Origin of the sequence: Spiroplasma sp. SV19, assembly GCF_030060925.1 — a bacterium.
Lineage (GTDB): Bacteria > Bacillota_I > Bacilli_A > Mycoplasmatales > Mycoplasmataceae > Spiroplasma.
In genome coordinates this window covers 1,384,113-1,441,783 of sequence record NZ_CP045455.1, presented here as the reverse complement: position 1 = coordinate 1,441,783, position 57,671 = coordinate 1,384,113, and the positions used below count along the sequence as shown (strand labels likewise).

63 protein-coding genes and 1 pseudogene (2 of these 64 cut by a window edge) are annotated in these 57,671 nt (G+C 24.7%); 12 read left to right on the top strand and 52 right to left on the bottom strand.

Annotated elements, in window-relative coordinates; all coding sequences use genetic code 4:
* Both tsaB and tsaE read right to left on the bottom strand, forming a co-directional pair.
* On the bottom strand, positions 1 to 359 hold the 5' portion of the coding sequence (gene tsaB / locus E7Y35_RS07020) for a tRNA (adenosine(37)-N6)-threonylcarbamoyltransferase complex dimerization subunit type 1 TsaB (RefSeq protein WP_283272276.1). It extends 214 nt beyond the left edge of the window; only the first 359 of its 573 coding nucleotides appear in the window; it begins with the start codon at positions 357 to 359; its stop codon lies off the left edge, out of view.
* Position 360: 1 nt separating this feature from the next.
* Positions 361 to 822, bottom strand: coding sequence for a tRNA (adenosine(37)-N6)-threonylcarbamoyltransferase complex ATPase subunit type 1 TsaE (tsaE, locus tag E7Y35_RS07015; protein WP_283272275.1), 462 nt, complete (start codon positions 820 to 822; stop codon positions 361 to 363).
* A 113-nt stretch (positions 823 to 935) separates the two neighbouring features.
* Here tsaE and E7Y35_RS07010 point away from each other — a divergent pair, with 113 nt between their 5' ends.
* Positions 936 to 1,922: an NAD(P)/FAD-dependent oxidoreductase gene (locus tag E7Y35_RS07010; RefSeq protein WP_283272274.1), complete on the top strand. Its 987-nt coding sequence runs from the start codon at positions 936 to 938 to the stop codon at positions 1,920 to 1,922.
* Between the two features lie 71 nt (positions 1,923 to 1,993).
* Here E7Y35_RS07010 and E7Y35_RS07005 read toward each other — a convergent pair whose 3' ends face one another.
* The 14 genes from E7Y35_RS07005 to E7Y35_RS06940 all read right to left on the bottom strand — a co-directional run bounded on the left by E7Y35_RS07005 (position 1,994) and on the right by E7Y35_RS06940 (position 16,038).
* Positions 1,994 to 3,859: a polysaccharide biosynthesis protein gene (locus tag E7Y35_RS07005; protein WP_283272273.1), complete on the bottom strand. Its 1,866-nt coding sequence runs from the start codon at positions 3,857 to 3,859 to the stop codon at positions 1,994 to 1,996.
* Between the two features lie 33 nt (positions 3,860 to 3,892).
* Complete coding sequence (locus tag E7Y35_RS07000; RefSeq protein WP_283272272.1) at positions 3,893 to 4,831, bottom strand: RluA family pseudouridine synthase; 939 nt, start codon at positions 4,829 to 4,831, stop codon at positions 3,893 to 3,895.
* 78 nt (positions 4,832 to 4,909) lie between these two features.
* Positions 4,910 to 6,118 carry a hypothetical protein gene (locus tag E7Y35_RS06995; RefSeq protein ID WP_283272271.1) on the bottom strand — a complete coding sequence of 403 codons (1,209 nt, stop codon included), beginning with the start codon at positions 6,116 to 6,118 and terminating at the stop codon, positions 4,910 to 4,912.
* A 141-nt stretch (positions 6,119 to 6,259) separates the two neighbouring features.
* Positions 6,260 to 6,667 carry a hypothetical protein gene (locus E7Y35_RS06990; RefSeq protein ID WP_283272270.1) on the bottom strand — a complete coding sequence of 136 codons (408 nt, stop codon included), beginning with the start codon at positions 6,665 to 6,667 and terminating at the stop codon, positions 6,260 to 6,262.
* A gap of 228 nt (positions 6,668 to 6,895) precedes the next feature.
* Positions 6,896 to 9,043: a hypothetical protein gene (locus E7Y35_RS06985; protein ID WP_283272269.1), complete on the bottom strand. Its 2,148-nt coding sequence runs from the start codon at positions 9,041 to 9,043 to the stop codon at positions 6,896 to 6,898.
* 1 nt (position 9,044) lies between these two features.
* Positions 9,045 to 11,468 (bottom strand): hypothetical protein, encoded by a 2,424-nt coding sequence (locus tag E7Y35_RS06980; protein WP_283272268.1) that lies wholly within the window; start codon positions 11,466 to 11,468, stop codon positions 9,045 to 9,047.
* Positions 11,449 to 11,847, bottom strand: a complete 399-nt coding sequence (locus E7Y35_RS06975; protein WP_283272267.1) for a hypothetical protein — start codon at positions 11,845 to 11,847, stop codon at positions 11,449 to 11,451. The genes E7Y35_RS06980 and E7Y35_RS06975 overlap by 20 nt, the downstream gene beginning before the upstream one ends.
* A 21-nt stretch (positions 11,848 to 11,868) precedes the next feature.
* Positions 11,869 to 12,945: a lipoprotein gene (locus E7Y35_RS06970; protein ID WP_283272266.1), complete on the bottom strand. Its 1,077-nt coding sequence runs from the start codon at positions 12,943 to 12,945 to the stop codon at positions 11,869 to 11,871.
* 405 nt (positions 12,946 to 13,350) lie between these two features.
* On the bottom strand, positions 13,351 to 13,638 hold the full coding sequence (locus E7Y35_RS06965) for a hypothetical protein (protein WP_283272265.1): 288 nt from the start codon (positions 13,636 to 13,638) through the stop codon (positions 13,351 to 13,353).
* Between the two features lie 39 nt (positions 13,639 to 13,677).
* Positions 13,678 to 14,262 carry a hypothetical protein gene (locus E7Y35_RS06960; protein WP_283272264.1) on the bottom strand — a complete coding sequence of 195 codons (585 nt, stop codon included), beginning with the start codon at positions 14,260 to 14,262 and terminating at the stop codon, positions 13,678 to 13,680.
* Positions 14,263 to 14,389: 127 nt separating this feature from the next.
* Positions 14,390 to 14,644, bottom strand: coding sequence for an abortive infection family protein (locus E7Y35_RS06955; protein WP_283272263.1), 255 nt, complete (start codon positions 14,642 to 14,644; stop codon positions 14,390 to 14,392).
* A gap of 164 nt (positions 14,645 to 14,808) precedes the next feature.
* Positions 14,809 to 15,045, bottom strand: a complete 237-nt coding sequence (locus E7Y35_RS06950; protein ID WP_283272262.1) for a DUF4357 domain-containing protein — start codon at positions 15,043 to 15,045, stop codon at positions 14,809 to 14,811.
* Between the two features lie 273 nt (positions 15,046 to 15,318).
* Complete coding sequence (locus tag E7Y35_RS06945; RefSeq protein WP_283272261.1) at positions 15,319 to 15,723, bottom strand: GIY-YIG nuclease family protein; 405 nt, start codon at positions 15,721 to 15,723, stop codon at positions 15,319 to 15,321.
* A gap of 78 nt (positions 15,724 to 15,801) precedes the next feature.
* Positions 15,802 to 16,038, bottom strand: coding sequence for a hypothetical protein (locus E7Y35_RS06940; RefSeq protein WP_283272260.1), 237 nt, complete (start codon positions 16,036 to 16,038; stop codon positions 15,802 to 15,804).
* A 228-nt stretch (positions 16,039 to 16,266) separates the two neighbouring features.
* Here E7Y35_RS06940 and E7Y35_RS06935 point away from each other — a divergent pair, with 228 nt between their 5' ends.
* The 3 genes from E7Y35_RS06935 to E7Y35_RS06925 all read left to right on the top strand — a co-directional run bounded on the left by E7Y35_RS06935 (position 16,267) and on the right by E7Y35_RS06925 (position 18,276).
* Positions 16,267 to 16,971, top strand: a complete 705-nt coding sequence (locus E7Y35_RS06935; RefSeq protein WP_283272259.1) for an ABC transporter ATP-binding protein — start codon at positions 16,267 to 16,269, stop codon at positions 16,969 to 16,971.
* Positions 16,971 to 17,906, top strand: coding sequence for an ABC transporter permease (locus E7Y35_RS06930; protein ID WP_283272258.1), 936 nt, complete (start codon positions 16,971 to 16,973; stop codon positions 17,904 to 17,906). The genes E7Y35_RS06935 and E7Y35_RS06930 overlap by 1 nt, the downstream gene beginning before the upstream one ends.
* Positions 17,907 to 18,129: 223 nt before the next feature.
* On the top strand, positions 18,130 to 18,276 hold the full coding sequence (locus E7Y35_RS06925) for a hypothetical protein (protein WP_283272256.1): 147 nt from the start codon (positions 18,130 to 18,132) through the stop codon (positions 18,274 to 18,276).
* Positions 18,277 to 18,663: 387 nt separating this feature from the next.
* Here the strand turns inward: E7Y35_RS06925 and E7Y35_RS06920 are convergent, their stop codons facing one another.
* A complete protein-coding gene (locus E7Y35_RS06920) occupies positions 18,664 to 19,038 on the bottom strand; it encodes a Pycsar system effector family protein (protein ID WP_283272255.1) in 375 nt (124 codons plus the stop codon).
* Positions 19,028 to 19,630 (bottom strand): hypothetical protein, encoded by a 603-nt coding sequence (locus E7Y35_RS06915; protein WP_283272254.1) that lies wholly within the window; start codon positions 19,628 to 19,630, stop codon positions 19,028 to 19,030. Before E7Y35_RS06915 ends, E7Y35_RS06920 begins: the two co-directional genes overlap by 11 nt.
* Before the next feature lie 847 nt (positions 19,631 to 20,477).
* Between E7Y35_RS06915 and E7Y35_RS06910 the strand changes: the two genes are divergently transcribed.
* The 3 genes from E7Y35_RS06910 (at position 20,478) to E7Y35_RS06900 (ending at position 21,774) form a co-directional block, all read left to right on the top strand.
* The gene (locus E7Y35_RS06910; RefSeq protein WP_283272253.1) at positions 20,478 to 20,666 is read left to right on the top strand and encodes a hypothetical protein; all 189 of its coding nucleotides are present in this window, start codon (positions 20,478 to 20,480) and stop codon (positions 20,664 to 20,666) included.
* An 82-nt stretch (positions 20,667 to 20,748) separates the two neighbouring features.
* Entirely contained in the window at positions 20,749 to 21,570 is an 822-nt protein-coding gene (locus tag E7Y35_RS06905; RefSeq protein ID WP_283272252.1) for a hypothetical protein, read from the top strand.
* A gap of 36 nt (positions 21,571 to 21,606) precedes the next feature.
* Complete coding sequence (locus E7Y35_RS06900; RefSeq protein ID WP_283272251.1) at positions 21,607 to 21,774, top strand: helix-turn-helix domain-containing protein; 168 nt, start codon at positions 21,607 to 21,609, stop codon at positions 21,772 to 21,774.
* A gap of 362 nt (positions 21,775 to 22,136) precedes the next feature.
* On the opposite strand, the gene E7Y35_RS06895 is transcribed toward E7Y35_RS06900, so the two are convergent.
* The 6 genes and pseudogenes from E7Y35_RS06895 to E7Y35_RS06870 all read right to left on the bottom strand — a co-directional run bounded on the left by E7Y35_RS06895 (position 22,137) and on the right by E7Y35_RS06870 (position 27,779).
* Positions 22,137 to 23,093 carry an AAA family ATPase gene (locus E7Y35_RS06895; RefSeq protein WP_283272250.1) on the bottom strand — a complete coding sequence of 319 codons (957 nt, stop codon included), beginning with the start codon at positions 23,091 to 23,093 and terminating at the stop codon, positions 22,137 to 22,139.
* 92 nt (positions 23,094 to 23,185) lie between these two features.
* Complete coding sequence (locus E7Y35_RS06890) at positions 23,186 to 23,722, bottom strand: AAA family ATPase (RefSeq protein WP_283272249.1); 537 nt, start codon at positions 23,720 to 23,722, stop codon at positions 23,186 to 23,188.
* A 615-nt stretch (positions 23,723 to 24,337) separates the two neighbouring features.
* Positions 24,338 to 24,865 (bottom strand): AlwI family type II restriction endonuclease, encoded by a 528-nt coding sequence (locus tag E7Y35_RS06885; protein ID WP_283272248.1) that lies wholly within the window; start codon positions 24,863 to 24,865, stop codon positions 24,338 to 24,340.
* A 53-nt stretch (positions 24,866 to 24,918) separates the two neighbouring features.
* Positions 24,919 to 25,845, bottom strand: a complete 927-nt coding sequence (locus tag E7Y35_RS06880; RefSeq protein ID WP_283272247.1) for an AlwI family type II restriction endonuclease — start codon at positions 25,843 to 25,845, stop codon at positions 24,919 to 24,921.
* Between the two features lie 22 nt (positions 25,846 to 25,867).
* Positions 25,868 to 26,720, bottom strand: a pseudogene (locus tag E7Y35_RS07095) (Dam family site-specific DNA-(adenine-N6)-methyltransferase).
* Positions 26,721 to 26,756: 36 nt separating this feature from the next.
* Positions 26,757 to 27,779 carry a DNA adenine methylase gene (locus E7Y35_RS06870; RefSeq protein ID WP_283272245.1) on the bottom strand — a complete coding sequence of 341 codons (1,023 nt, stop codon included), beginning with the start codon at positions 27,777 to 27,779 and terminating at the stop codon, positions 26,757 to 26,759.
* A gap of 867 nt (positions 27,780 to 28,646) precedes the next feature.
* On the opposite strand from E7Y35_RS06870, the gene E7Y35_RS06865 reads away from it, so the two are divergent.
* The 3 genes from E7Y35_RS06865 (at position 28,647) to E7Y35_RS06855 (ending at position 29,632) form a co-directional block, all read left to right on the top strand.
* Complete coding sequence (locus E7Y35_RS06865; RefSeq protein WP_283272244.1) at positions 28,647 to 28,796, top strand: helix-turn-helix domain-containing protein; 150 nt, start codon at positions 28,647 to 28,649, stop codon at positions 28,794 to 28,796.
* A 345-nt stretch (positions 28,797 to 29,141) separates the two neighbouring features.
* Positions 29,142 to 29,333 carry a hypothetical protein gene (locus tag E7Y35_RS06860; RefSeq protein WP_283272243.1) on the top strand — a complete coding sequence of 64 codons (192 nt, stop codon included), beginning with the start codon at positions 29,142 to 29,144 and terminating at the stop codon, positions 29,331 to 29,333.
* Positions 29,312 to 29,632, top strand: a complete 321-nt coding sequence (locus E7Y35_RS06855; protein ID WP_283272242.1) for an IS30 family transposase — start codon at positions 29,312 to 29,314, stop codon at positions 29,630 to 29,632. Before E7Y35_RS06860 ends, E7Y35_RS06855 begins: the two co-directional genes overlap by 22 nt.
* Here E7Y35_RS06855 and E7Y35_RS06850 read toward each other — a convergent pair.
* The gene (locus E7Y35_RS06850; protein WP_283272241.1) at positions 29,629 to 29,928 is read right to left on the bottom strand and encodes a transposase; all 300 of its coding nucleotides are present in this window, start codon (positions 29,926 to 29,928) and stop codon (positions 29,629 to 29,631) included. The genes E7Y35_RS06855 and E7Y35_RS06850 overlap by 4 nt on opposite strands.
* Positions 29,929 to 30,498: 570 nt before the next feature.
* On the opposite strand from E7Y35_RS06850, the gene E7Y35_RS06845 reads away from it, so the two are divergent.
* On the top strand, positions 30,499 to 31,269 hold the full coding sequence (locus E7Y35_RS06845) for a hypothetical protein (protein WP_283272240.1): 771 nt from the start codon (positions 30,499 to 30,501) through the stop codon (positions 31,267 to 31,269).
* 32 nt (positions 31,270 to 31,301) lie between these two features.
* Here E7Y35_RS06845 and E7Y35_RS06840 read toward each other — a convergent pair whose 3' ends face one another.
* The 15 genes from E7Y35_RS06840 to E7Y35_RS07155 form a co-directional block, all read right to left on the bottom strand.
* Complete coding sequence (locus E7Y35_RS06840) at positions 31,302 to 32,693, bottom strand: phosphatase PAP2 family protein (protein ID WP_283272239.1); 1,392 nt, start codon at positions 32,691 to 32,693, stop codon at positions 31,302 to 31,304.
* 156 nt (positions 32,694 to 32,849) lie between these two features.
* Entirely contained in the window at positions 32,850 to 34,145 is a 1,296-nt protein-coding gene (locus E7Y35_RS06835; protein ID WP_283272238.1) for a cryptochrome/photolyase family protein, read from the bottom strand.
* Between the two features lie 332 nt (positions 34,146 to 34,477).
* Entirely contained in the window at positions 34,478 to 34,813 is a 336-nt protein-coding gene (locus E7Y35_RS06830; RefSeq protein WP_283272237.1) for a hypothetical protein, read from the bottom strand.
* A gap of 139 nt (positions 34,814 to 34,952) precedes the next feature.
* Complete coding sequence (locus tag E7Y35_RS06825) at positions 34,953 to 35,237, bottom strand: HNH endonuclease (RefSeq protein WP_283272236.1); 285 nt, start codon at positions 35,235 to 35,237, stop codon at positions 34,953 to 34,955.
* A gap of 190 nt (positions 35,238 to 35,427) precedes the next feature.
* Positions 35,428 to 36,402, bottom strand: coding sequence for an MFS transporter (locus tag E7Y35_RS06820; RefSeq protein ID WP_283272235.1), 975 nt, complete (start codon positions 36,400 to 36,402; stop codon positions 35,428 to 35,430).
* 19 nt (positions 36,403 to 36,421) lie between these two features.
* On the bottom strand, positions 36,422 to 36,787 hold the full coding sequence (locus E7Y35_RS06815) for an MFS transporter (RefSeq protein ID WP_283272234.1): 366 nt from the start codon (positions 36,785 to 36,787) through the stop codon (positions 36,422 to 36,424).
* Positions 36,788 to 37,114: 327 nt separating this feature from the next.
* Positions 37,115 to 37,405: an HNH endonuclease gene (locus tag E7Y35_RS06810; RefSeq protein ID WP_283272233.1), complete on the bottom strand. Its 291-nt coding sequence runs from the start codon at positions 37,403 to 37,405 to the stop codon at positions 37,115 to 37,117.
* 215 nt (positions 37,406 to 37,620) lie between these two features.
* Positions 37,621 to 38,082, bottom strand: a complete 462-nt coding sequence (locus E7Y35_RS06805) for a hypothetical protein (protein ID WP_283272232.1) — start codon at positions 38,080 to 38,082, stop codon at positions 37,621 to 37,623.
* A gap of 34 nt (positions 38,083 to 38,116) precedes the next feature.
* A complete protein-coding gene (locus E7Y35_RS06800; RefSeq protein ID WP_283272231.1) occupies positions 38,117 to 38,551 on the bottom strand; it encodes a hypothetical protein in 435 nt (144 codons plus the stop codon).
* On the bottom strand, positions 38,478 to 39,737 hold the full coding sequence (locus tag E7Y35_RS06795) for a hypothetical protein (protein WP_283272230.1): 1,260 nt from the start codon (positions 39,735 to 39,737) through the stop codon (positions 38,478 to 38,480). The genes E7Y35_RS06800 and E7Y35_RS06795 overlap by 74 nt, the downstream gene beginning before the upstream one ends.
* 695 nt (positions 39,738 to 40,432) lie before the next feature.
* Positions 40,433 to 40,891, bottom strand: coding sequence for a hypothetical protein (locus tag E7Y35_RS06790; RefSeq protein ID WP_283272229.1), 459 nt, complete (start codon positions 40,889 to 40,891; stop codon positions 40,433 to 40,435).
* Positions 40,892 to 40,903: 12 nt separating this feature from the next.
* Positions 40,904 to 41,077: a hypothetical protein gene (locus E7Y35_RS07165; protein WP_502957527.1), complete on the bottom strand. Its 174-nt coding sequence runs from the start codon at positions 41,075 to 41,077 to the stop codon at positions 40,904 to 40,906.
* A 47-nt stretch (positions 41,078 to 41,124) separates the two neighbouring features.
* Positions 41,125 to 41,502: a restriction endonuclease subunit S domain-containing protein gene (locus E7Y35_RS06785; RefSeq protein ID WP_283272228.1), complete on the bottom strand. Its 378-nt coding sequence runs from the start codon at positions 41,500 to 41,502 to the stop codon at positions 41,125 to 41,127.
* A 24-nt stretch (positions 41,503 to 41,526) separates the two neighbouring features.
* On the bottom strand, positions 41,527 to 41,718 hold the full coding sequence (locus tag E7Y35_RS07160) for a tyrosine-type recombinase/integrase (RefSeq protein ID WP_502957526.1): 192 nt from the start codon (positions 41,716 to 41,718) through the stop codon (positions 41,527 to 41,529).
* Positions 41,719 to 41,972: 254 nt separating this feature from the next.
* Positions 41,973 to 42,251: a site-specific integrase gene (locus tag E7Y35_RS07155; protein WP_502957506.1), complete on the bottom strand. Its 279-nt coding sequence runs from the start codon at positions 42,249 to 42,251 to the stop codon at positions 41,973 to 41,975.
* Positions 42,252 to 42,300: 49 nt separating this feature from the next.
* Between E7Y35_RS07155 and E7Y35_RS06780 the strand changes: the two genes are divergently transcribed.
* Positions 42,301 to 42,813: a restriction endonuclease subunit S gene (locus E7Y35_RS06780; RefSeq protein WP_283272227.1), complete on the top strand. Its 513-nt coding sequence runs from the start codon at positions 42,301 to 42,303 to the stop codon at positions 42,811 to 42,813.
* 966 nt (positions 42,814 to 43,779) lie between these two features.
* Here the strand turns inward: E7Y35_RS06780 and E7Y35_RS06775 are convergent.
* From E7Y35_RS06775 to E7Y35_RS06720, 12 genes are all read right to left on the bottom strand, one after another.
* Positions 43,780 to 45,306, bottom strand: a complete 1,527-nt coding sequence (locus tag E7Y35_RS06775; RefSeq protein WP_283272226.1) for a type I restriction-modification system subunit M — start codon at positions 45,304 to 45,306, stop codon at positions 43,780 to 43,782.
* A 12-nt stretch (positions 45,307 to 45,318) separates the two neighbouring features.
* On the bottom strand, positions 45,319 to 48,387 hold the full coding sequence (locus E7Y35_RS06770; RefSeq protein WP_283272225.1) for a type I restriction endonuclease subunit R: 3,069 nt from the start codon (positions 48,385 to 48,387) through the stop codon (positions 45,319 to 45,321).
* A gap of 648 nt (positions 48,388 to 49,035) precedes the next feature.
* Positions 49,036 to 49,656, bottom strand: coding sequence for a hypothetical protein (locus E7Y35_RS06765; RefSeq protein ID WP_283272224.1), 621 nt, complete (start codon positions 49,654 to 49,656; stop codon positions 49,036 to 49,038).
* Positions 49,657 to 49,673: 17 nt separating this feature from the next.
* Entirely contained in the window at positions 49,674 to 50,543 is an 870-nt protein-coding gene (locus tag E7Y35_RS06760) for a hypothetical protein (protein WP_283272223.1), read from the bottom strand.
* Positions 50,544 to 50,592: 49 nt separating this feature from the next.
* Positions 50,593 to 51,141: a hypothetical protein gene (locus E7Y35_RS06755; protein WP_283272222.1), complete on the bottom strand. Its 549-nt coding sequence runs from the start codon at positions 51,139 to 51,141 to the stop codon at positions 50,593 to 50,595.
* Between the two features lie 288 nt (positions 51,142 to 51,429).
* Positions 51,430 to 51,633 (bottom strand): hypothetical protein, encoded by a 204-nt coding sequence (locus E7Y35_RS06750; protein WP_283272221.1) that lies wholly within the window; start codon positions 51,631 to 51,633, stop codon positions 51,430 to 51,432.
* A 149-nt stretch (positions 51,634 to 51,782) separates the two neighbouring features.
* Positions 51,783 to 52,142 carry a hypothetical protein gene (locus tag E7Y35_RS06745; RefSeq protein WP_283272220.1) on the bottom strand — a complete coding sequence of 120 codons (360 nt, stop codon included), beginning with the start codon at positions 52,140 to 52,142 and terminating at the stop codon, positions 51,783 to 51,785.
* A gap of 3 nt (positions 52,143 to 52,145) precedes the next feature.
* On the bottom strand, positions 52,146 to 52,565 hold the full coding sequence (locus tag E7Y35_RS06740; protein WP_283272219.1) for a hypothetical protein: 420 nt from the start codon (positions 52,563 to 52,565) through the stop codon (positions 52,146 to 52,148).
* A gap of 250 nt (positions 52,566 to 52,815) precedes the next feature.
* Positions 52,816 to 53,286, bottom strand: coding sequence for a DUF262 domain-containing protein (locus E7Y35_RS06735; RefSeq protein ID WP_283272218.1), 471 nt, complete (start codon positions 53,284 to 53,286; stop codon positions 52,816 to 52,818).
* 166 nt (positions 53,287 to 53,452) lie between these two features.
* On the bottom strand, positions 53,453 to 55,021 hold the full coding sequence (locus E7Y35_RS06730; RefSeq protein ID WP_283272217.1) for a PTS transporter subunit EIIC: 1,569 nt from the start codon (positions 55,019 to 55,021) through the stop codon (positions 53,453 to 53,455).
* A 29-nt stretch (positions 55,022 to 55,050) separates the two neighbouring features.
* Positions 55,051 to 55,602, bottom strand: coding sequence for a hypothetical protein (locus E7Y35_RS06725; protein WP_283272216.1), 552 nt, complete (start codon positions 55,600 to 55,602; stop codon positions 55,051 to 55,053).
* Between the two features lie 198 nt (positions 55,603 to 55,800).
* A protein-coding gene (locus E7Y35_RS06720; protein WP_283272215.1) for a hypothetical protein crosses the window boundary here: on the bottom strand, positions 55,801 to 57,671 show its 3' portion. 283 nt of this gene lie beyond the right edge of the window; only the last 1,871 of its 2,154 coding nucleotides appear in the window; the start codon falls outside the window, past its right edge; it ends in the stop codon at positions 55,801 to 55,803.

The window sequence follows — 57,671 nt, the reverse complement described above, 5'->3', positions numbered from 1 at the left end:
GCAAAGTAACGTTGTCCTCCGCGCGCATCTAATATTGAAACAACATTATCTAATCCCGCTTGATATAATAAGGTATTAATAATTGATACTTGTACAGTCGGGTTTATTATTTTAATTGTCTTCACAATTGTCATTGGAACACGAATCCCCGTATAACTCCCTGGTCCTGCTGTTAAATAAAAATGGTTAACATCTTTTAACTTAAAATGATATTTTGCTAATAATTCGTTAATAACTGGTAAAGTTTCTTCAGTATGACGACGAGCATTATTTTGATGAACATGGCCAAGAATTTTGTTATCTTGTTCGAGAATTAAGGTTAAAAAGGTAGTACTCGTATCAATAAATAAGTTTAACATTTTATCCCTCTTTTCCTAAAGCATCCTGTAATGCCATATTATTTGTTTTAATCGTAAAAATCCGTTCTTGATTGCTTTCAATACTAATCGTAATTTTAATTATTTCATACTGATCTGTTAAATACTTACTAATTAAACTTGGCCATTCAATAATATTAATGCTATTTGGGAAATAATCAAAATACATTGCTCAGTCTTCTGTGTGTGCTAGTTCTAACAATCGATAACAATCCATATGATTAACAAGAATGTTGTTGGGTGTTGTATATTGATTCATAATAATAAAACTTGGTGAAGTAACTGGTTCTCTTACTCCTAACGCTGCTAGCAAGTACTTTGTAAAAGTTGTTTTTCCCGCTGCTAAATCCCCTTCTAATAATAGACATCCATTCGGTTGTAAAAACGGTGCTATTTTAATCGCTAATTGTTTTGTTGCCTGTTCATCTTTTACCACTATTTTCATAATATCCCACTTTCTATAAATAATTATATCTAGGAATTAATTATTGTGCCATACTTTCCCAAAAATATGTAATAATTAAAATACAGAAAAAAGAGAAAGGTTGTTATAAACTAATGAAAGATATTTTAATTATTGGCGCTGGTCCAGTTGGGTTATATGCTTGGAGTTGTACGGGAATGTTAGGGCTAACTGGTTATATCATTGAAGGAAATGATAGTCCGGGAGGTCAACCCTGAGAGTTATATCCGGAAAAACAATTATATGATATGCCTGGTTTTGCTGAAATTAAGACAAGAACTTTTATTGAAAACCTGATAACTCAAGCTGAAAGAAATAGTAAGCAAATAACTTATTTTGGTAAAACAAACATTTTGACAGTTGCTGAAACCAATGATGGCTTTACCGTTACTTTAACAAATAACGAAGTTATTACCGTTAAAACAATCCTAATCACTAGTGGTAATGGTGTTTTTACCCCAATCCGGTTAGAACACCTTGACGCTAGCCAAGAATATGCCAACTTATGATATGCTGTTAAAGATTTAACTACTTTAACTAATAAAAAAGTTGTGGTGCTCGGAGGCGGAGATAGTGCTGTTGACTGAGCAAATCATTTAGTGGAAGATAACATTACTAATAATGTTACAATTATTCATCGGCGCGAATTATACCGGGCTAAAGAAAGTAGCGTGCAAAAACTGCAGCAAAATAAAATTACCGAACTAAAACCGTATCATATCAAAGATGTTCAAGTTCACCAACACCAAATTACATCATTAACTCTTGAACATGAAAGTAATAAAACAACATTAACCTTAGCCGCTGATTATTTTATTGTTCAGTATGGAGCCAAAGTAGCTCCAACAATGTTAGACCAATTTTCAGTAGCTACAACCCCAATGCGAAAAATTATTATTCAGCCAAGTGGTCAAACTAGTCATGCTCATATTTTTGCAGCAGGAAATTGTGCTTATTATGACGGAAAATACTATAATATGGTAACAGGCTTTGGTGAAGCAATTAATGCTTTATTTAACATTACTAAAATCATTCATGGGAATAAATATCATCCTGGTTATTTAAGTGATATTAAGAAATAACAATTAGACTTTATTTGCAAAAAGAAAAAAATGTATATAAAATATACATTTTTTTAGTTTGATTAAAGGATTTATGATCCTTTTAATTTATAAATTTCTTTTGGTGGTTCATCCTCACTTATTTTCTTCGTATTTTGGTGTAAAGCTTCTTCGCGTTCTCATAACTTCTGATAAGGCATTTCTGGTTCAGTTAGGGTAATAAAATCATCCTCATATTTTTTCTGACGAATTTTACGCATTTTATCCTGACGTTTTGTTCAAATCTTATGAATAATTGGTAAGCGTAAGAAAATGCCTCGTACTGAGCCTGGTGCTCATAAGATGGAATTACCAATAATGACAAATAACGAAGCAAAGATTAACCCGAAGAACATATTTAACAGTTTTTGTCAGCCCCAAATTGGTTGTAAATTGTCATTATAAATTCCCATTGGATTATATGCTTTTGTTAAAAATAAGTAGTTAACTAAAATAGCAATGACAATTGGAACTAATAAAATCATTCAATTTCGAAAAACCCCTTTAAAATTACTATTGTATGTTAAAAATAATCAATTATAAAATCATAAGTATAAAAAGCGTAAAAAGCTAATAAAGCATGTGATAATTAAAATCCCATATAAGGCTGCAGAAAGATCATTAACCAAAAAACGAAAAATTAACGCGGTAAAAAAACAAAGGACAATATTAATAACTCCAATGACAAAGGTTGGAATCGCTGTTTGTTTATAATTTGCTTTGGCATATACTAACACATTTGCTGGTTCAGCTAAGACAATAAAAACAGAACTTAATGCCACTAATAATGAAAAGGTTGGTTGATAAAAAATGTTTTTAAAAATAGCAATTTCTTGTGGTGTTCAAGTATTAAAGGCTGTGGCACTATTAATTTGATCAAGAATTTGAGGCGCATATAATGTTGTCACAAAGTATGGTGATAAAATAAACTGGTTAACAAACAAAAAACCACCAATCATAAAGGCATACGTTTCAAACTTAATATAACTATTTCAATCAATCCGACCGTTTTTTGCCGTTCAGGCGGCAAAAAACTCACGAAAGGAATTAATTAAAATCATCATAATACTACGAACCCCAACGGTAATTGTCATATATAATGATAAAGTTGAAGAAACTCGTAACCCTAATAATAATGCGGTAATAATAACATCACCGTTAATTAATAATGTTTCACCAATATTTTTTAAAACAACAATATTACTTGATTTTACTAATTGCATATTATCTTTTTGCCGAACAATCCGGATTCATGGATAGTGGAATTTAACAAAAACGTAAATCAAACTTCCTTTCATAATGGAATAACCTAAAAAAATTAGGAAGACAAAAATCGGATCCACTGTACGAGAAATCAAGTAAAAAATAACTGAATAGGAAATTAAATCACAAATCATCAAAATTAAACGACGCATATGGTTGTTCTGATCAGCTTGCATTAAGTTTTCATAACAAGCAGTTCAAAATAACGCGATTAAGTTTTTAGACCCAATAATTACAATAATTAAGACCATTTTTCATAACGGATAACTAATTGTTTGATTATTTCATGAAATATTAAAATTATTTTCAAATAAGAAAATATAAGTACTATACCCAATCGCAATCGCTGCTAATAAAATTGCTCCAACAATCCCCGAAATCTTATACTGATGTTTTGCTGTATTAACCATTTCATTTGCTTTAATTCAATCTTTTTGTAATAGTGGTTTCATTAAAAAAATGACGGTAATGGCTCCTAATCCACCTTCAACAGTTCCTAAGAAGGAAACAATTGCGATACTATTCTTAACAAACCCGTTTAACTGGGAACCATAACTACGAATTAATAAGTACATTAAAATAAATTGAAAAGCAGTTCCAATTAAAGAAGTAAAAGCTCCAATTAAAATACTAATAATTCCTCTTCTTGTTGACAATTACTTCACCTCTCTTCACTCTTACTCATAGTATTATTCTATAATATTTTCAGGTATTTTAATAACCTTTTCATTTAAATATTCTAACGGTGCTGGTAGCTGATGAAAGGTTAAGGTTGTGGCATATAAAGCAATTAAATATGCTTTGGTGACTCTTGTTGCCCCATATTTAACATCATTAATAATTGGATGTTTTAAATAACTTAATGAGGCTCGAATTTGATGCTTGCGCCCGGTTCCTAATGTTATTTCTAATCAAGTTGTATTGTTTGTTCTTTTTACCACTTTAAAATAAGTAATTACCTGTTTGCTATTAGGTTGTGCTGTTAACTTAAAAATCATCTTTTGCTGTGACTCATCTTTTCATAAATAACCTTTTATAGTAAACTCATCTTCACTAATAATTCCTTCACATTGAGCTACATATTTTTTTTCAATTGAACTTTTCTGGTTAATTTTTGTTAATAATAAATCTAAACTAATTTTATTTTTAGCATATAAGACTAATCCTCGTGTTAACTTATCTAACCGGTGAACATGGGAAATAACAAATGATTGTTCAGTTGCAGGTTGATATGCTCCTTTTTGAATTAAATAATTTTGCACCATCCCATCTAATGAAGTATGAAACGTGGAATGCATTTCAACCCCGTGTGGTTTATCAACAACTAAAATGTTTTGATCTTCATATACAACTGTTAACTCGTCTTGTTCAGTATTATTTGTTGTTATTTGCTGCTTTCGTTCGGTAACTACTAAGTTTTTATCAAAAATTAAAATTTGATCACCTAACTGTAACTTATAATTTCGTTCCTTGATAACTTTATTATTAACTTTAATCTTTTTATTTCGAAATAACTTATAAAGAACTGATAATGATGTTGTTTGAAACATTTTTTTCATAAAATTAAAAATTGTTTGATTAACATCATTGTCCTTAACCGTTAATGTAATAATTGTTTTTTGTTCCATACTTTCACCCAATATTGTTTTTCTAACAATATTATATAATGAAAGTTTTATTTCTCTGACAAAAAAACATCCTAATTGTTATTTAGAATGTTTATCTCCTTGTTGTTTTTTTGCTTCAACTTTTAAAACATTAGTTTTAATTTCGTCAATTTCAGCAATGTCAGTAATTTCATTAAATAAATGATATAACATATAATTTTTTTCTTTTTCTTTGTTCGCAAAATGTTGTTCAAAGAAAGCCGCTGTTTCATCAATGATTGTCATTAATTGATAAGCTTTTTTAGTATCAATACTATTAGTTGATAATGGTCCTTTGACTAAAGTTGGTAATTGTGTAACAAAAGTATAGTCTTCCAACGCTTTTTCTCTTTCAGTATAATAAAAGATTCGAAAGGCACTCACTTTGGCTCCAATTGTTTTAATTGCATTCCGAACCGCAGTCACTTTTGTTGATAACATGTTTTTAATAAAGACCGCAATAATAACAGTAATTGTCCCAATTGGAATAATAATTGATAAGATTAGATCTAAATCAACCCCAAATTTTGTGGAAAAAATTGCTTTAATTAAAGTATAACCATTTTGAATTAATAACACTGTTACAAAGAATGAAAAATTTGTTGCTTTTCATCATTTGTGGGGAACTAAAACTTCGGTTTTTCGGTTTAAAACATATCAGAAGAAATATGATACTAAAACCAATAAAACACCATATGCTAAACTAATTAAGGTTGTTAAGAAGTTAAAGAAACTAAAAATAATTGTTAAATTTGTTAAAAAACTTAAGTACATACGCGGGTTAAAAATAACATAATCATTAGGAAAATTTGTTGATAACCCATAACGTCATTCAAAACTACGACGTTGAGCTAATTTAATAATAATCACAATATAATAACATAACGCAATCAAGGCAATCATTGCTGTAATGAATAAATATGAATATGCCATATTAATATTCGTTGCCCGTTGATTTCATGCCACACTTCAATCCGTTACACTATTATTTGTCCCAAAAAAATTAAATGATAATAATGAAAAGTCAATCAATGGATATGTAATACTCATTAAATTCTTATAAATTTCTTGGACTTGTTCTGGTGTTTTTTGCCCTGCGGCAATTTGTGCTAAAAGTTGTGAAACATTATTTTCACTATTAATTCGTTCACGTTCATTAATAAATAAAACTAAAAATGTAATAATAATCGCAGTAAAAATAATTCAAAAAATCATTGAAACTAAATACTGCCCACCAACTAAACCAGTTGGCTTTTTACTTTTTGTCATCAACATCACCCTATTTTCTATTTATTTTAAAAATAAAATTATAATTACTATAAATTTGTGTTTGATATTATATTGATATGAAAATATTGATTTTTTTATACTAAATTAATTATACCAAAATAAGTGGATAAATACAAATAATTATTTCATCCTATCCCCTCCCCTCTTTTTTTCAATTAATTTAAAATTTTTAGCCAATGGAAAATAAGTATAATACTTATTTTTTAATTGATCAATTAAATCCCCAACATATGTAATAATAAAGTCACATTGAAAATAGTAAACACCATAGACCACATACGGATCTGCTTCATACCTGCTTACATAAAATGGTTCTGGTAATCATTTAGTATCAATAAATTGTTTAAGTTGAAAATCAAATATTTTAGTTTCTTGATTATTAGTAAATATTATCTCTAAAGATTTCTCATTATCTAGATAATATGAATATAAGTCATTAAAAGAGCTACTATATTCCGGGCGAAATTTATTAAATTCTCCTATTAATCAAGACCCATGTGTAATAGCTATTAAATCTTTTCCCCCCATTTGGCTTCTTTTACTATATCAAGTTTTTCTTCTGTTGTATATCTTTGTTTCAAAATAAAATATCCTGCTACTTTCATTATAATTTTACCTTACAAATTAGTTGTAAAGTTAATTATTCGTCCAGTTTTAGGATATATTTATTAATTGTGACTTATTAAATATTACTCTTGTTATATATCTTAAAAGAAAAATATAGTTTTTATCACTATATTTTTCTACCAATATTTATTAAATTCAATTTTCAAAACGATAAATTTTATCAATAACAGTATTAATATCATTATCATAGAAAATGAATGGGACAATTTGCCCTGATTGGGCAGTGTAATTATATAAATACATTGTTTTTTCTAAAGTATTAACATTCGAACTAAGTTTAGCATTTGTTTTAACAGCTTTTAACGCTAAATCTTGCGATGGAAAATATATAAATTTACCTGGGTTATTTACATCATCAATTCGATAAACACTATATCTACCATCACTAATTGTTAAATCTCATGAACGTTTAATATTAGAATTTCAAATATTAATTTCATTTTTATGAATAAACTTAGAAGTTAATTGAATTTTATTTGTTAATTGTGCAATAGCATCTTGGGCACTACTTGTTGCTAATTCTTGGTTACCAAAAACATCATAGGCAATATATTGCTTACGTAAAGTTTTGTTATCATTAATCAGCTCTTTTTCTTTTGCTTCTTGTAAAGTTTGTGCTAGCATTCTCCCATCACGATCAGATACATCTTGTTCTGGACCATATGAGTACATTATTTTAGTTTGAAAATTACCTTCTAAATATAAGAATTGATCTAATTGCTCTTTTGTTGCTAAGAAATCTGGTCTTAATTCATAAAATGTTTTGCCCTCATATTGAACTGGTTTTGCTAGTAATTTTTCTTTAATTGGAACTCAATTTAAGTAACTTTCAATTAATGATTGGCTATAACCTTTATTATAGTTTACATCATAGGCTTTATCTTTATAAATAAATCCTTTTGTCCCTTGACCATCAAAGGTAGTATTTTTAATATAATTCCCTTTTTTAATATCATCGTAAGTTACTTGGCGATTATTATCTGGTCCAAAATTAGTTAAAACACTATTATAGTATTGATCATATCATTCCGAAAAGAATTTAGTTTTTTCCTCTGTTGTTATGTTTGCAGAAGAAAATACTCCTTTTTTCTCAGCTGTTACATCAATAAATTGGTCATCATGTTTATTTTCATTACTATATAACTTAATTTTTCCAACTGATTGATCAACAAAATTATAAGAATCTAAGTCCGGTGCTTTTGTTTTACCACCGGCATAACTTCATTTAGGAACTAAGTTAATTCTAATCTTAACCTCTTGGCCATCTTGAATTCCATCAAAATCATGTGTTTTATAAAATCGGCCAATAGATCAACTTCCTTCTGAACCTGTGTTTCAAGATACATTCTTAAATTTATTAATAAAATCAGCACCACTTTTTACATTTATATTTCTTAATTCAATAGTAATAGATTTACCATTGTCATAATCTGTTCCATTTAAGAATTTTCCATTTTTATCATAATATTGTACCGTAACTCGATTAGAACCAGTTCCAGCAATTGATAATTTATATTTCGTTTCTGTTGTAGTTACTGAATCATAGTAATCACCGTTAAAGTCTTTTTTAAGATCTTTTTTTAGTAAATCATAGATTAGTTTACTATCTCCTTTTTCAATAATTGGTTTTACTAGTGGTTTATTTGTTAATGATTGATTAATATTGGCATAATATCCTTCATCCATTAATGACACTAAAGCATTAATGTCTTTGTCATTGAAAGCATTATAATATTGATTTTTAAACATGTAGTATATTGATTTATTAATTTTCATGTTATATTTTTCATTGATTTTGGCTTCTTCTGGTGAATCAAATCAATAGAATCCGTCATAACTATATTGAGGTTTTACTAATCCCGCATTAGTATAAGTATCTAAAGCTGTTTGACGAGTATAAGCAATATTTCCAAAAGCATCACGATATAATTGTTTAAAGTTATCTAAATTAGCATCATAAATTTTTGTGTCATCTAATGTCATATGTTCATAATTTTTAATTATTTTGTTTGGATTAGATGATGTAATTAAAGAAGTTACTTTATTGTTTTGCAATAAATATTCATTTAAAGCTTCATCCGAATAAAATGTTTTACCATCATATTCACTATAACTAACTTGTCCATTAAAAATGCGATTAGTTAGAATGTCATCCACTAAAACTTGTTCATTAATTTTTCTTTCATTAGTAGCTTCCACCGTTGAATAATAAGTTACTGATGCAACTGATGGTGAAACTGATATGATTGATGAAGCTATTAACATTAATTTTAACATTTTAATTCACAACCTTTCCTTTAACTTCACTTGCTTTCACAGGTTCTAAGTTTGCATTTACTCATGCGACAAAATCATTTTCAGAGAAGAATTCATGTTTACCAAACCCGAAAGTATTTGATGTTGCATCAAAGTTTAACACTTGATAATTAATATGATTCATTAAATAATTTCATGCTTGTTCATATGACATAAAATATTTTAAGTCGCCATAATAATTCATTTCATAAACATCAAAGTTAATTCCCATATGCTCTGATAAACTATCATATGATGAAGAAATGATTAAATCACTATTTATAATTTGTTTTTGATCAATAACTTCATTCTTATTAATAAAATCAATTATTTCTTCTTTTGTTTCAGTAATAATTTCTTTTCCGGTTCTTGTTTTATAACTATATGAAACATCAAAGTTTGATTTTGCTACATTTTCTGCTAAACTAGTTAATGCTTCTTGTCTTGTTTCAAAATAATTACCGAATCCATCTAAAAAGAATTCTTTCTTATTAGGTTCATAATATAAACCAAACATTTGGTCAACAAATTTATTTTTTTCTTCACTTAATTTCGAATCATAATCAGTTTGATTAATACAATTTTGATCGTCTGTTGTTGTTCCACAAATATTAGCTTCACTAATTTCTGATGGTAAAATATATGGAATATCTTTTGCCATAATATTTATTAGTAATTTTTTATTTGGAACATATCTTTCCGGATGTAAATATATTTGTTCAATTAAATCTTCTTTAGCATTTTCTTTTGATAAATAATAATGATCATTAAATTCATATAATTTTTTATCTTTAACACTGCCATCACTTGGTAACATATAGTTCAGTGGTGATTCTGTTAACTTAGTTACAACTGAGTTTGGTTGTGCTGAAGTTAATTCAATATTTAAAATTGGAATTTTAAAAGTTGGCACAACATAGTACAATGAATTATTTTGATCAATTTTAAATTCCATTGTTTTTAATGAAATAAAACTTAATGTTTTTGATAATTCTCATACTCCCGTAATAATATTTGCAATTGGAATAACACCAGCATATGAACTAGGTGCTTTAAAAGTATCCGGTTTAATATGCAGCTTATCTAAAACAACATCCATATTACTATTCACTGAATCTTTTAATTCACCATTCAATTTTTTACGACCTTCTTGAATTGCTTTATCACTACTATTATTTGAACCATACAAATCCTTAAATCCCCCAGCAATAGATGCTCCTGCGCCAATAACATTCATAATGTTATCAACTGCTGATTGAATATTTTCAACGATGTTTAGAATTGCTCGACGTTCATTGTTTTCTTCATAAAATGCTGCTTGATTTAAAAACATGTTATAAACATCATCAAATGATATTTCATTGTTAAGTAACACATTAGCTCCTTTGTTATCATCTTGGTTAGTATAATCTAATAATACTGACATAGTTTCTTTGTTATTATTTAATACTTCCACAATCATTTCTTTGAAGCTTTTTTCTAATATTGTTGCTGTATTTTCTACTGATGAAGCATATACTTTAACAAAAGTTAATATTCGTTTCATGGCTACTAATAGTTTATGAAAATCATTGAAACTTGGAACGGAGATATCATTTAGTCCCGTTGTTGAATCAGCAAGAATTTGGTTAGGAATCTTTAAAGTTTTAACAAGTTCCTTAAAATTATCATTTGTATTTTTAGACAATATATTATTATTACTTAAAAAATCTAAAAATATTTTAAAATCTTTTTGTTCTCATCCATATTGCTTATTTTGTTTTTCATACAGATATGAACTCAGTTGAGAAAATGGCTGCATTGCTGCGCCAATAAAGAATAATGATGGTGTAAATGAACTAACTTCATTAAACTTTGGAACACTTGGCAATTGCTGCGCTGTTTCAACATATTTAGGTCCGATAAAAAATCCATCATTTGAATCACCTTTATCATGTGAAATTCAATATGAACTTTTATCAGGGTCGACTACTTCTTTGACATATTTATCAACAGTATATTGATCAATATTATTCATTACTGTCTTAAAATCTGAAAAGTTATAATCTGAAAAATATTGGCCTTGATATTCAAACCCATTTTTCACACTACTTCTTAATCAATTTTTAATTTCTTGTTCTGTCTCACAAATAGCACCTTGAATATAACAAGTAGTTTTACTATTTGCATTGTCTTCTAATTTTTTCTTAATTGAATTTTCATATAACTCTCTTGCTTCATATTCGTTATAACGAATGTCACCTTCAATGTTATATATTTTTTGGTAATTTTGAAAAGTACTTAGTGCTTCATCTTTATTCAGATATGCACTACCGTCATTACCTTTATAAACTGTTATTGGTTTTTCATATGATGCTGTTAAAACATCACGTGAAAGTTCTCCACTACTATTTAATAGTATATTCACCTGGATTTCTAATAGTTTTTACCGTACTAATTGAAAACTTATCTTTCAAATGACTATTTAATGATTCACGATTTTGGAACACTTCACCATCAAATAAATAATTATTTGTATTATACCCTAATGATCTCGTATCAGCATTATTCATTGCATACCCAATTGCATTTGATCTTGAACTAAAGATTTTGTCATCAAATTTATAATATACTTGTTGTTCGGTTTTATTACTTGCTAATATACACCCTGTCGTAATTCCAGTTGCTCCCAATAAGACAACTGTTGATATTAAACTAATAAATCTTTTAGATTTTCAAATTGGTTTTTGGCCAATGTTAAAAATCTTATCAACTACTTCACGAGCAGACAAAGTTTTTTTCTTCATACATACATTCCTCTGTTTCTATTAAACATAGGAAATTTTTAAAGCTAATTGTTCATTAATAGTTACATCAGAGACAACATCACCTTTTTTTAAATTTATTTGGGCATTTACAACTAGCATATCCTTGCTGTAATAGTTTGATTTTGAACCATAGACATATTCCAACTTTTTATCTGCTTTTATCTCAGATGTTAAAACCGCTCTGACCAAAGAAATATCAATATCTATATCATCTAATATTGAAGGCATAGATTTTACTAAAGATTCTACATTTCCATCTTTCATAACACTGTTATGAATCCCTTTTAACAATAAATTTTTTTTCATATTAAAAATACTTTCATCATTATGAATCTGTTTTACTAAATCTTCTTCCGGAAAATCTACTTTATTTAGTTTTGCATACGAAATATACGATTCCATCATTAAAAATTTTCTATAATCACCATCATAAGCAACTATTGAACGACTATTATTTAACATTTCAGATAAATAATTTAATCTTGCTTTATCATCACTAATAAATGATTTTTCTTCAAATGACATTTGATTTTGATTATCTACTCCTTCAATTATAAACTGCCCAAATGATGAACCATCATAAAGTGCTAACATATCTGACGTTGGGTCTCATATGGGGTTACTTGCCTGTAAATCAGATGCTGGGATATCTTGTAATTGTTCCAAGTTATATCCCACATCATAATTAAAAGTGACTTTTGTTTGTTCCTGAATACTTGATCTTATGTCATTAAAACTCTTAATAGTAACTACTGCTGAAAGCGAAAAGTATGGATATATTTTTAAAAGATTTGGAATATCTTTTATCAACTGTTTTGTTACCAGGTCAGTAACCAATTTATTAAATAATGTTCATCGATTATTAACAATACTATTAGTAAAATATTCAAGATTTTTTTTTGATTCACCATAGTCAATAATTCAGTCATCGTCAAAATTAATTGGTTTTTGTAGTGATTTTTTGATTTTATCATGAATAGTTTCGGTATGGTTAGCTGATGGTGTACAACTCACTACTGTTGTTACACTAGAAGTTGTTAAAACAGCTAAACCCAAAATTGATAATAATTTTTTCATTAATAATATTTCCTTTCTATATTTTGTTATTATTAGCTTTAATATTTCCGTGTTTATACGTAATATATATTGATACATGTTTAATATTTTGATATTTGATACTTTAATATAATGTATTTATTAAATTAATTCGTCCCATATTATAAATAATTTAAATTCTAATACATAATTAAATCCCGACATCATATGTCAATAAAATATTAACATATTATTTTATAAAATAAAAATATAATATTAAAGATTGAATAAATTATGTGGTTGTTTATGGGATATAAATTTGATGTTTTTCCTGTATTAATTATATATCACCAATAAAAAAATTAATATTTCCAAAATTAAATATTCCATCTTCTATTGAACGATAGTTTTTACTTGTAAATATCTCATATATATTCTCCTTATAATTTATTTCATTCATTTTATTTCATAATTATCTTTTCAAAATTGGATCGCTTCTTTCAAAACTTCCACTTTAATTTGATAATATCCTTTGCCAGAAACTGTTCTTTTATATTCTAACAATGCTGGTGGTTTATATACTAATTTTTTATCCCCTCAATTAGATCATTGTAATAAATCGTTGCGATATGCAAACCAACTTTTATTCACTTTATCATATTCGACCTTATTAAGAAATTCAATCATTCTTGCATATCAATTATGTCTGGTATGTACTTTATTTATTGTTGGCATAATTAATCCAATTCTTCATCTCAATTATATATCATTATATTATGTACTATCCTTTCTTTCTCCTGTTTCATATGCTGTTTCAGAATTAAACCCATTTTGACCTGTTGCTTTAAACATTTCAATATAGTGCTGTTCTAATTCAATTAGACACTCTTCTAATTCTTTTTGATAATCTTTATCTGTATTTCTATAAAGATTTTTAGGAAATTTTATTAAGATTGAAATTTGTAGTTTATCAATAATGCCATATTTTTGTTCAAAAATATACTTTTTAAGCCTAGGGGGAACTGAATTGGCAAGATCTTGCTTAAATTTTCTACCATTTAATTGATGAATAACTTTTCATAATGATTTATAATGTTCTTTTATCCGATCATAAAATGAATCTTTAGTCTGGCCAACGTAAACTCTAAATGGATTTAGAGTAAAAATTGCATAAATCTCAAAACATTGAAATAGCTTATCATCCATTTTTTTAAATTCATCAAATTGTTTTAATGTCCATGTTCTATTAAATTTGATATATTTAATTATGTCTAATTTTTGTTTGCCTAATGAATCATATAATTTATCTGCTTTTTTCCTGCCATAAAACTTATTTAAAAAGATTAATAATTTTTGCAAAACAAAAAAAATTTAATCTTTATATCCATATTTCTCCTTTTTCAAAATTAATATATATGTTGCTACCTAGGCATATTATAACAAAAAATATGGCTTGCACCATATTCTGACATTATTTTTCAATATTTTATTGAATTACAATTTGTTTTTTAATAAAATCAATTGCCCAAATTAAATATTCTAAACTCTCATAAATTATTTTACTTTCAAAATTAGAAAGTACTTCATTATTTGCATGAGCAACGGTTTTTTGATTTCTAACATCTTGTATTTCATCTATAATTTTCCCTAAATTTGAAAGAATTTTATTTTCTTCTTGTAAACGCGATAATGTATTATTAACAGCACTTTCTATTTTTTTCTTGACTAAATAAAAATTCATTTTGTTTTTCTCCTCTTTTTTTATTTACTTCATATTTTTTGTAATTATTTTTCATGATTGTCATATACCAATATAAAAAACACGTGTCAGACATTTAAAAATGTCTGACACGTGTCATTGGTCATCTACAATATAAATTGTACTATGAAATAAAAATATGAAAACTATAATTTTCTTATTGTACTTAATTTATTTTTATTATTTGATATTGTTCAAAAATCTCATCCATTATTTCTATTCCCTGATAATATTACACTAGCATACGAAACAGAATTACAATAAAGATCTTTATTTAATGTTAACTGTTTTTTGTTTTTATCTTTTTCTTTAAAAAGAGCATCATCATTTTCAAAAATATTTATTAATTTTTTTGAAATGTTTTTATTTTCCAAATAATTCATAACTTTTGTTCCTTTTTAATAATTACAGAATTATCAGTTAAATTAAATAAAGCTTTTACTACACTTTTATCATTGAAATTATGTTCAATATCAATAAAATTATTTTTATCTCGAATTTCAGAATCAATTATATCCTCAATTTTTATATTATTATTAAGTTTTTCAAATCAATCTTCTTTAATCAACTGAATAAAAGTTAAAATAGTCTCTATTTCTAAATTTAATAAGTATTTTTCCTCCGAACTTCAATTTGGAGTATTTTGACCACTGTTATTATTTTTTTAAAATAAGTATATTTTTATTATCATTTAATTTGTTAATAAAAATTTTTTCAAAATATTGTAACTCACTTTTATTAAATATTTGCTCTTGATCTTTTGAACTAATTATTATAATCTGTTCAACTCATTCTTCATTATAATAATGCTCAAAATTATTAGAACGTTGAAAAAAATTAATAGTTTCTCCAACATAAAACTGAAAATTATCATTTTCATAATCATATCCTTTTAAGATATATACCAATGGTTTTGATAATCAATCATTGAATATTTCAAAAGCTTCAGATGAATATTTTTTTTGAAAAAACATAACTTTAATACGCGATGATACTGACGATACTTTTGAAAACTCATTTTCGCCATATTTTAATATCTCTATTTTATTTATTCTACCCATTTCTGTAACTCCATATAATTTTATACTTGTATTATATCTAAAAAATAGAAATATCACAAATATTATTAATAACCTTAATTAATTTTCATATTTATAATATTTAAACAAAATATTTCTAACTCATCAATAATGTTTTCGTGCTAATTCAGTATCATTAACTCAAGGCAAAATTTCTTGATTCTTTTTTTCCTCTGCAATTGCAACATTTATTTTATGAAATACATCTAAAATTTGTTCTTTTGAATAATGTCGAAAAAGAGTATTTTTTATTCATCAATAATGCTTATGATCCAATTTATTATTTAAATTATTCATATTTTAATTACTCTCTTTCTTTATTTTTTGTGCTAATTCTTGATCAATAATATTTAATGCTCTTAATACCATACTAGTCTTAGCATTTACTATTTAATATTTTTTCAAACTTAAACTAAAATATTTAATAAAATAATTTTTATAATTAAACTATTATTTGTTTTATCCGTTATACTTAATACAAAGTAGTAAGTTCCATTAGCAAATTAATCATAACAGGAGGTCATAATGATTAAAGTAAATGAGGTAACAAAAAAATATGGTGAAAAAATTGGAAACTTTAAAATTAATCTTAATATTAATGATGGTGAAGTATATGGGATTTTAGGGCCAAATGGTGCTGGAAAAACAACTTTAATTCGTCAAATAATGGGATTTATCAAACCAGATTCTGGTGTAATTTTAATTAATGATTTAAATCCATGAGATAAAAGTAAGGAAATTATGGAATATACTGGTTATGTTGCTGGAGAAATTAGTTTATATGAAGACTTAAAAGGAATTGAATATTTAAAAATGATTTTTAAGTTTCGGAAAAATCTTGATTGAAGTTATGTTGAAAAATTAATATTACATTTTGAACTTGATACAAATCAAAAAATTAAAAAAATGTCAAAAGGAATGAAACAAAAAATTGCTTTAATAGCTGCAACAATGATTAAACCAAAAATTTTAATTTTAGATGAACCAACAAGTGGCTTAGATCCAGTTATGAAAAATCAATTTAATGAATTAATTTTGAAAATGAAAAGCAGCAAAGACACTACAATAATTATTTGTTCGCATATCTTTGAAGAAATAACTAAACTTTGTGACAAAGTTGGTTTTATTAAGGACGGGAAATTAATAGAAGAATTAGAAATTAAAAATGCTGATATTACTAAACTAGAAAAACATTTTAAAAAATTATATGTAAAGGAAAGTGTTTTATAATGAAAACAAATTTTTTCTATGAAAATTTTAATATTATAAAAAATCATTTGCGAATTAATTGAAAACTAATATTATTTTTTGGGCTATTCTGAGTAATTATTACAGTTGCTTTGATGGGAATGACATTAATATCCCATGTTGAAGGTGTAAAAACACCAGTTATTGGAATTTATGATGTAAATCTTAAAACAGGAACTTCTACAGTAGGTGATGCTCTTATTTCAATTTCACAAATGTTAAATTGAGCCTTATTTGCTAGTCCGGCACTTGTTTATTATTCAATTTTTACATTGATTTTAATTAATAGAAATTTTATGAAAGAAATTAATGGTGGACAAATTAGTTTTTGATTAACAATGCCCTTATCAAGAAAACAAATTTTAGGATCGAAGATATTGTATATTATGTTGTCTAACTTAATAATTTTTATTCCATCATGAATTATTATTTTAATTTTTTCTGGAATTAGTTATGATGCAAATAAGTGATTTGGTTATGTTTTTCTTTATGGTTTGCAATTTATTTTATTTGTTTTCTTATTGATTGTAATATATACCTTGATTTCAATTTGTTTAATTGAAAAAACAATGGTTGCAAATATAATTAACTCATTAATTACATTCTGAATGTTAGTATCTTGAATAATATTATTAATTTATGATATGAATCCAACAGGTTATACGGGGTTAGAATATATTAAATATATTTCTTTACAATCACTAATAGTAATTCCATTAAAATTTTCAATAAGTGATATAGCTAATGAAGTAATTATCCCTTTAGATAAAAATAAAATTTTGTATTTATCAGAACATAAATATTTAGGATTTAATAAAATTGCAATCGCTATTTGTACAATAAGTATCGTCTTTTTAACATTTAGTTTTGGATACCTAGATTTGTTTTTGTTTAAAAATAAAAACCTAAAAATATAAGACTAAATTTGACTTATACTTTAGATTTATAAATAAAATAATAATTGTAAAATAACATCAAATATTATTGATAAATTAAATATTTAACTATAAAAACAGCTTGGTCAAGCTGTTTTTTGCTCCCACAGAACATCCTTTACTATTTACAACTGCCATAGAAACATTGTTTAATAGAGAGTGTGATAAAAATAATGGCATTAAAAATAAACGAATGATTATCTCGATGAGTAATGAAAAGACATTAATTTCAAGTAATAAGTACTGAAATGCTATTTATCATTTTATTAACGAACACTACGATAACATCGAAAATGTCAAGTTTATTATCATTGGTAATGGTGCACAATATATTCCTAGTGCTGAAAAATAAATTGAATTAAAAAGTTTACTTAATGTAAACTTTTTATATGTAATTTTGAATCATACTTGCAAAAAATTTTTAAAAGAACCCCAACTTAAGCACCTGCTTTTGTTCATACAAAGCATCCCTTACTATATGTATTTTAGTTATTTTTAATATCTCTCTATTACTTTTATAACATTTCATATTAAGCAACCATCATTTTAATTTTTTAAATAAAAACTAACATTATTGCTAAAATAACCATAGTAATAATTAAAAACATCTGCAAAATAATAGTTATATTAAACGCACGAAATTTTATTTTTGCTATTCATGCAATATCTATAATTTGCTTTAATAAACTAATTGTTCCAACTATTTTAATATTTAAATTATTAAGAAATTTTTCAATTTCTAGTAAATCAATGTACTTAATATTTGCTCAAAATCTGTAATGATAATAATCCTTATTAAAATCATTAGATATTTTACCAATATCTTTTTCTTTCTTTTTAATTTAATTGCTAATCTTGGAATAAATGAATACAGTAATGAAAATAAAGAGAAAAACAATAAAACTAAAGAAAGCGTAAATAATAGTTTGTTATATCAAAAATTAAATAACTTTAAATTTAACATTTCAACAAGTAGACTAAATAAGGGTACAGATAACAAACCTAGTAATACTAAAGCATAATAACTTTTTGTTTCTGCATGTGAATTTATTTTGTTATTATTTTCTAAAACTTTATTTAAATCAATTAATTGTTCATTATTTTTATCTAGCATTTGAATCACCTAAATAAATATATTTTTTAGAAGTTTTTTTACAATGATTAGAAAACTTCTCTAGCAAATTATTTGCAAACCTTTTACTCATTCCTATATAAATTGATGTTTTGTACTTGTTGTTTCTTAATGGCATAGATCCACAAATTTTTGAAGATATTGCAACAGAATCACCAGTATATAATTCATTATTATATTGAATAGGTAAATTTTTAACTTTTACTTTTGTTGTATTATCAAAAGCAATACCAATTCCAGCATCAAAAACTTTTTTACAACTGTCTTTAAAATTTTCTATTACTTTTGAAATTGCAATTGCAACTTCCAAAGTTTTTTCAAATGCTTTAGCATTATCATTACCATATGCAATAGCAATTATTCCATCACCCGCATATATATAATTGCTAAATAATTTTTTATTATTGCAAATTAAGTAACATTTTGAAATAAAACTGGCAACTATCTTTGCAGGCTCAGTTTTTGTTGAAAAATTACTATGAAACTTTGTTGATTTGCGAATATCTACACATAATGAGTTAGTTTCTTTATGTGTTATATCTTTCTTTGTAAAGTTGTCTAATAGATTATTCATAAATATTTGTTCTCCTTTATTTTTATTATTTTTTTAACCTAATTATATTTCTAATAAATTACTAAATAAATTTACACCTTTATTAAATTAGTAATCTAATTGTTTAAATTTTAGCACTAACCTAATTTGTTCTTTAGTATGGTCTATTTGACATTGATTCATTTAATTGAATCCAATTAAATTTATATTTTTAAATTTTTAAACAAAATATAAAATTACAAGTAAATTGCAAAACTTCATTTCATATTTTTATTTTGATTCATAAATTGCAAAACTAATGTATAGAACATTATTTTTATTTATAATTTTATATTTTAAAAATATTATACAAATGTAGCAAAATTTAATAATTGATATATTCATTCAAAAAAACATACGAAATTTTCATAAAAACTAAAATATTTCATCTATTTATATTGATAAGAAACTTGAATTATTAATATTTTTTAAAAAAGTTATCTTTGTAAAATAAAAAGTATTCTAAAATTGTTTATTGAATAATTAGTAACATAGTTTTTATTATAAATATTATATCAAAAATAAAGTTAATTACAGTTAAATTACCATTGATAGATTGCGTATCACTGCACCTGTAGATTATCATAATAAGTGCAAGTTTATATAAAGCAAAAATTCATATGTTATACTTTTTACGACCAAATAGAAAGAGCATCGGTACAGCTAAGTTTACACCTAAAAATCTATAGAAACAGTTATAATTAAATAGTGAAGGTGTAACAAAATGAAAAAATATTAAAAATACTCAAATGAACTAAAACAGGAAGTTGTAAAACGCTTTAAAAATGGTGAATCAGCAATTAAGTTAGCAAAAGAATTTAATTTATCAGTGCCCGTTTTAGTTTATGAATGAACAAATAAAGATTTAAAAAATAATTGTTGTGAATTAAAAGAAGATGATCAGAATGTTGTTAAAATTAAATTTCTTGAAAAACAATTAAAACTAAAAGAAAGAGAGTTAGCTCTTAAAAATAAAGAATTAGAAGTTATGTCGGAGGGAAAAGACAGAAGTTCTTAATTCAAAATATATTAAAATCAAAGCTTTTGAATATATTGATGAATATCAAACTGTTTATTCAATAAAATTTATGTGTGATTTTTTGCCAGTCACTCGCCAAGCATATCATAAATGAATTAAGAATAATAAAATTCGAAAATCAAGAGTTAATAGCAAAAATGACAATCAAATTATTTTAACAATAAATGAATTTTATAGTAAATTTGAAATTATAGCTGGTGTTCAAAGTATCAAAACTTATGTTGAAGAAAAATTAGGATTTTCAGTTGGTATTCATAAAATCCGAAAATTAAACACTTCTATTGTTGGAAAAATTAAGTGAAAAACGAGCAAAAAAACTAGCCGTGATGATAAAAGCGATCGCCATGAAAAATTAATTCGGCCAGATTATATTAAAAATGATTATTCAGTAACTAATCGATTCCAAAAACTTGGAATAGATGGGACATGATTCAATGAATGCTTTATCAATAATGAGAAGTGTCAATTAATGTTTGAAATGGTTTATGATTGATATGATGGAACGGTTATTGCACATAGACCTGATTTTACCCAAAATAAATATTTAGTAAGTGAAGTCTTATTAGATGTTATCAGCAAAACTAGAAAACATGAACAAGTAATTTATATTCAAACTGATCGTGGCCGAGCAAATGCATCAGAACTAGTGAAGTTAATTGAAGATAATAGTTCTTTAAAATTATCAATGTCAAATTTGGGATTTAATCATAATGCTCCAACAGAATCGCTTAATGGTTGGATTAAAGAAAAGTTTTATTTAACTTATGGGAAAAAATTTAAGAGTTATGATGAATTAATTAAAAAATTTAATAAATTCATCATTAACTGAAATAATTTAAAAACATATGTAAATTCGAAAAAACTTATGGCTGTGCAGCCATAAGTGTATAGATATTAAAGTGTAAACTTAGGGTGTTAAATGCTAAGAATAACAAATATGAATTATAAACATTTTACCATAGAGGAGCGAGCATTAGTTGAAAGTTACAAAATTCAAGGATTGAAAAATCGTGAATGTACCAAAAGATTAAATAATCATAAATCAACAATTTCACGCGAATTAAAACGCTGTAAAGTTAACAAATAAATTGCAAAGCAAGCAGTATCACATTATAAATATCAACGAAGCAAATGCGGGAGCAAGAAAAAACTTAATTTTAACCAACAAAAATATATTAATTATGAATTAGAAAATTTATGATGACCAGAACAAATTATTAACCGCTTTAAACAATTATCTAATTTTCAAAAAGGAAGTTTTGGTTTTAATTATTCAAATACTATATATAAATAAAAAAACATTTTATTTTATACATAATTTCTCTTTTAAACATAAAAAGTCGCTTTTATGCGGTATTTTGCTAAATTCTTAAGTCTATATGGTACTTTACATTATAAATCCAGTTAAAATAAAGTTTGAATACCCATCTTTTGTTAGAAAATGAGTGTTTAATCTTCATTCTTTAATATATCTATTACCTTTTTCGAAATAAATATACGTTGATTATTCTCAAGTAAGACCTCTATTTCTGTTAAATCATTAGGATGATCAATTACTTTTTCAATATCTTTTCCAATAATGGGATCAGAACTTTGTAAAACAAATTCAACATTATCAATTTTTTTATTAACTCTTGCTTTTAAAATTTGAATATCATCTTGACTACTTGATTCCAAAATAACTAATCTTGGCTTTTTAATTTTCATAAGTATTTCATGTGAATCTAATACTTTTTTTGCTAATACTAAAAAACTAGACACTGCACCACTATTACTAAAAGTATTTTTCAAGGACAAGTTTAGACTCCCATCTTGTTTTTTATATGCAACATAATAATTACTAAATTTTTCATCCATTTCTAATAAGAATGGTGAATGAGTTGAAATAATTAAGTAAATATTACTTTCTTCAATTCTAGATTTAATATAAGCAATTAACTGCGATTGTAACATTGGATGCAAATTTTTATCTAATTCATCAATAATTAGTATTATCTCTTTATTATTTTTCTTTGCATATTCAATAAGATATTCATATCGCAAAACAAAACAAAATATTGATTTATAACCTGCTGAATTATTCTGTTGGTTTATTGGATCTCCAAATAAAATTTCATCATTATTAAATTCTGTGGTTATTGATAAATTTGTATTATCAAATTTTATTTCAGGTTTAGCATATAAATCAAAAAAATTAAAAATTTCGTCTATTTTTTTATTTCCTAATTTAATAATTTTATTTTTAATATTTTCCATTCTATTTATATCATTAGTTTGATTAGAATTTAATTTTAAAAAATCTTGTGCATATTCTAGTGCTTCCTCGCCAATAAAATATAATAATAATTCAACTTCTTTTCTTAATTCTTCATCAGCCAAATTTAATATATTTGTATGGTGATTCACATTAAATTCTTCGGTTGCATTATTAATAAATTCAATTAAGGGCCTATCAAGAAAAATATCTCTAAGTTTTATTATTGTTTCAAATATAGGTCTTAATACGTTTCCATTTTGTAATGATTTATTACTAAGTGCTTTTTAATTTCTTCAACATTTGGTCAATAATCACTTTCCCCATCTAATGAATAATACTTATTAGGTATAACTTCTTTCTTTATTTTAAATAATTCATTATAAATTTCAATTAAACTTGAAGTGGGGCTAATAGAAAATCCATTTTGAGTTTTTGATCTACTAATTAGTATTTTTTTATCTTTAATTTTTTCTAATGGTACTTTTATTTCTTTTAAATATTTTTCTACTTCTCTAATTTTTTGGTCTGATAATTCATATGTAAAATTAATTTCTTTCTTATCAATTAATTCTTTTTCTTTTATCCCACTATAAGAAGTAAAATTTGAAGTTACTACTACATCGGTATTTTTATAATTACTTACAAAAAAATGTATCCCTTCTAAAATATTTGTCTTACCTGAACCATTTGTGCCTATTATTGTGGTAATTTTATTTTTCTCTAATTCAATTTCCAGTTCATCAATAATATTTCTAAAACTTTTTATCTTAATTTTCATTAATTTTTGTCCTTTCTACTTTACAATTAATAATTAAAATTAATTAAACTAATTTTTACTTACTTTTTAGGGTAATTTTCAACTGTATACTAAATTTTATTTTCAAATTATATAAGCTGCTTACTTTTATTTTATCATTAATAATTAAAAACTATTTTTCTAAATTAAAAAGATTGCATTTTATTTTTGGGAGAAATAAAAAAATAAGGGACACCCCTATATAATTAGTTTATTGAGAAAAAATTAACTAGAAAGGTCACCTATGTCATATATTATAACACAATTATCACACTTAATGAACAAATTTAAAATTCAAGTCGCAGATATTTTTAAATTTGCCAATATTGAAATTACACCAAAATTATTACTATCTTAATTTTTTCAAAAAGATAAAACTTTATTAGAAAAACTAATTAAAACTGCAATTGAACTTATTGATTATAAACTTTTAAAATCTGAATATATCCAAACTCGTTTTATTTGTAAAGGATTGTTTAAACAAACAATTCTTTTTCAGTATGGTAAACTATCTTTTTATGTTTGGTCATATAAATTGTTCAATATTCACTTGTAACTTTCTTATTATTAATATAAGAAAAATTTTTATTAAATTATTTAATTCTTTTTAAAATCTCTTATACTATTAAAGATTTTAACTTTACTTATAAATTCACTTATTGAAATTGGAATAATATCTAAATTATCTTTATATTTAACAAATTTTGAATACTCAATAGTATCTTCATAAATTTTTGGACATACTAAAACTGAAAAACTATTGATATAATTTATTAAAGTATCTTTTAAGTGTCTAACTATAGACGGCATCTCTCTTATATTTTGAATAGTTCCAGTAAGCAATGTCACTTCAAATAGTACAGTTCCATCTCCGTCGTTACAGATTATGTCAGAATTTCCCCCGGGTGCATAAGATGTAGGTATACCTTCATCATCTGTTTTATAATTTGCTAATATTGTTAATTCAGGAAATTTTTTTTGTAAAATTAATGCAATAAGAAATTCTAATCTTAAAGGACCATTAATATGTTTCAAAACTGCATGTTTTGAATACTTATTTTTATTTTCCAAAATTTTTATTTCTTTAATTAGTTCATTTAATTCAAAGTGCTGTACTCATTTCATAAATAAATCATTTTTCTGACTTAATAAAATATTATCATTATCTTGAATATTAATTAAATTTTGATCAATAGTTCCAAGATATTTATAATAATCATATTCAGTAGAATATTTTTAAGAATATAATTAATTTTATTTAATTCATTAGAATTAACATCTATAAATTTTCCATAACCTCTTATAGAAAACAATCCAGTTGATTTCATTTTTCTAACAAATTCATCTGGTAATTCATATAATATATTATTTAACTTAAACTTTTTTTCTTGGCTATCTGTAATTTTTAATACTTTTTTACACTCCTCATATATAATTTCATCACTAATTTGTGTTTTGAATTGTCTTCTTAAATTAATTATTAAATTAACTAATGATTTATAATCAGAATTAGGTCAACAAATTAATAACGACAATTCCTTTATAGAAATTCCTGGATTATCTTTGATATTTTCTTTAAGTCCAATAATTGTTTTTAATAATAAAACTAATGGTATGTTCTCATTTAATACTCTCCTAAATGGATTGTTTCTTTGATATTTTACTAATGCATTTAAAAAAACTTGTTGCTCTAAATTAATGTTTTCTTTTTCTAAAGCCTTCACTAGTTTTTTGTCAGAATCAGATAGCTCTATAGGCTTTCCTATTTCATAATAAATAAAACCAAATTCTTTCATTATTTTGTATCAAGTGTCAAATCTTGAAGGTCAACCAAAATCAAATCCTGCTTCTTTATGATTTTGTGAACTATTTCTAATTATATCCAGCGTTTCTTCTTCATTAAATTCTTTATTTTCAAAAATTAATTGTTTCTTTAACTTTGTTGTTTTTTCTACATAAGTTGGAATATATAATTTTTTACTTATAATTTTAAATATAATTTTATTTATTAATTCATTTGTAAGAATCTTACCTTCAAATTCCATTATGATATTTATAAAATTTTTTATTCTTTCTGGATTTCGCATTGTTGTTGTAAACGACAATGGTTTTAATTCACTCTTCCTTTTAATCATAATTAATTACTAATACCTCTCTAGAATTATTTTTTTTGAATTATCATGATAACTTATATAATTACTATTTATTTCTATGATCTTATATTTTTCTGATCAATTTCTAAATATTTTATTAGTTGTACCTTTGTGATTAATTAAGTTTGAAATAGCAAACTTTACTCCTATTTTATCAAGTTCATCAAGTTTATTCAATAATTTAATTTCATCTTTTTCACTTCACAACTTATTATATTCACTAAAAGATATTAAGTACGGTGGATCAAGATAAATAAAATCATCTTTCTTGAAAGTAATACTTTCCAAAAAATTATATCAATTTAAATTACTAAAATTAATTTTTTTATTTTTTACAAATGAAAAATAATTATTTAAAGAATTTACTACATTCTTATTAAAATCTACATTACCAACAGGAACATTAAAATGACCATCTTTATTAAATCTTAAAATTCTATTAAAGCCATAAATTAATAATATATACAAATAAAAATTATTTTTAATACTTCTTCATTATAATCTTTTTCAACTGATTATAAGATTCTTTATTCAATATTGCATAATATTTTTTGGATACATTTTTTTAAATCTTTGGAAGGCATATTTATATTTTTATATGAATAAGATAAATTATATTTTAAAATAATTTGTTCTAATTTATTAAAAAAACCATTAATATTAGATGCTTGAGAACATAAAAAAATATGAAGATTAATTAACTTTAAATTTATATCATTAAGAAAATATTCATCAGCTAATATGTTTAAAAATGAACTTCCTCCTCCAAGAAACGGTTCAAAATATCTATTAATTTTTTTTGGAAAATAAAATTTAATTTGACTCATTATTTTATATTTATCACCAACATAAAAAAAGGAGATCTAATCATTATATTGCCCTACTTTTGTTATAAATAGAATTTCTTTATGTTCATGTAAAAATGATGTTTTTCCTGCATTGAAAAAAGGATGATTTTTTTCAAAAATTTTTGTATTCCCTTTCCTATTTAAAATATTTTTAATATCTTCTAAGGACATTTTATTGCGTGATGAACTACTTTTTGAATAATATGTATTGTTATATGAAGTAATTATAAAATTGCAATTTAAATTTTGAATTAAATCAGAAAATTCATTTATTGCAGTGGCTCTTGAATAATTGCTCATATTTTCGGGCAATGGCTTGGCAGCCGCGCCATATAATTCTGGCTTTTTTCATGTAGTTATGTTTTCTAAAACATGATAAAATCTACTATATTGTCTTGAAGAATACGGGGGATCAATATAAACTATATCAGCCTGTATTTTTTTTACAAGATTGTTTGCATTTTCTCTAAAAATTGTTATTTTTTTATTACTAATTATTTTTGGATTAATAAGTTCAAAAACAAAATTGGAGTTTATATTCTTATTTTTTAAAAATGAATCATAATGGCCAACTGTATTAGCTACCTTATCAAGTGAAAATAACAATGATGCTAATAAAATATTATACTCTTTTTCACTTAACTTACTTTTTTCTTTTTCAATTTGTTCTCTAATATATCCAATTATTTTTGCATCAGTAATACTAAAAAACTTATTGCCATAATTAATAGAAATATAATTATCGTCTAAAGAATCTGAATGAATATTTGAAAAAATATCAAGATATTTTTTTAATTTATCTGTATCATAATTTTCTTGCACAAAAAAAGCCTTATAAATAATTTCATTCGAAAACAAAAAATCATTAATTATATATGCATCATAATAATCAAACATAAAATCAGTAATCACACCCGTACCTGCAAATAAATCACAAAATACATTACCTTCACAATTTTGTTTTATTATTTCTTTTATTCAATTTCTTAATTTATACTTAGATCCAGTATATCTTCGATTATATAACTCAAATGACATTTTGCTTTTTCCTTACCATAATTAAAATAAACTCTTAAAAATCATAACAAAAAAATAAAATAAAAGCATCATTTTATTTATAAAAAGTTGTAAAATCACCGTTTGTTGATATGGAACCTTGTTTCGGACACTTTATTAGATAAAAACTTTGTATTGTTAATCGTTCAAGATTATATTAATTACAATATAAATTTGTTTGATATTTGAATTCATCGAACCTATATTCTGATTTGCCAAATGCTTTTTTTACAAATACTTCATAATGGTTCAATATAAGGATTATCTTTAGACCTCCCTATTCGCGCCATGTTAATTTGATATTCTGCATATTTTAACATTCTATTATATTGATAACTCCTAAATTAGGTTCCATTATAACTATATTTGTATATTTTGTTTTGAAAGGGTACTTAAATAAACGCTCATATTTTGCTTTCTTTTAATTGGTTTATTAATAGATTCTAAATTTGCAACTTTTAAATATCTTTTTACTTTTTTAACTGAGTAATTCACTCTTATTGAATCTCAATATAATGTAATTCGTTTTGTACCATATGTTTCTCTACCTATTTGATAATATACATTCCTAATCATTTGATAAAATAAATAATCTATTTTTTGAACACTATTTGGTTTTCCTTTATTTGTTTAATCATAGTAGGTACTTTTAACTAAATTTAATAATTGACATGTTTTTTTAATTAATTTATATTTTGGTAAATATTTATTAACTATTTTATATTTCTCAATTATTTTTTGTTCCTTCCAGCAACCTTCTTTTGTAGATTATCATAATAAGTGCAAGTTTATATAAAGTAAAAAAACATATGTTATACTTTTTACGACTAAATAGAAAGAATAACAAATATGAATTACAAACATTTTACCATAGAAGAACGAGCATTACTTGAAAGTTACAAAATTCAAGGATTAAAAAATCGTGAATGTGCCAAGAGATTAAATAAACACGAATCAACAATTTCACACGAATTAAAACGCTGTAAAGTTAACAAATAAATTGCAAAGCAAGCAGTATCACATTATAAATATCAACGAAGTAAATGTGGAAATAAAAAAAGACTTAATTTTAACCAACGAAAATATATTAATTATGGATTAGAAAATTTATGATCACCAGAACAAATTGTTGGTCGCTTTAAACAACTGACTAATTTTCAAAAAGGAAGTTTTGGTTTTAATTATTCAGATTCTACATTAGGAAAAACTATATCTACAATTTATCGTTACATAAAAATTAAAGCATTTTCCTTGCCCCAAACAACCTTACGACATTATAAAAGCCACACAAAACATAAATTTAACAAAAGTAAAAAACATGTTTCAGAAATTAAAAGAGATAGATTGGATTTTGGTCATTTTGAAGCTGATTTAATTACTGGTGAATATAGCAAAAGTTTTAAGTTAACAATTACTGAAAAACTAACAAATTTAGACTATATTTGTCATCTTGATGATAAAACGGCAAATACTATAAATATCAAATTAACTAATTTTTTAAGGACCCAGAAATTATGAAATATGCTAAATCATTAGTATTGGATAATGGTTCTGAATTTACCATGTGAGAAGAATTTGAACAAATTATTGGCATTCCAGTTTACTTTACAACACCAGCTTCGCCATGAGAAAAAGGTACTATCGAACACGAAAATAAATTATTACGGCAAAGATACCCTAAAAATAGCGATTTAAATAAATATAGTAAAGAATATGACAAAGAAACTATGCTTTTATTAAATAATCGCCCAAGAAAAAAACTAAACTTTAAAACACCTTTAGAAGTATTTAAAATGTTTAGTCCTTATTTTGATTTAGTAAAAACTTGCACTTAAGTTGACAATCTGCCTTTAACCTTTGATTCAACTTTTTTTTGCATTTCAACTTGCCATTTTAGTTCTTGAAGTTCTTGCTGAGATAATCGTAATTTTGCTTCTAATTCCTTGATCGTTGTTTGATCCGATGAAATATTTCTAAAACCATTTTCCCCATAAACTTTATAGTTTTTAATTAATTTTTGTAAGGTTACTGAACTAATATTATATATACTATCTTGTGTTTTAATAGTTATATTATTTTTTAAGTATTCTTTCACAATTTTCTCTTTTTCATCCGGAGTATAATGTTTCATAATAAAAACCTCAATTCTTTCACTTTTATTTTAACTTATTTTAGGATTAAAACTTTATTAAGTGTCCAAATTAAGGTTACCCTATCAAATTATCCACCAATAAAAAATATTACAAAATTTTTGTCATTTGATAACAGAATAGAATTTGTCCAGTGAAAGGAATTTGAAAAAAATTAAAAATGCCAGTTTATTTTACTTGACCAACAGTACCATAAGAAAAAGGCACACTAGAGCAAATAAATTTAACAATATTATCCAAAAAAGTTGGGAATTATCAGAATACGATCAGATAGATGATTGTATAATTATGAACGTACTAAATTGAAGGTCAAGAAAAAAACTAAATTATTTAATACCACTAGAGATTATTAACTAATTTAGTTCTATTTTTTCTGTGCTAATTAATTGCATATAAGTTGGCAAATTACCCTTTTCAGTTTTAAAAACTGCTTTTAAAGAATTATTAACATATTAGGAGAATAGTGCTAAAATATATGAAATAGGCTAGTACACTAAGTTAGGTGAACAATTTGTTCTTTGAATAGATAATTAGTTCGGTAAAGGAAAAAAATGGAAAAGTCAGAAAAAGAGATGTTTGAAAATATACTAATGAAATATGCAAATAAATTAGGGCAACCTAATTTATCATTAAGTATTATTGATGATTGATTATTTAATGATTGGCCCAAGATAATTGAACAAATAGATTTAGAAGAGAGCCAGAAACAAATTGATGTTGAACTACACACTACCAGTAATTACGAAGAAGTCATGATTTTTAATTTGCAATTTCAAAGAGCTATTCAATTTTTTGTTAAAAAAATGTATAACAAAAAATATGATGCATTAAATATTTTTCGTGACTTATTTATTGAAATAGAAATGGTTTTAGAATATATTCTTGAACTTATAAGCATTGATAGAAATATTTTTAATTTATATGAACGGGTTTATCCAAATGATGTCTATTTTCATAAACAAGTTTCAACTTATATATATGTATATTCTTTATTAGATAAAATAACAGATTTATTATTTTGAGATTCAGATAATAACAAATATGAAATTCCTAAAAATAATGGAAAAATATATTTTCAACCACATTTTAAAGATATTGTAAGGAATTATATTAAAAAAACAAAAATACTTGAAGAATATCAATCTTGGATTAAGTTTGTCTTTGACAGTAAAACTTATAATATGTTAAAAAATCTTAGAAATTCTTTTAATCATAAATTTACTTTTCCATTAAATACATATAATTTTTCTTTAGAATTGCTTATGCTAATAATTTTTATTTTTAGAATAATATACTCAATAAAAGAAAAATTTATGAGATAAACTAATTTATAGTTAATAATGTTATAAGTTTACTACAAAAATAAATATGTCATTGTGTAATTCGTATACCAACAGATAAACAAATATTTTTTAGTATAGTTTATGTTAAATTTGAAATTTTTATTTTTATAAATAATATTATCTCTATGTCAATATTTATATTTTTTAGATTTAGCAATTTTAGCAGTTCTAACTTTAGCCACAATTCATAAAACATCATTAATCTTAATAAATAAAGTTGTTATCTTTCCATCATTTAATTCAAACATGTTATATGTTTTGTTTTGCTTGTTTCAAATGAATGATAAAACTTTATAAATGACATGGTCAACCACATAAGTTACTCCTTTAAAAAAGGTTAATAAAACAATTAAACTAAACATTAAATCTGTTAAGTAATGTGTTCTTGAGACAATTTGCATAAATCCCATCATCATAACATCTGCAATAAAAAAGCCAAATACTAATCATTTTCAACAGACAATATTTTGTTTACGTTTTTCATTCATAAAATATAGTAAAAATCCATAAACAGGCATTGATGATGAATTCATATGACCAGATGGAAATGCTTTATCACTTCAAAAGTGCGTTCCTTCTCCGCCTTTGCCTAATAAGTAATCTCAGTATTCCGATTTAAATCCTTGAATTTGTCATCAATCTAAATACTCGGCATTAACGATATTAGTTGGTTTATTAGTTCAATTGCTTGGTAAGTGGTCAATAACATATTGATAATCCACATGAACTCAATATGGCCGACCACAGAAAGTTTTTAAAACCGGATCAAAAGTAACACCAAAAAGAGCAAATACAGTAAATATTTTGAGCGCATCAATTCAATAATTACTAGTTAACAAATCAGCTCTTTTTGCAAATTTAACTCGTAAAAATCAAGCAATACCACACATTAATATAACTTCAATACTAAGTTGCATAGTCATTACTATAATGGTATTTGTTCCATCAAGACCAAATCAGTAATCTCTTCCTTTCCCACCAAAAGCAGTAAATGTTGACTGTTGATAAATCATTCTACTAATAATTAATGTAAATAAAATTATAAATAAAGCATAAACTATAATGATAATAATTCCCAAGAATTTAAATTTTGCTTTATATTTTACATTTAGACTTTCTAATAAAATTCCAAATCCAGCAAACATAAATGGCACGGTCATCGTATAAGCTAATTTATCTCAAAATAAACTTAACCAACTTACAGGACCATTATCATTTAAATCACCAATAGTCTTTGCAATTTGGCGATCTCAAATACTACCTACGATAAAAAGAGTAATAACAACAATTAATGCAACAATTTTCAATATTTTAAAAGTAAATTTATGCTTATTATTTTTATTCATAAATGCAGAACCATCAACATAAAACTCTTTATTTGTTTTTCTCTTTAAATTTAACATATTCATAATGCTATTATAGCATAGGAAAAAAGAACCAATTCATAGTTCTTAATATTTTCGCTACTTTTTACATCTTATAAATTATCATAATAAGTGTAAGTTTGTGGAACAATTAACTTAGTCGCTTTTTAATGAATGCGATAATTCCTATCTAATTTACTTAACTTTATAAATCTCTAAAGCTTTTTCAGTTGAAGCTTTATAATCAACGATTTTGTTAATTGTTGGACGGTTCTTTAAAAATTTATTACAATAACTTAAAGTTGGATCATACTTTTTTTGTTGTAACTCCGGATTAAAAATCCGAAAAAATGGTTGTGCATCAAAACCTGTTCCCGCTACTCATTGTCATGAACATTGATTTATAATTGGATCATAATCAATTAATTGTTGAGCAAAATATTGTTCTCCTTTTCGCCAATCTATTTGTAGATTTTTCACTAAAAAAGATGCACAAATCATCCTTAGACGATTATGTAATAAACCTGTTTCTTGTAATTCTTTCATTCCTGCATCAATTAAGGCAAAGCCAGTTTCTCCTTTTTGTCATTTTTGAAATCATTCTGTATTATTTGTTCAATTAATTGTTAATTTTTTATTTCAATTTTCACTAAAATGTCATTGCTGATACAATTGCGCATTATAAGTTACTTGATAGTAAAAATCTCTCCATGCTAATTGTCGAGCAAAAGCGTTATCAAAACTGCCAAATTTGGTAATACTTCAAAGATAACATTGACGAATTGATATCACTCCAAATTTTAAAGCTGTACTAATTTTTGCTGTATTGTTTTCTAAGTTAACAAAGTCTCGATTTTGTTCATATTTTTGATCTAACCGAAAAAATGCTGTCTTAACTTTTTCAAACTCTAATGGTAAATTAAAATCACTAGATCTAACATTTGTAATATCCAATAAAATAGCAATATTTTTTAATTGTTGTGGCAAAAAAGTTTTAACCTTGTAAGTAACAATAGTAATTTCACTAAAATTTAACTTTAATTTATTTCAAAACGGAGTAAAAACAGTATAATATGAATTCTGACTAGTTTTTATAGCCTCTGGTGCTACTAACGAGTAATCATTGAATTCACGATAAATAAAATGATATTCTTTAGATAACTCACGCATTTTCTTACTTCGATTAATAGCAAATGGCGTATAATCACGATTAGTATAAATCTTATTAATTTTATATCCATCGTCTAACAAAAATTTAATTGCTTGATGTTCACTTTCACTTTTAAGAAAATTAACATGAACTTTTTTATTTAACTGTTTTAAACAATGAACCATTGCTTCAAAACTACGTTGTGAAAAATAATTATTATCTTTTATTTGTTCTTTTGTAAAAACAAATAATAAATAAATCTGATTTTCTTCATTAGCTAATTGTGCAAGACCAAGATTATCTTCAATTCTAAAATCTCGATGAAAAAGAAAAATGTTCATTGATTATAACCACTTTCTAAGTTATTTTTATCATTATACTATAAATATTTTATAACTATTTTACTGATAATTTAAAAACAAAATATTTAATAAACTTTAAACAAAAAATATGGTAAATACCATATTTTTTGTGCCTTAATACACTCTTTCAGTAAGAAAATTACTTAAAAACTCATTTGTTAATTAATCTATAATTTTTTACTAGTTCCCTTAAACAAATGTTCTGATAATTTATCAATTATTTCTTGTTTCATTTTATCTGGTATCTTAATTTTAGAACCTTTTTTATCTCTTTTTTCATTTATAAAACAAGATGAATGAAAAGTTTCAATTTAATTAACATGAACATATGAATCTTTATCAATTAAATTAGCTTTAATATGTACATTTTCAATATAAACTTTTTTATTTCCTCTATTATCTTTTAATGATTGAATTGGAAGAGCATTAATAATATTATTAACTTTTGCAACAACAATATAATACCGCGCTTTAATATATTTTTCATCATAAACCATATATTCTTTGCCAGTAACTTTATTCTTTTTTTTATATACTTTTATAACAATATCTTCTTGCGGTACTTTTTGACATTCTTCCATAAAAATATCTTTATGAATTTTATTAACTAAATAAATTGTTCAAACCTTTATGTCTTTTGCCTTCATAAAATAAAAACCCACTATCTTATATTGAAATAATGCCAACAAAGATAGTGGTCGGGGAAACCCCTAAAATTCCACAAAGAATTTAATTGCTTAAATTCTTTATTAACATTATAAACAAGATTTTAATTAAATACAATAATTAAAACCTAAAACGATTAGATTTCTTTTGGTTACAAAAAGTATGAACAGCTTGAAGATTATCTATATGATTTGTACCACCCTGGGACTTAGGAATAATATGATCAATATTCCAAGCACCATAAGAATTTCGCTGACTTTTAACACTTTCATGAGCTCCATAAATCATAGGTTTTCCACATAACGGACAAATTTTATGGTCTCCAACTCTATCTTGCTGAATTGCTCCACAGTTACATTGCTTTGCTTTCACTCAAATTTTAAATTCTTTTTCACTTAAGTTCATTTTATGTCCTTTCCAAGTATTTAAAATACGAAATAAACAAGTCTATTATATATTACTTTATAACAACTTATAATGAATAATACATTAACTATATAATATTTATAGGTTAAAAAAACGAAATAACTTCTAATTGTAAAATCCAAATTACGAGTTTTATTAAACCTAGAAAATAATAATAATTTAAGAGTTATTAAATAATTTTATCCTTTTCATTTTTTCCTAATAAAAACATTAAAGCAATAATTGCTAATAATGCACAACCATAAAAATAATAGAAAACATAGGTTCAACTATTACTATAATGATAAATTTGTGAAACAACAACTTTTGACATTATTGCGTCACCAACATACCCCATTAAACCCGTAAACCCAGATGCTGTTGCCGACGCTTTCTTGTTTGTTAATTCAATGGCAGTAGCTCCTACCATTGCCTGGGGAATATAAATTCCAAACCCTGAAATAATTAAAGCAAAAGATAACATTAACATATTTTTTAATGGTGCTAATTGAAACATTACTAATCCAATAATAGTTAAAATTAAACCAATAATCATTACTGGTGCTTTACAATTTTTAAAGATTCACCGCGAAATATAAGCGGCTAATAAACCCCCTACCATTCCCGCTCATTCAAATGCTGATCATAAGATTTTACTATCTTTTAATTTTATTGTATGCACATCATTAACAATTTGTAGTGCTCATGATGAAATTCCTTGCCGTAAAACATAAATTCAAATATTAACAAAAGCTAAAATTCAAACAAATTTATTTTTTAAAACATATTTTACAAAAATTTCTTTTCAATTAAGTTCTTGTTTTTCTTTTGAATGTTCTGGTAACCCTTTTCATTTTTCAATTGTTGGTAACCCTTCGCTTGTTGGGCGATCACGTAACCCCCAAATAACTAAGGGGCTAAAAAATAACGCAATGCAACTGGGAATTCAGTAATATAATCCAAAGATTTGATGTGATGGATCTAAAACTTCAATTAAGGGAATTACGATTAAGGGTAATAAACTACCCCCTAAACCATGTCCAATATTTCAAATTCCAATCCGAGCACTACGTTCTTTATCATCATATCAATGCGAAAACATTCGCGCTGTTGCTGGTCAGCCCATTCCTTGCGTTAATCCTAATACTGAGGTTAAACAAATCATTAACACTAATGGGGCAATACTAATTTGTCCATGCCAAATGTGAACAACCCCCCCCTAATGCCAAATTAATAAGCGCACTAGTTATTAGTCCAAAAGACATTACAACTCGCCCTGAACTACGATCAGCAAAATTACCAATAATAAATTTTGAGCAACCATAAATAATGGCAAAAAACATCCCAATTAAGGCAAAATTAGTTTTACTTAATAAATCTACTTGCATTAAAGCATTTCCTGTTAAATCAAAACTTTTCCGGGTAAAATAATACATAATATAAGCAAAGGACGACACAAATAAGATTTGGTTCCTTTTAATAATAAATTGTTTTTTCACTTGTTTTAAATCACTTGAAAATATTTCTTTATCTCTTGGTGGTCTAAACATTTTGATGTTCTCAACTTTCTAATTTGGATATTATAAATTAGTTTTTTAAAATAATCTTTTGTTTCGCATTTGTTCAGACATTATAGGCAGATAATATCTAAACAAATGTCACTATTTTATTAATTATCATATATACTATAAATATGAATATTATTACAATAATTAAAATTATTACTAAATTAGTACTCAAATCCATTAATACATAATCAATATTCTTCTCTAATTATTTTATTTTTAATTGTTATTTGTAATTCTAACATTGATGCTTATCTTATTTTTACACAATGTTAAATTCACTTTGTTAATTATGTAAAAATATAAAATAGATTACATAAATTTATTTCCTTTATTTTTGTTACATCTAATATGAACTGCTCTAAGATTATCAATATTATTTTTTCCTTTTCTTGAGCGAGGAATTATATGATCAATATTTCATGCACATTTAGAATTTCTTTGCAATTCTACGCTTTCGTGTGCACCATAAATCATTAGTTTATTTATTTTTTTACATATACCACATATTTTATGATCTTTGGCCTCATCTTGAGGTTGTGCTCCACAATGACAATCAGTAGCATTGTTCCAAACTTTTATTTCTTTATCACTTAATTTCATTTCTGAATTTCCTTTCATATATAAAATTATTACCTTTAAACATCTAATTTTATAAATTAAATAAATTTCTTTCTTAAATTATATTTTATTGCAAATTCATAAGTAAATTACATATAAATTTTTACTACATTTTTCCTAAATGAAAAACAATATCCTTTAGACATTAAAAATACAACATATAAATTTTTAAATTTAAATTAAAAATTTAACTTTTATTAATTATTAAAAGAAAATGATTTAATATACGACATAATTAAATTATTTTTTTCGTCAATTGATTCATTTTTTTCATATTGATTTCCTAATAATAATACATATAGTGCAATATTTTTCATAATATTTGTTTTAAACTCTTCTATTTTTTCATTAGACCATTTTTTAATTGTAATAAAATCAAGAAATTGTTGACTATCAAAACAAATGAATACTTCAATAACTTTTTTAACTTCATCTTTTCTTATATCACACATTAATTCAGCTTCACTAATTATTTGTATTAATAAATTAAGATCTTTCTCAATGGTTTTGTTTTCAATTTGGGAATCATATTCATTAATGATTTCAAAATATGATTCACATTTTAAGGGACTATTATCTTTAAAAATATAAAATTCTATATTATGTTTACCTACATTCAAAATGCTAGGTTCAATAACATACAAAATTCTACCATTCATAAAGTTTGGGTTATAATGAAAAAATTCTTTTCCATTAATAAAAAAAAGATATCCTTTGTTTTATATTCACATTTTTATATGCATTTGTTTCTAAATAAATTTGAATTTTTTCATTTTTATAAAAAATTTTCCCTCTTTTTGTTGTAACATTAATTTCCTGAATTTCATCTAAAAAATTTTTATCACTCTCATTTTTAAAAGAAAAACCATTTTTGGGTTTTACAATATAATTTGTTTTAGAGTTTTTTTTGGAAATAAATTTGTTATAAACTTCTTGAATTTCTAAAGAAATTTTTTTTAAGTCTTCACCAGATATTGAACTTGACACAACTTTTTTAGCAATAATATCATTCCATTCTTGAAGTTCTTTTATATTAACTAAATTATCAATTATATTATCTATTAATTTTTGCAATTTCATTTTGCTTCATCTTAGCTCTATCTGTTGTAAAATAATTATATTTTTCATCTCCTAAATTATCTAAATTAACTTCAACAAGTAATCGATATTTTAGAAAATTTAAACCTCTATTTTTCAGTTTTGTAAAACTTTCAGTTGCAATTGTCTGACCATTAACAACATATATTATGGGATCTAAATGTGTATTAAAAGTCTTAAATATATCTTTACACTCTGTTTCATTACTTCATTTTAACTCATCTTTAGGAAGAATAATATAATAATTAATATTATGTTCCTTATTATTTAAATTAATTAAAAATGTACCCGACATTTTTTTATAATCAGAAGTTAATAATTTCCAAAATGTGCCCGATGAATATCTATTTTGGACATGCTTATTTTCTAAAAATTGATCACGATTTTCAATTATTTTTATAGGCACTGGCGTTTTATAAAACTCAGTATTTATATAATCATGTAACGAACCAGGCTTAGAAGCATCATTTTGAATAAGATTATAACTAATTTCTGTTTCAATCATTTTAATTAATGTGCCACTTTCTGCTTCAACAAACTTATTTAAATAAGAATGCTCCTTATTTATAAAATCATTTTCTAATTCATAAATATGTTCTGATGTTTTATTACATAAGTATCCATAAGTATAAGTTTTTAAATTTGGTAGCTTAAATTCTCTAACAACTGTAAAATAAAATTTATTTTCTTTTTTTGAAATTATAATTGTTGCTTTTGAAATAGCTAACGACGTTGAACCTCCCTGTCCGAATGCCCCAATTAAATATTTTTTACTAGAACTTATTTTATTCCCAGCATTTAAAGATAATATTGTTTTTTCAAAATCTACGCCAGAAATACCAATTCCTTTGTCTATTATGTCAAATGTTGGTCTCTTAAAGATACTGCTATCATTAATAGCTAATATAATATCTTCTATACCATGCATATTATTTTTATTTAATTTCCCAGATAAAACTTTTTCTCTACTTTCATGTAATTTTGGATAACAATGTTCTATAACTTTTTCGGTTGAATTTATTTTTTCTTCTAATTTAAATTTAATAACATTTTTTTCGATAACAGCATCTACAGCATTAGTTAATCTCTCAATTATTCCTTTTTCTGGAGATGAAACCATATTTATAATACTGTAATTACTACTATTATTTCCAACAAAATTTCAATTCTCTAAAAATTCTTCTTCAGAAATGTTTTCTTTAAAAATAATCTTCATTTCATTTTTAAAAAAGAGTCTAATTCATTAACATTTTTAATTTCTATTAATTTACTTAATTTAATTTTTTTCCATCTTTAACCTCGTACAAAATATTTTTTAAACATTAATAAAAACATTAACATACTTTTTACTAAATATATAATCTAACTTTTTGAATACTTTCTTTACAAAATCATATTATATATTTTTATATAAACCAATTACTTTTAATTCCTCATTTGTTAAAGTTTTTCATGTTTTTAAATTTTGCTTAAGTTTTTAGCTTTACCTAATAAATTAAATCTTACATCAATTGTTTAACAAATAAATCTAAGAGACTTATTAATTCTTTTCTATAACAGTTTTTAAATTTATGATAAAACAATTAATCAATATAATTTCACACATTTGACTTAAAACACAGAGCAAAAAAATTCTTGATGCAAAGGCTAATTTCTCAAAAATAGCTGTTACTAAATTTTTTAGCAATTTTTCAATTAACTCTTCACTATTTTTAAAATAATTATGTTTTGTTGTATTACTTATCAATAAAAAATAAAAGCATTAATTTTTCTTTTTAAATAAATTTACAATATTATTTCATAATTTTCTTCATTAGCATAGTTTTTATATTTTAAATATAACATTTTTAAATAAAATTTTACAAAAAAAAAAAAAAAAAAAAATTATATTAATATGTTTATAATTTTTCATTAAAAAAAAGATAATTTTTCAATAATAATAGAAGTTTTTGATAATATATTAAATAACTTCTTAAGGTAAAAATTTAAATTAGAATTAAAATAATATTTATTAACTATAGAATTTAATATGTTATCATTAATTCCCCTCATTGTAGTACCTATTGACTGAATACTTTTAATTTTATAAAAGAAATCCGATAGTAAAAAAGCATATAAAGTATATTTTCTATTTTCATTTGCTGTAATTCCACACATTCCATTTGAAATTATAAAATCCTCATTATAATGTTCTCTATAAATAAATTTTCTTTCTCCATTTAATTTTGAAATATACAAAACATTATTTTTAAAATTTAATTTAGCTCTAGAAGGTAGAGTATTATAATAAACTTTATTTTTAATCTTGTTATCAAAATCACCAATATTAGATGTTTGAACATATACTCCATTTTCATTCTTTTTTCACATTGCTTAATATAGTTAATTTTTTTCTCCTTTATTATTAATTACTAAAAATCCTAATTTAGAAATTATATTAATAATATTTTTATTTATATTTTCAAAATTATTTTTTAAAATATCAAAAGGCTCTATAATGTCAATTATAGATTTTTGAACATCTAAATTAGGTACTTTTATTTTAATTTCACTTAAGTTTTTTGAGAAATATTGAATCTAGTATAACCTGTACAAATTTTTTTTTACATGTTTTCTAAAACATGGACTTCTAAAAAATATCCTGCATATTTAGGCAGTAAAATTTTATGATTAAATCTATATCTCTTTGAAAAACCATTAAAAATAGCCATTTTATTTGATAAATAAATTGTACTCATAGCTATTTCTTCTGGTGTTTCTGATGATGCTGTAAATATTGCATCTCCGTATTTCAAATTATAATTATATTTTTCTTTTTCTGATGCGTTATATAAACTTAATTTTGTATCATCATCAATAAAAAAATTTTTAAAAATATCCATGTAATTTACAAAATTAATACCTTGATTATATTTACTTTTATCTAAAGATGAAATACCCCCTTTAAATTCACCTAATTCTTTTAATTTTATAATAGCCATTATAAAAACACCTATATTTTTAATTTATAGGTGTTGTTCAAGTTCTTTACTAATTTTAGTTTTGTTAAAATGAATATATCTTGCCGTTGTTTCAATTTTTGAATGTCCCATAATCAAACTTACAATTTTTATATTTGCGCCGCTTTCAATTAAGTTAGTACAAAATGATCTTCTAAAAGAGTGCGGTGTAACTCATTCATCCCAATATTCTTTTATTTTTTTATAAATATATTTTTTGAAAGATTTATATAATTATAAAAATTTATATCATTAATTTTTTTAGTTATTGGTATTTCTCGATATTTTGCCCCTTTGCCAAATATTATTAATGTATTTGTAATTTCATTTATTTTTAAATTTGTAAATTCTGCTATTCTAATACCAGTAAAAAAAAAATTTTAAATAGATTTTTATCAAATAAATTTTTAATTAATTTTATTTTTTTATTAAAGTGTTCCTTTGAAATAACTTTAAAAATCTATTTGAATCCTTGGGAATTTTAATTTTTGAATTTTTAAAAATAATTTATTTTTATTAAACTTTAGGAAATTAATAATAACTATTTTCTTAAAGTTTAATGTAGCAGGACTATATTTCATTTTAAATTTGCTAAAATATTGTAATATTTGTTCAACATTATTAAGATCGTTGCTAATATAATTAAAAAAATCTTTTAATGCTGATTTATATGCATATATTGTATTTTTAGAATAATTATTAACTCTTAAATAATTTAAATACTTTTCCATAAAAACCTCCCAAAATAAGTATATAATTTATAAAAAGGAGAGAGTTATAATGGCTATTATAAAAACACTTTCAGAAATAGTAATTTCAAGAAAAGGAGAAATTGACCACAAAAAAAATTTTAGTAAACATTATTTACAGGGATATTATCCAATAGTTTCTGCTGGCAAAAATATTAAGGGATACTATAAATTTAAAAATCGAGAAAAAGAAATTTTATGTATTTCTTCATCAGGAATTAACGCAGGTTTTATTTCTATTCCAAAAACAGATTTTTTTGCAGCAGATTGTTTTACATTAGAAGTTAAAAATAAACATGAAATTTTGCAAAAATATTTAAATTACAAAATCTTAAGTATTAAAAAAAATATTATTTCTGTAAGAGAAGGTAGTGCGCAACCACATGTGTATTTTAAAAATATAGCTGATATTAAAATAGAAGTTCCAAATATTGATGAGCAAAAATCTATAATTGACATTATAGAAAAATTTGGTGATGAAAAATTTAAAAAATACTCAAATCTTATACGAATAGATTCTAAAAAAACTGTAAAAAGATATTAGTAATATAATTGACATTATAGAACCCTTTGAAATAATTTTAAAAAACATTCTAATTTTTTTAAAAAAATACAACATACAATTAGTATTTTACCTAGTTCAACAAAAGTTTTTCAATTAAATTCAATTTTAATAAAAGAAAAAAATATTAAAAAAAACATTTCTCAGGTGTCAGCTAAAGTTTTAGAAAAAAATAGTCCACTAATATATAATTATGAAGGAAAAAATACTTATAAAACAAATAGTTTTTATGTAACAGAAAATATATTTTTATTTTCTTCAATTAGAACTTATCAAAAAAATTTGGTTTAACACCATATGAAGCAGATATTAATGGAACATTATATGCGTATAGAATCATAAAAAATAAATTATCTTTATTTTATAATTTATTTAATGAAGATTTTTGAAATAAATGTAATATGTTATCAAAAGGAACTAAAATGCCTGTTTTATCTGAAAAGGATTTACTTAATATAGAATTGAAAAAACTAAAATTTGAATATGAAAATATTGATAATGTTTTTATATTATTAAACAAATTAATTATTACTATAAATAAAATCAAAGATAAATTAATTAAAATATTAATTTAAAACATATTTTGCAATTAATAAAAAATAAGTTACTTTGTCAAATCAAAAGTAATGCTTATCATTATTTAAATCTTATGTTTTTTTACTCTGTTAATTAACAAAATTAAAACCAATGCTATTTTCTCATTATCATATTTATTTAAGTTCCTGTGTTTTGGGAAAAATTGTAGCAATAATCTATTTGTTAATATTATCTAAAACAAACAGATTTAAACAATGTCTATTAACAATATAATGAAATGGTATTTCAAATATATTAATTAAATGATCATTCAGAAAAATGTTTTTAACAACTAAACATATTTTTAATAGTTTCGTGGAATCTTTAAAGTGATTCCTCTTAGGACAATAAAATATCTTATTCAAAAAGGCATTATTCTTCTTTTTCAAAGTTTAATGCTTTTTCAATTGCGTTTGGTAATTCTAATTTTAATTCATCAAATTCTTTTAACAATGATGTTAATTCAGTAAATAGTTCTTTTATTTCTTCTTTAGTTTGTTTAATATCTATTTTTTCTTCAACAATTTCGATATACCTTCCGGGAACTAATGAATAATCATTGTCCTCAATTTCTTTTCAACTAATTGTTTTAGCAATTCCAGGTATATTAACATCTCCAATTTGATTATCATTATATATTTTTGTAACTTTTGCTATGTCATCTTCACTTAATTCACGTAATGTTTTATTAACCATTACTCCTAATGATTCACAATTTATCATTAAAACATTATTATTTTTCTTATTTTTATTTAAGATTCAAATACAAGCAGATATTCCAGTTGTATAAAATAATTTGTCTGGCAAAGCAATAATGCCTTCAATTAGATTGTCTTTTAAAAAATTTTTTCTAATTTCTATTTCATTTTTTTGAGAAGAAGATAATGATCCATTCGCTAAAATAACCGCTGCTTTACCTGTTTTATTTAATTTTTCCATAATATGTGAAAGTCAAGCATAATTAGCATTTCCTTTGGGGGGAATCCCTCATTGTCAACGTTTATCATCTAACAAATTTTCTTGATTTCATTTTTTAATATTAAAAGGTGGATTTGCTAACACATAATCAAAAGTTGCGCTTTTGTTTTTAAATAAATCATCAGAAAAAGTATCAGCTGATTTATGCCCTAAATTAATTTCTAATTCATTAAAACCATGAATCAATAAATTAATTTTTGCTAATTGTCATGTTTTTGTTTGTGATTCTTGTCCAAAAATAACTAACCCATCAACATCTTTGTTATCTTTTTCTAATTTTTTTCGTGCTTGAACAAACATTCCACCCGTTCCACAACAAGGATCATACAAAGTTCCTTGTGTCGGGTTTAAAATATTAACCATTAACTCAACAACAGATTTAGGAGTATAAAATTCTCCTCCTTTTTGACCTTGTTTCTTAAAAAAATGCCCTAAAAAATATTCATAAGTTCTTCCAATAATATCTTCTCCAAATTCATTTAAATCTACATTTGAAAAAATTGAAACAACTTTCCCTAATTTAATTTGGTCTAATTCAGGACGATTATAGTTTTTATTAAAAAGCCCTTTTAATGATGGATTAATATTTTCAATCTCAAGCAGAGCATTATCAATTACTTCTCCAATTGTTGGTTGTGAAGCATATTGTTCTATATAAGTTCAATTAGCTTTTTCAGGAATAATAAAAGAAACATTATGTTTTGTAATTAAAAAATCTTTGTCCTTAATTAATTCCTGAAAATTATCAGGAAAATCTATTTCAATTTTTTTAAGTGCAATATTAAACTTATCGGACATATGTTTTAAAAACATAATTCCAATAATTATATGCATATATTCTTCTGATGACTGGTTCCCTCGCAGTTCATCGCATGCTGCTCATAACTTATTTTCTAATTCTACATTCATATTTTTGTGCATTATTTCATTCTCCTATTCAAACTCAAAATCATTTTCTACTAGTTCTTCAATTTGTCTTGTTAATTGACTTCGTAAACTATTTTCATTATCAGAATAACTTTCTTTAGGAAACTTATGTTTTATTAAAATTAACTTAATTTCTGTTTTAACCTTACTTTTTTCTGCTGGTCTAATTCTTCATAAATCAGTTATAATGTTTTTTACTTTATCATAAATTTCATGTGTTATGGTTAATAATTCTTTGTTAGTAATATCCTTTTTTGTATATATTTCTTGTGAAATCAGCTCATAAAAGGAATATTCAGCTTCCGATAAATTTAATTTAGAAGCAGCAGAATCGTTAACTACTTCAGCAGCAATATCAGTTAATATTTCTTTAAATTCTTTTAAAGAAATATGCCCTTCTTTTAACTGATTAATTAATTGGTCAATCTTTTCAGACAATTTTTTGGCTCTAATGAGACTATGTTTTTTTAATTCATCTACTACTTTATATGCTGTAATTTTAATTAATTCAGCATTATACTCAAGATTAGTAGTCTTTGTTTTTAATATAGAGAGGTGATTTATTAAATCATTTAATGATACTGGTTTATAATCTTTTTCCTCAAAATTACCTTTGCATATGATTGCATTATTAATTCTTGTTGAAATTTTTCTAACATCCGTTTCAACATCTATTTTTCCTAACTCAAAGTTGATAATTTCTTTTCTAAGAACAATTAAAATTACAGTTGCATTTATTTCAATTTCATTTAGAATTCCAAGTGAAACTGATAACATTTTTGTCAATCCTTTACTATCATCAATAAGTGATTTAACTAAGTTATTTTTAATTAAATGGTTATGTAATTCCTCAATAAGCATATAATTTTTGATTTCATTGTCCTGCTTTGCGCACATTTTTTCCTTAAATTCACTAAAATATTTATTCAATATTTCATCGATTGTTGTAAGTAATTGCTCTTTGACCTCATCACTTGTTTTTCCTGTAATAGATACCTCATCACCATGATTATTATAGAAATCTAGAGCTTTATTTAAATTTTTTCAAAGTCCAATATAATCAACAATTAACCCTGATGATTTAACTTTATTGGTTTTTGCATCATTATAAACTCGATTAACCCTCGCTACAGCTTGCATTAAATTATGCATCTTTAGTCATTTATCAATATAAATAACATCTAAACATGGAACATCAAAGCCAGTTAACCACATGTCAACCACTATTGCAATTTTAAAATCTGATTCTGGATCTTTAAATTCTTTGGCAAAAACCTTTTTGTCTTCATCTCTTCCAATTAACTCTAAAACTTCCTTCGCATCAGCTTGTTTATTTGCTGTCATTATTACTTTTATGTGTTTTTCTAATTCTGGTGCTTGCTTAATTATTTCCTTATAGTATTTTATGGCACATTTTCGATTAAACACAATAAACATTGCTTTACCTTTTAGAATATTAATTCGTGATTTATAATGCTTAATAAAATCACTACTAATTGCTTCTATTCTTCCATCATTTTCAATTAATTTTTCAAAAGTATTTAATTTTAATCCTAATGTTTTAACTGCTTCTTCATAGATGAATGTATCACTCTTATATTTTTGCTTAATAAGTTCATATTCATTATCAATTTTTTCAAACTCTTCAATATCTCGATGCAACTCTTTTTTCCGTGGTTCATAAAAAATATCAACTATTGTTCCATCTTTAATAGCATCTGACATTAAATATTTTGAAATATATTCCCCAAAAATATCTTTCGTACTCCTATCCTCTTGTTCAATCGGTGTTCCGGTAAAACCAACAAATACAGCATTCGTGAAAGCTTTTCGTAGTCTTTGAGCATTTCCTTCTTTTATCTTTAATTGCAATTTATTTATCTCAAAATTAAGATCTAAATTATGTGAGCGATGAGCTTCATCAGCAATAATTAATATATCATCTCTTGTTGATAAAACCCCAATTTCATCAGTAAATTTTTGGATTGTAGATAAGTAAATCCCATTTTGCCTCTTGTTGTTTAGTTTTTCTTTAAGTTCCTTAATACTTTCAATGCGTTCAGGTTCTTGACCTAAATATTTTTTAGAATTAATAAATGTATCAGCTAATTGAAAATCTAAATCCTTTCGATCTGTTATTACAAGAATTGTTGCTTTTGGATTTAAATCAATATATTTTTTTGTTAAAAATACCATTGAAAATGACTTACCAGAACCTTGAGTATGTCAAAATATTCCACCTTTATTATCCTTGTTTTGAGATATTCTATTAATTGCACTATTCACACCTTGATATTGGTGATGTCCTGCTATAATTTTATGATTTAAATTATTTTTGTTATCAATAGTAAAGAACAAAAAATTTTTAATAATATCTAATATTATTTCCTTAGATAATAATCCATTAATAAAATTATCTAATAAATTTTCATGCTTACTTTTGTCAAACCAGTTAAAAAATCGATCATAAGAAGATGTAATTGTTCCATATTTATTACTAAATTTATCACTAATAAAATTAAAACAATTAAAAACAAACAAGTCTTTTAAATATATTTGATAATTTTGCAGTTGATCATATGCTAACTCAATTGTTTTTCTCGAAAAATTGTCAGGATTTTTTAATTCACCAATAATAATTGGTAAGCCATTAAGAAATATTACTATATCAACAATTTGAGTTCTAGAAGTCGGATGAGTAGATAACATTTTAAACTGATTTGTAACAATAAACTTATTATTTTTGAAATCATCAAAATCAACAATTTTACAAGTTATTATCATCTTTTTTTCATTATCAAATACTTTGATTCCATTGATTATTTTGTCCATTCCAGCTTCATTAGCAATAATTAAATCAGAAGAAGAAGTTGCTTTAATTTGTTTAATAGCATCATGAATACTTTTTTGACTTATTCTGGGGTTTAATCTTTTAATACTTTCTTCAATTAAATCAAGTAATAAAATGTTTTCTATAGTTCCTCTTTTCTCTAAAATTTTATCCATTTCAAGATATTCATAACCATTATCAATAAGTTTATTTATAAAAATTGCTTCAAATTCTTTTTCCAGCATCACCAGATCCTACTTTCCTTTGTTCTTTAATTTAATTATTGTTAGTAATAACTTTTTGCTTTCCTACATTTTAAGATTTTAATTAAATAATAAAATTAGCTCAAAACTTCTGTTAATATCCCTTTTAAGTTTGTATGCAATAAAATAAATAAGTTTTCAATTAATATTTCAAAATTTATTACATAAATTTTTTATTTTTAAAACTAACAAGTTTAGTTCTAATACATTTTCAAATATTAATTGACCTAATTAATTTATTATTAATATAATTTAAATAATTAAAATTATGTTAATTACTTTTAACTTTAGTATTTACTCTAAAAATCATGATTTAGATGATATATTAATTATTTAAAATAAAAATTATTAATTTTATAAAAGTTTTAACAGCTTTTTCTAATTATAAGTTTACTTTATTAAAAATTAATTTTCAACAAAAATAAGAATTATTAATATTTTAATTAAAAAGTCATCTAACATAGTAATATATAAGTAATACTACTTTCATCTTCTTTCTAAACATAAAATATCTAAAAAAAGTAAAAATGAGAATATCACACCATAGATATTCTCATTTTTTAGAAAATGATATTTAATTTTGAAATAAATTAACTCTAAAATTATTTGTACTATTTTTAATAAATTTTATTAAAAAGGCCAGCAACTTTTTAAATAATCCGCTACTGTTGAAAAATAATGTTCAGTTGCTCTAAATGCTTCACTCGCAAAGTGTTTAATACTATCTCAATTCTGATAAGCATAATAGCCGCCATAAATTACAGCAGCAATTGCCAATGAAATGCCTAATGTTTCAATTGCTGTTCCTAATGACCCGGCAAGAAGACCACCTTCAATAGTAACTGATGTTGAACCTGCTGTGATTCATTCAATTTCAGCAAGTCCTGACCCAGTAAGGTTTTCTAATGATAAAAAGGTATCAGGAATTAACTGATCAATTCGTTGGGCAATATTTTTAGCATATATTAATAAGTTCTTGGTTGTCATTCCTAAGGATGATATTTCATTATAAAAATTACTTCATTGAAATGTTCTTAGGAGATTAAAAAATGTCCCTAATTGCCCCATTGCCGCATTATACAATGCATAAGTTTCATTTAATAAACCAGGATCAGTTAAAATATTTTTTATCCCTACTACATAATCTCACAACCCAATTGTTGTATTAGTTGTACTAGCTGCCCTTACCGCAACTCCAGCACTACTACTTGCAATGCCGATTGAGCCTAAAAGACTTAATAATGTTCCCATAATTTTTTCCTTCTTTCTTAAATAATGTCTTCAATATATAGTTTTAATCATGCTCATGTGGTAAATAAAATACCAACCATCGCAAAAGCAGCTGGAACTGCCCATGATGTTGCTGTGATTGTACCTTCAGCTATTAAAATTGTCGTATTATAAATTAAACTATATGAAAGACTTGTTGCAAAAAAAGTAATATCTTTTACTCATCAAAGACTATCTCATAAATTTTTGTTTGAAATATCATTGTCAATAAGAAACGTATTCACTGCATAATAAATTGTATATAATGCTGCTCCCAAAGATGTTGCTGCAATAGCTCACGGAATACTAATCCCAAATCATCACGATGTTGCTCAAAAACCAGCAGCAGCAATCTCAGAAATAGTAGCAGCCGTATAAATTCCAGTATTAATAATTTTAATTTTGCTGATTGCATTTAACGTATTGGTAATTGTTTTTTCTTTGTCTAAAACTTTCTCAGGTGCTTTTAAAACAACATAAGAATGTAATTTTAATGTTTGTTTTTTATGAGTAACTTGAAAGTTTTGCTTAAAATCTTTAATATTTGTTTTTAAATAATTTGTTATTTGATTTAAATTAAAATTCTTGGTTTTAAAATTATTTATATATTCTAATGATTTTTGCCGTGCTTTATTAACTAATTCTGACATAATAGGTGGATTATTAGCATTTTTTGAAAAGTTAACTTGATATAATGCTTCAAATGAATCAACACTAAAATAATTTTCAACTTGCTTTCAATCCACCACTTCTTGACCGACATTATCTTTCTGTTGTGCTACTGGTGCAGTTGTTTTATTGACAGCGATAGATAAAACTCCACTAGTCAATAAAACAACTGTACTGAGCACACATAAAAGTTTTTTCATAACAGTTACTTTTTTCTTTTTTTAAATTGGTATTATTTTTAATTATGAATTAAAAAGGTCATCACCCTTTTAAATAATCCGTTGCTGTTGAAAGATAATGTTCGGTTATTTTTAGTGTTTCATTCGCAAAATGTTTAATACTATCTCAATTTTGATAAGCATAATAACCGCCATAAATTACAGCAGCAATTGCCAATGAAATACCTAATGTTTGAAGAGCAGTTCCTAATGACCCCGCAAGAAGACCACCTTCAACAGTAGTCGATGTTGATAATGCTTCAGCAGCAGTTGCAAGAGCTGCATCATTTGATAAAATAACAGCTGTTGAACTAGCTGCTTCTTCTAATGCAATCATTGCTTCAGCAATAATATCAGTCGTGATCTTTTCCCCAGTATAAATTGCTTTCTCAATGGTTAAAATTCATGTTGAATTAGCATTCAGAATTCCGGATACTTCTTTACTAACAAGATCAATCATCGATGAGGCACTAGCATTAATAATATACGTTCCCGCCGGAATAGTTGCTGCACTAGCAGCAGTACTAGCACCACTACTGATAATTCCGATTGAACCTAAAAGACTTAATAATGTTCCCATAATTTTTTCCTTCTTTCTGTTATTAAATTGTTATTATAAATTTTTGGTAGTTTAGATAAGATTTCGTAAAACCTTTACCTAATTTAGTTATAACTTTATTTTAGTAAAAAAACAATAATTTTTTAAAAAATTATTGTTTTTTTACTGCTAAATATATAATCATACTACAAATACTTTTTACAAAAACTTTAAATATAATATAAATTTTATATAATCTGGGAAAATAATATTTTTTATATTGTAAATTACAAATACATATGATTTTTATAATTTATTTAATTATAAAAATTAACTTTCAATAATCTTCAATACATATTCTTCTATTTTCTTAATAAAATCTTTCACTGAATTAATTCAATCATCAATTTTATTTTTATTAATAATTTCATTTTGAAAATTCTCATCTATTGTTGCATCATGAATTGCTTTTGTTCTAGGAATTGATAAAAATCTTTCATAAAAATCTATACCCGCAATAGTTGTAACAGACACAAATGATTTTATAGGTATTTGAGTATCTACTGATAAATCATTAACTTTAATTTGATCTAATATTTTGTCACCAAATTCTAATTTAAATATTTTTATTAATTTTTTTGTATTTTGTCTAAAATTAAATTCAGGAACATCAATATTTTCTATTAAATTTTTTGGAGAAAAATATCATTTAAATTATCTATACAATCCTTTATTTTATTTAAATTAAACTCTTCATTGTGTTTTCCTACATTCTGAACTAAATTAGAAATCTCACCTTTATTTGAACTAAAATAAAATGACTTTTCAAGCTCATTAAAATCAAAAATATATTTAGGAGAAGCTTGTAATTTTTCCAAAATCTTAGAATTCTTAAATTGAATCAACTCTTTAATAAACTTTTCAAAAAATGTAAAAATCATGCTAATTAAGACTATAAAATAAACTTCATTCTTCTCTAAAGATTTACATATTTTTGTTAAAGAATTTAAATTTATATGAAAATTTTCAGATGGTGTTTTCATAAATTATTTACCCATAATCTTTTCCAAAAGATTATCCATAACACTAAAACGTTTTCTAATTGCCTCAATATTGTTTGTATGTATCTTTAATGATTCACGAAATTCTTCTGTAGAGAAAGCACGTTTAAAATCCTCTAAAATTTTGTTTTTATTTCTTTTAATTTTATCAATAGAATATTTAGAAAGAACACACATTTGTATATCCATAACCGATCTATTAATTGTATTATTAAATTTTTTTTCAATTGGATCAAAAAATTTAAATATATTTGTTGAAAAAACAGAATAAACTTTATTAAAAGATTCATTAAAAATTACATTTAAATTATTAATTGTTCCTTCATCTATGTTTTCATTCTCTCTCATATAATTTGTCAATTCAGTAGTTAACCCTTTATAATTATCAAATGAATTATTTTTCATATATAAATTATACATTGCAAAAATCTTAAAACTATTTCAATATCAACATTCTTTTAATCATATTATCTGTAAAAATATTATATTTTCGTAATTGAATTGCTATATTTTTAATAAAATATTGAAACTACCATTATAAAGACAATTTCTTAACTCTTGTTCATTTAAACTAATTGAACCTTTATTTAACCTAGAAAAATATCATATTTCATACCCGGATCTGTCTCTTTCTTTATTATTAAGACTTGTAGTACTATATTTTTAAAAATAACTGTACATCTGAATTTAATAATGAAAACTTCTTGTTTTTAAATTCCTCTAAAACTGATAGTTTTTTTAGCAAAAAATCATCATTGAAAAACTTCATAATTGTGGTTAAACGTTGTTGCCCATCAATAACTTCTCACTTATTATCTCTATTTTCCGAAATAAAAATTGTAGGAATTGGAACACCCATAAGTAAAGATTCAATAAATAAAGAAGCATTTGCCTGACTTCATACATAATTTCTTTGAAAATCTGGTTGCAAAATAATTTCTTCATCATCAATCATTCTTTTTAAATCAATTAATGATTTATCTTGTCTTTCCTTGTAAATATTTTTCCTTTTTATACCTCCATATATATCTAAATCACTAGAATCATCAAATATTTCCTCTTCCTTATCATTAGAAAAATTAGTTTCCTCAATAATTTTTTTATTTAGTATTTTTAAAATTTCCATATTTAAACTCCTTCACATAATAATTAAAATAGTTAACTACTTTTATATTTCATTAATTTTTATTTTAATAAATTTTTTAAAATATTAAATACTTAAGTCATTTAAATAAATAAAAAATAATTATAATAAAAATCTAAAACATTAGGTTTAATTTTAGTTCAAATTTCTAATGATTCCAAATCTCATGATATTTCTTGTGCGTAATTCGTGGTAAAATCGTTTCACGACGACCAACAAAAGGATAATCAAAGCGGACAATTGCTTTCGCAAAAATAGGTGTAATAATAACAAACCAAATCACACTAAAGATTGGGATTCAGAAGAACTGGGTTCCTTTTGCTGCTGGTAAAATCCCTTTGTAAATAAAGTCAATTAAACCATCCGTAAAGGATACTCAAATATGAACGCCTAGCATTGACATAAATAAGCCATTTAACCCTGCAATCGGCGCATAAACCACAAAATATAATAATGGTGAAGCTAAGAAAATAAATAAGTTAATGATAATATTATTACCAGTTAAAATTGTCACCAACACGACAACTGACATTAAAAGCGCTGTTGGGATCCGGTTTTCGTTTTTGCTAGTTAAAACAATTGCAACACTAACCCCTAATGAAGCACCAAACACAATGGCATAATTTGGGGGCAACTTCAATTGAAATAAATCACCAATATTCTTACTATATAAAAACCAATTATATAAACCAGTTTCAATCCCATTAATTTGTGGTAAACGATTAAATGGTAAGATTGAGATTCATTGAATTAACGATAGTTTACTATCAAGTAAGTTTGGTTGTTGTAAATATGTTCATACAGCTTGAATACTAGCATGATTTCAACTTTGGGTAAAAATATTATATTGTCAACCATAATTATATGAAACTTGTCGAAATAAGTCCATAAATTCTTGTTGCGTTAATAATTGTGAATTACTTTGCACAAATAAGTTTGATGAAATGTCTTTAAACCCAAATGGTACTAATAAGATATTTAAAAATTCATACACAAGGGCTGCTCCCAAAAAATGACGCGCAGTTTGACTCCACATTCAATAATAAATCTTATTTAAGAACATTGCTAAAACAATTCATAATAATAAAAATAGCACTGCTAACAACATACTAGCAAACACCACAATCATACTTACGAACGGAAAACCGTTCAGTAAGCCTAATGATTTTGGCATTCTTAACTCAATACACTTGTAATAAATGTATGATGAAACAACACCAACAATAACTCCACCAAAGATTGAAGTATTTAAAGTAACAATTCCGAAGGTTGATCCTAAAAATAATGCTAAATTATCACCTTGATAGAAAAATAAAATACTAGTCACATACAATGTGCCATCAGAATTAACCTCATATTGAATTAAAGCAAATTGTGTTACTGAAAAAACCAAAAAGCCAGTAACAGCAACTGCTACGGCTTTAACATTATTAGTAATACTAATAACAGTGACAAGACAAAAAATAATTGATAAATTATTAAAAACAGCTTTCCCAATTTTAATGAAAACATCGCCCATTGTAATTAAGACTTGATTTTCACTATAATCGTTTAAAATGGCACCAATTCCATAAATTAAAACAATCAACAACAATGGGATAATTATTAGAGTAATAATTTTAATAAATCGTTCATATATATCTCTAACTTTAATTTTATTATTATTATAGCCCTTCCCATTTTTTTTGATTTGGTATAACTTATCAATTTTTGACATTTGTAATTAATGCCCAGTAATCTTAAAGTCTACCTGTTACTCATAAACTGGATTGTACCAGCTACTGAGTTATAAAATGGATACGGGGTAGCGTATTGCTGTGTGATATTTAGATTATACATCACACCGAACTGGATTGTATTATTTAATAACATCCCGAAAACCGATAAGACAATATAATCACCAATAAAGTTTGACCTAACTTCTGCCATTGTAAACATTAATCCTGAAGTCCCGGTATTAAAATCACTCGTACGATAAACAACATTATCAAGGTTATTTTGTTTGTTATCTCCTTTTAACCCTGTTGCAATACTTGAGTTAATAAACTTAAAATAAGGATATTGTTGAACAAATGTTTCTCATGTATTAGCATAATTTAAAAAATTAAAAACTAATGGTGTGTTAGTATTAGTAACAAATTTCATCCCACGCTTGGCAACTGGGAATGAATCATTTCCCGACATTACACCAATATCTCATGTTAAAGGTGGCTTTGCTGCTTGCTGTTGAGTAAGCGTTGGTGCTAACGTTGATCCTAACGTTGAAGCTGTTAAAATGGTAAAAAATGTTTTCTTCATATTTAAATAACTCCTTCTTTATATTTAATTAATATTGTTGATAATTGCTAAATGATTAATACAAGTTGATACGAAAAATAGTTATTAACTATTCTATACCATTAATCATATCATATTTTATTTTGGAAAAAAAGCAAAACTAATTAAATAACTTGGTTTCTATTAAACCGCTCAAACCACTAGAACTCACCGCAAAGCCTACTTTCACTGTTCATATTGATAAATCTTAGTAATAACACTATCAACATCATTATCATAAAAAACAAAGGGAATAACTACGTTTGATTGGGCAGTATAACTATATAAATAAACTGATTTCTCCAGTTTATTAACCGCTGAGGTCAGTTTTGCTGCTGTTTTAACAGCTGCTAACGCTAAATCTTGCGAGGCAAAGTATATAAATTTCCCCGCTTGGTTTGGATCATTAATTCGATACACAACATAGCGACCATCTGAAATTGTTAAATCTCATGATCGTTTAATTCTTGGGTCCCATGTTTTAATTTCATTTTTATGCACAAACTTCGATGTTAACTGAATTTTATTTGTTAACTGTTGAAGTGCCGCACTAGCACTACTTGTTGTTACTTCTTTGTTCCCAAAAACATCATATGCCAAATATTGCTTTCGTAATGTCCGATTTTTATTAATTAATTCTTTCTCTTTTGCCTCTTGTAATGTTACTGCTAACATTCGCCCATCACGATCAGAAATATCAGGGTCTGGTGAATAAGAATACATTAATTTTGTCTGAAAGTTTCCCTCCAAATACAAGAATTTATCTAATTGTTCTGCTGTTGCTAAAAAGTCAGGACGTAATTGATAGTAATGTTGGCCATCACGAGTAACCGGATTTTCTAATAGCTTTTCTTTGACAGAAATTCAATTTAAGTAACTTTGAATTAATGATTGACTATATCCTTTACTAGGATTAACATCATAAGCTTTATCCTTATAAATAAAGCCTTGCCCATTCGTACCATTAAAAGTAGGATTTGTAATATAATTGCCATTTTTAATATCATGATAAGTTACTTGACGGTTATTATTTACCCCAAAATTAGTTAAAACACTGTTAAAATAACGATCATATCAAGTATCATAAAAGTGATTTTTGTCTTCTGTTGTAATATTCCCGTTCGAAAAAACACCCTTTTTCTCTGCGGTCACATCTAAAAACTGATTAGCACTTTGTTTAGAGTTAGCATATAACTTAATTTTCCCCACAGATTGATCAACAAGCTGAAAGTCACTAATTTGAGGTGCTTTTGTTTTTCCAAAAGCGGCACTTCAACTAGGAACTAAATTAATTCCAATTTTAACATTTTTATTTTTATAAATTCCGGTAAAATTACGAGTTAAATAATAGCGGCCAGTCCCTAAACCTCCCTCTGTTTTTACTTGTCAAGTTCCCCCCGTTTTAAACCAATTAATCAAATCGTGTCCACTTTTTTGGACCCCAACATTGGTAAATTCAATCGTTGGACTAGCTCCCGCATAATAATCTTCGCCTTCTAAATGCTTACCATTTAAATCAGAATAGTGTACTGTCAAGCGATGACTTCCCGTTGGAGCAATTGCTAAGCGATACTTAGTTTCTGTCTTAGTAACTGTATTATAATAATCACCATTAAAATCTTTGCGTAAATCTTTTTTTAACAAATCATAAATTAACTTACTATTTCCTTGTTTCACAATTGGTTTGATTAATGGTTTTTCTAGCAATGACTGGTTAATATTAGCATAATAGCCCTCTTCCATTAACGAAACTAACGCGTTAATATCTTGGTCATTAAAAGCATTATAATATTGATTATTATAAATATAATATAATGACTTATTAATTTTCATTTTATACTTTTCATTAATCTTTGCTTCTTCTGGTGTATCAAACCAATAAAAACCATCATAACTATATTGTGATTTTACTAACCCTTCGTTCGTATAAGTATTTAAAGCATCTTGACGAGTATATGCCACATTCCCAAACGCATCGCGATATAATTGCTGAAAATTATTTAAATCAGTGTCATAAATTTTCTTTGGATCTAACGTCATATGCTCATAAT